Genomic DNA, 57,671 nt, shown 5'->3' on the forward strand with positions numbered 1-57,671 from the left:
TGGTGGGCCCACCAATTTACAATTGTATTTTTTTGACAAGAATACTTCTAACATCCCCTCTTTTGGTCGCTACTAACTCCTTCATTAGTCGGATTTTTTTACAAAAAAAACCTCCTTTTCGCATTGATATTACGTACAATGACGTGAGATTAAGACCACCCGGAGCCAGAGTTTTTAAGTTATGGATAAACGTGTTGTTATCATAGGCACTTCCTTTCGTTTTCCAGGTACTACGCCGCAGTCATTTTGGCATGATTTACTGGCTAATAAAGATTTGGTAAGCCACGTCGAAGAAGGCCGCTGGTCATTTGACGCTTATACGCACCCCGACAAAAAACACCCCGGTACTAGCTATACATTTTCAGCGGGATCAGTGGGTGATGTATCTGGCTTTGACGCGAGTTTTTTTGGTATTTCTCCTCGCGAAGCCTCCCTGATGGATCCACAACAGCGCATGCTGTTAGAGATGACGTGGGAATCTGTCGAACATGCAGGTAAAGCCCCTTCTTCACTAAAGGGAAGCCAATGTGGTGTTTACATTGGTATCGCCAGTGCCGATTACGCCTATCGTTTTACCGAAGATATTTCTATCGTTGACTCTTCGGTAGCCACAGGCAACACAGCCAGTATTGCAGCTAACCGTATTTCCTACTTATTCGACCTGCACGGGCCTAGCATCGCTATGGACACGGCCTGCTCTTCTTCTATGGTCGCATTTCACCAAGCATGCCAAGCTATACGCTCCGGTGAAATCGAAGAAGCCTTGGCAGGCGGCGTCAGCTTACACCTACACCCTTACGGTTTTATTGCGTTTTCTAAAGCCACTATGCTGTCTCGAAAAGGCCGCTGCCAAGTTTTTGATGCCGCCGGTGATGGTTACGTCCGCTCAGAAGGCGGTGGTATTTTTTATCTTAAAGACTACGACGCCGCTATACGTGATGGTGATCGTATTCTTGCGGTTGTCGCTGGCTCAGGTGTCAATACCGACGGCTATAAATCAGGCCTAACCGTACCAAATCCTGCCGCTCAAATTGAGTTAATGGAAAGCACATACAAAAAAGCCGGCCTTACAGCTGATGACCTAGACTACCTAGAAGCTCACGGTACAGGCACCGCTGTTGGCGATCCAATAGAAACACGAGCGATCGGCCTTGCACTCGGCCAACAACGCTCCAAACCACTTCCAATTGGCTCCGTAAAAAGCAATATGGGCCACTTAGAGGCGGCTTCGGGTGTTGCCGGTTTAGCAAAAGCTTTGTACTCGGTTTACTATCGAGAAGTGCCTGCAACGATCAGCATGAAAAACCCGAACCCCAATATCCATTTTAACGAATGGAACATTGAGGTTGTCAGCAAAAATCTCACGCTGGATGCGAATAAACCACTGACTATTGGGATTAACTCATTCGGTTTCGGCGGTGCTAATGCACACGTTATTCTGCAATCCCCGCCAGACAATAACGCATCAAAAGCAACAGCCTGCACACCAGCCGCTAATAAACCCTTACCCTTAGTAATTAGCGCTCGTGATGCTCAAGCATTACAGACTTGTCTAGAAGACGCCGCAGAATTATTGCGTGAAGAGTCTGCATCATTTTATGATGTTGCTTACAATTATCTATACCGCCGAGAGCTCCACGGATTGGCACATGTTATTTGGAGCCAGGACTCAGCAGACGCCATTGAACAAATCAACGCCCTGTTAGCGGATGAATCGACACCTATTTACCTAGACAAACCTCAGTCGCCTATTGCCTTTGTTTACTCGGGCAATGGATGCCAATGGGAAACCATGGGTAAAGCCCTGCTACAAAACTCCCGTATTTTTAGAGAGGCCGTGGGTCAGGTCGACACGCTATTTGAACCCCTAGCAGGCTTTTCTCTGGTCGCTGAACTGTCGGGAGACAATGGTACAGACCGTTTTGACCAAACGGAGATTGCTCAGCCTGCCTTGTTTGCCTTGCAAATAGGTATTACAGAACTGTTACGCGCACATCATATCGAGCCATCCGCTGTCACAGGTCACAGTGTGGGCGAGGTAGCAGCAGCGTACTATAGCGGTGCGTTGTCTCTGGAAGACGCCGTTCATGTCATTTATTACCGCAGCCGCTATCAAGGCCAAACCGCAGGTTTTGGCGAGATGAGCGCCGTAGGCATGAACGAACAAGATATTCGTGCATTGCTAGAGCAAGAGAAATGTTCCGACGTTGAAGTCGCCGGCATTAACAGCGCCAAAGGCATCACTTTAGCCGGCAACCCAGAACAACTTTCTCAACTTGAGGCTATTTTCGCTGAAAACGGCACCTTCTATCGTCGCCTAAACCTAAACTATGCGTTCCATAGCTCAGCAATGGACTCAGTTGAAGCGCCAGTTAAAGAAAGTCTTTCTCATTTAACGCCGCACGAAACCCGCTTACCGTTCTACTCAACGGTAACAGGCAAAGCAAGTAACGGCCTAAGCCTTGGCGCCGCCTACTGGTGGGATAACATCCGCAAGCCGGTGCAATTCAAGAACGCAATTGATCAAATTATCGCCGATGGCATTACCCAATTTATAGAAATTGGTGCGCACCCCGTTCTCAAAAGCTACCTCAATGACGAGCTTAAAGAAGCGGATCAAGCAGGCACTGTACTGAGCACGCTCACACGCCGAAATGCCACACAAGATGCTATTACTAAGACCGCATCTCAAGCACTGCTCACTTTACCAGCGTTACCAGCTGACATCTTTCCAGTCACTGGCAACTTTATTGAGTTAGATGCCTATCCATGGCAACGCGAGTCACTGTGGCACCCCGAAACGCATGAGTCATTAGGCCTGCTTAACCGCCAAAAAGCTCATGACCTTTTAGGGTATCCAGTTAAGCAACTCGATAACATGTGGGAAAACACCCTCGATACACAGGCCTATCCTTGGCTTGGAGATCATAAAGTCGGGGAAAATGTTGTCTTCCCAGGTACGGCCTATGTTGAGCTACTATTAGCAGCCGTCCAAACAAAAACAGACCATGACCTGCTCGAAATTGAAGAGCTAGAAATTAAGCAGCCTTTATTACTCGACGACAGCGTCAGCAAAAAAACGCGCTTAAGCTATGCTATCGAATCAGGCCAACTCAGCATTGCCAGCCGAGAATTAGTAACCGGTGATAAGTGGACACAGCATGCCAGCGCTCGATCGCTCAAGATTGCAACTGACCTGCACTTATCAGCCACATCTCCGTCGCTACCCGAACGCGAACCCGACTTCACACAAGACGATCATCTTGCGTTAACTGAAATAGCAGGGCTAGATTATGACACGGCTTTCCAAGCGCTGAGTCATGGTTGGGTAGAAAAACGCTCTACCAGCACACCCAGCGTAACAGCGACCTTTAAGCCTGACGGGAACTCGCAAGGGTTTACATTGCATCCGGCACAGCTGGATTGTACTTTCCAGCTCATCATTCACTTCATGAAGGATCAGCTCGCCGAAAACGAAGGGATAGCTTATGTACCTGTTCGCGTGGGTCGGATATTTACACGCTCTGGCGCGCATCAAATTGCTATAGCCCAAGCACGCCTACTCAAGCGTTCGCCACACTCTATTACAGCTGAGTTTGATCTATTTGATGAAAATGGCTTACACGTGGCGGCTATTAAAGAGGCTCGTTTTAAAGCGGTACGAGTGCGTAAGGCGAACAACTCGCACATTAATTATCTAGACTATTATCTGACTGCCATTCCAGCATCCTCTTCTGCTTTAGATCACACGGAGTGGCTCAGCGTACTCAATAGCGAGTTACCGCCAGCGGTTTATCAGCGCTCCAACACTCTGGTTCAAGAAGTAGAGCCTTTATTTGATGCGTTAATGACAGCATACGTTAGAGAAGCACTTGCCACCCTAGAAACTCAAGGCGAGCTCAACGCCGCTTTTGTAGATACGCTCACTAAAGACTCGCCGTGCGCGGCGCGCTTACTCAACAGCATTATACGTTTTGCCACAGAGCGTGGAACCATCGTAGCTGCAGCCGACCATTGGGTACTTGCCGAAGCTGACGAGGACAGCATCCCTGCTAATTTAATCTGGCAGATGATGGCGCGTGACTATCCCGATTACTTTGCAATCACTCATTTAATTGGGCGGTTTGGGTTACATTTACATGAACTAATAAAAGGGGCGCTTGTTGCCAGTGACCTCGGCCTAGAAGCCAACGAACTGTACGCCACCATTATTAGTTTACGTAATAACAGTACTCTCTTGGGTAGCTTAGCCCAGTCGATCAAACCTGTACTCAATAAAACACCAGCCACTGGCCAACGCCGACGCGTTCTGGAAGTAGGTATCTATGAACCCACACTAATCACCAGCCTATGTAATGATTTTAATTACACTCAAGGTGATCTGGCGTTTACCAGCCTACAGTCAGAGGCGCTAGACAAGGTTCAACTACTACAAGAAAGCCACCCAATGGTGAGTGCTTTCTCATTAACCGACGCAACACCACAAGAACACGGCATATTTGATACTGTCATCATTAACATTAATGGTGTCAGCGTATCAGAGCTTGGGATTTTGTTCCGCCATCTGGCTCCACTCCAAGCACCCAATGCCAACGTGCTCTTTATAGCGCCATCCCAAGCTGATTGGATTGATCTATTATTCGCCTGCGACACAAATTGGTGGAATGATAATAACCAAGAAACAGGCCAACAGCTTAACGCATCGCAATGGACTAGTGCCCTAACAGAGTCTGGCTTTACTTCAGTAACAGCCGTACAAACGCAAGAAGAGCACTCCTCGTACTTGTTAAGCGCCATTGCCCCTGCAACCAACAAAGCAGCCTCAAACACAGTAGGTAATAGTGATTCTGCTACTGAGAAGCTGCTAGTTATACACGATACACAACCTGTATCCACGCGCCTTGCCGATGCTGTAATTAAACACTGCCACGAACAAGCATGTGAAGCACACACACTTGTTCTTTCCACGCAGGATATTATCAATAGCACCGCGGATGATCTGCACACGCTATTGACAGCACAAAGCTCTCGTATCGTTTTTATTGCCGGAATTGATGATCAAGCCGACTTTACTGAAGAGCGGTTTACGGACCTTAGCAATCGTTGTAAGGCACTCAATCATCTCTACAAAACCATAGAGCTACACAACGATCCGCTTCAATTAACCCTTGTTACGCAAGGTGTTGGCCAAACGTACCTTTGTGACGACGGCCTTGCTAATTTTGGCCAAGCTCACGTAGCAGACGATTCCGCGGTATGGGGATTCGCTCGCACCTTAATGAACGAGTCTGCTAAGATTGAGCTACGCTTAGTTGATGTTCCTTATGCAACCTTTACAACAGACGTAACTCGGGCGTTGGTATCTCAACTTCTCAATAGCGACAACCTAGCCCACGAGGCAGAGATCATTCTTGATCAAGCTGGCCATTCTTATGCGCCGCGTCTACGTGAGAACGAACAGCTTTCGAACCCTGCTGACGCTCAGTTAGAAAACACATCTCACAACGATGCGTTTTACCTTGGCTTTGACATGCCAGGCCAGCTCAAAAACCTTACGTGGCTAAGCAAGTCAGATGCACCTATAAGCCAGGATGAAATCCGGGTAGCCGTCAAAGCCACAGGGCTTAACTTCCGCGATGTCATGTACACATTAGGACTGCTCTCCGATGAAGCGATAGAAAACGGCTTTGCTGGACCAACGTTAGGGCTTGAATTTGCTGGTGTTGTGACCGAAGTAGGCCAGGACATTGAAGGCTATACCATTGGTGATAGCGTTGTGGGCTTTGGCCCTGCCAGCTTCAGCAATAGCGTAATCACTAAACCGAATGCTATATCGCACATACCAGAAGGGATCAGCTTTGAAGCGGCGTCTACGATCCCAAGCACCTTCTTCACGGTATATTACGCGCTTAACCATTTAGCGCGCCTTGAAGAAGGTGAAAAAATACTAATACACGGCGCAGCCGGTGGTGTTGGCATTGCGGCAATTCAAGTTGCTCAATGGCTTGGTGCAGAAATCTACGCCACAGCCGGGTCTGAAAGTAAGCGCGACTTTTTACGCATGATGGGTGTAGAACATATTTATGACTCGCGCTCACTGACCTATGCGGAAGAAATCCTGTTTGAAACAAACGGCCGCGGCGTGGACATTGTGCTCAACTCCCTAGCAGGAGAAGCCATCAACCAAAACTTCCGTGTATTAAAGCCTTTTGGACGTTTCTTAGAGCTAGGCAAGCGCGACTTTTATGAAAACACAAAAGTAGGCCTTCGTCCGTTCCGCAACAATATTAGCTATTTTGGTATTGATGCTGACCAGCTGATGCAAGAAAAGCCGGCTCTCACGCATCGTCTCTTTACCGAAATGATGCAATTATTTGCAGACGGCACTTTATATCCGCTACCTTACACACGCTTTGATGCCACGCACATTGTGGATGCGTTCCGTTACATGCAACAAGCAAAACAGATCGGTAAAATCGTTGTTGCTTATGACCAACCCATCAAAGCAAGCCACATCAAGGCGACTAGCACTGAGCAATCGCTTGAGTTATCTCACGAGGCTACCTACTTAGTAACAGGTGGTCTAGGTGGATTTGGCCTCAAAACAGCGCAATGGCTTGTATCAAAAGGTGCCAAACATCTGGCACTTCTCAGCCGCAGCGGCCCTGTTTCGGAAGAGGCTCAAGCGGCCTTGGCTATTTTTAAAGCACAAGGTGTCACTGTTTTGCCTGCCGCCTGCGATGTCAGTGACCGCAAGGCACTTGCACAAGTATTGCAGCAAATTGATAGTGAGCTACCGCCACTCAAAGGTGTTGTTCATGCAGCCGCTGTCATAGAAGACAGCCTCGCTCTCAATTTAAGCGACGAGCAACTAGAACGTGTACTGCGCCCCAAAATTACAGGCGCACGCTGGTTAGATGAATTAACGGACCATTTAGACCTAGACCTATTCGTCCTCTATTCATCCGCTACCACACTCCTTGGAAACCCAGGGCAGGCTTGCTATGTAGCAGCCAACCACTGGTTAGAAGCATTAGCGGCAAACAGACGTGCACGCGGCAAAGTGGCTAGCTGCCCTCGCTGGGGTGCCATAGACGATGTAGGCTTCCTTGCACGTAACGAAAAAATCAAAGACGCACTACAGAGCCGAATTGGCGGACAAGCATTAGCGTCCGACGCAGCTTTAGATGCGCTTGAGCAAATGATATTGAACAAGATCACTAACCAAGGGGTCTTAGAGTTCGACTGGGGGCCACTCAGCCGTTTCTTGCCAAGTGCAGATCAAGCCAAGTTCAGAGAAGTAGCGTTAACCGCTCAGGAAAGTGACCAAGGTGATGACAATAGACTCGATATGGACGCTCTCATGGCCATGTCAGATGAAGAGCTCACCCAAACCGTACTAGCGTTACTTAAGTCGGAACTGGCCAGCATACTCATGACGTCAGAAGAGAAACTGGATATTAACCGCTCTATGTATGATATGGGCTTGGACTCCTTGATGGGTGTCGAATTAATGTCAGCAATTGAATCACGCCTTGGCGTTACAGTTTCTGTTATGGCCCTCAGTGAAACACCGACCTTAGCTAAACTAAGCGAACGCTTAGCAACGCAAATAAAAGGTGAGGACCAAAGTTCTGAAGACGATATGGCAGCCCAAGTGGCGCGCCAGCATGCCGGAAAAGGAGAATCGGCTTAATGAGCTCACAAAAGCTTTCGCAAAATATTAAAGATAAGCTGATTCAGAAAACGTTACAGCACAAACTTAAAAAGGCCGAAAACTCCGGTAACGGAATTGCTTCTTTGTTGAAGTCCACAACAAGCAAGCAAGCCAAAGCAAACCGATTTGATCAGCATCCGGGTTATCAACAGATGCAAATCATCAAAAACGGTGCTGCAAGCCTCGGCATCGAAAGCCCTTTTTTTCGTACGCACGAAGGAGTGGCTGGCGCAACATCAGTGATTAATGGCAAAGAAGTCATTAATTACGCCAGCTACAATTACCTTGGACTGTCGGGCCACCCAAAGGTGAACCAAGCGGCCGTTGATGCTATTGAACAATATGGCACTTCGGTCTCAGCTAGTCGTATTGTGTCTGGTGAGCGCCCTATTCACCAAGCATTAGAAGCGAAGCTTGCTCACATGTACGAGGTGGATGATGCTCTCGCCTTTGTGAGCGGCCATGCAACTAACGTCACAACTATCGGCTACTTGTTCGGCGCTAAGGACCTCATCATTCATGATGAATACATCCATAACAGCTCTATCGTAGGTGCTCAATTATCTGGCGCGAAACGCTTATCGTTCCCCCATAATGATTTAGATGCACTAGAAGCCCTTTTAGCCGAAAAGCGCCACCAATTTGAACGCGTGTTAATCGTCGTCGAAGGCCTTTACAGTATGGACGGAGACCACCCTGATCTGGCGCGCCTCGTAGAGATCAAACAGCAGCACTATGCATTTTTGATGGTTGACGAAGCACATTCATTTGGCATTTTGGGCGATAGTGGTAAAGGCCTAAGAGAGCTTTACCAAGTGGCCGGCAAAGATGTCGATATCTGGATGGGCACACTGAGCAAAACAATGTCCGGTTGTGGAGGCTATATCGCCGGCGAATCAGCCTTAATTGAACACCTACGTTATATGGCCCCCGGCTTTTTATACAGCGTAGGGATGCCTGCACCCATTGCCGCAGCCGCTTTGGCTTCGCTAGAAGTTATGGAGCAAGAGCCGGAAAGAATCCACCAGCTCATGCATATTTCCAAGTACTTTCTCGACACAGCCAAATCACTTGGTTTTAATACCGGTGAAAGCACAGGCATCGCCGTAATACCTATTATTTTAGGTAGTTCAGTAACCGCTGCTAAGGCCTCTGCTGCTTTATTCGAGAAAGGCATTAACGTACAACCCATTCTGTATCCCGCTGTTCCAGAACAGAGCGCACGTTTGCGCTTCTTCCTCTCCTGCGAGCATACCGAAGCCCAGGTTCGTGAAACACTGGTCCTTTTGAAAACGCTGATCTAACTGGCTGCCCTGAGAATACTGTGCAAAAACGGAACTTTCTTTTTCTTCAGGGCCCAACAAGCCCTTTTTTTTCCAAGCTTGGCGACCGACTTTTAGCTGCAGGCGCGGGTGTTTTTCGCATTAACTTTTGTGTAGGCGATGCCGTTTATTGGCGCAATAAGCAGGCATGGAAATATCGCGCTAGCGCAGATAACCTGCCCGAGTTCATTGAACAAAAGGTAATCAACTATGGGATTACCGATATAATAATGCTGGGTGACACCCGACCAGTCAATGCGCCTGCGATTAACATTGGAGAACGCCACAATGTTCGAGTGCATGTTTTTGAAGAAGGCTATTTTCGGCCTCGCTGGTTAACACTAGAGGAAGGAGGAATAAACGGCCACTCACGGCTACCTAAATGTCCTCAGTGGTATCGACGCATAGCACCTGAACTCAACCCAATAGATACTGGCGAGACCATCAGCAACCCTGTGTTGTTACTGGGCATGCACGAGATAGGCTATCACGCACCTAATCTGCTTAATCCTCTACTCTATCCGGGCTACAAAACACATCGCCCTTATATTTCCGGAGTTGAGCTAGCGGGCTGGGGAGCGCGTTTTGCTAAAATGCCATTACTTGAGCGCTTTGATGCAAAAACGATTGAACAACTATTATCCAACCAAACGCCCTATTTTATTCTGCCTCTTCAGTTGGATAGCGATAGTCAGATACAAACACATTCACCCTTCGATTCTATGGCCGATGTGATTCGCACAACCCTCACCTCTTTTGCCAAGCACGCACCAGTGGACAGCCTACTCGTGATAAAGAATCATCCGCTAGACACCGGCTTTGTTAATTTTAAAAAGCTTATTCTGCAGCTTGAGGACTCATTAGGTATTAAAGGCCGAACGCTGTATTTAGAAAGCGGACACTTACCAACGCTGCTCGATCATTGCCAAGGCGTCATTACCATCAACAGCACGGTGGGCACCTCCGCTTTATTCCACAAATGCCGGACTCTCGCCCTTGCCGACCCTATCTACAACATTCCGGGATTAACCGCGCAATGCAGCTTAGATGAGTTTTGGACTGACAAAGAATACCCTGACCAAAAGCTATTTCAGTACTTTCAGCGTGCAGTTATCCAGTTAACTCAAATAAATGGTGGCTTATACAGCCAAAAAGGCATTAGTACCGGTGTAGAATCTGCCTACCAGCGGCTACTACTAAGCGAGTCGCCTTTGCAAGCAATGCTCAGACGCTTTCCTGTTCAGCCGCCAAGCGAGTCTTGTAGCGCGCACTAAGCGCCTGAAATAATAACGTTGGCAGCTCTGAAATATCTTTGGAGCTCGCTGACGTGCTGGACGCCTCTTTTAGCCCATCCGTGGGGTGGTCATTCCATATAAAATAGCGAGTCTCGCCCTTTGGCGCACCTAACGTCTGATATACCTTTGCCATGATAGGCACATGATCGCCGTACCACCCCAACACACCACCATTAGGTTGGTCATTTAAGCATTCAGTTAACATCGCAGCCATTGTATCGGCATTGCGTAAGTGGCGGGCATAAACAGTTAAATCATCACAGCCAAAAGGCTGTTCACCCTCATAGAATGCAACCTGATCAGCCTGGCTGGCCTTCTCCAAGTGCAGAGGACCATGATTTTCCATCGTAATTACAAACACAAATACAGGCGTCGACGTGCCAGAGTCGTGTGATCGTTTAGACAACATCGACTTAACCTTATTGGCCAAGGCAACATCTCCGACATACTGGCCGACCTTATCTGCTTCGGTAAATGATTGAATATCGATAAACTCATCAAACCCCATTCTGGGATACAATTTATCACGCAAATAAAAAGATGCAGGATAAGGATGAATGCACACCGTTCGGTACCCTAACGCCTTTAAAGCGTGCGCTACCGTATACTGCGGCTGCTTCATAAAGTGCCGATAGGGACTGAACTGATGAACCCCCAAAACATGAGCAGGCTTACCTGTTAAGAACGCACTTTCTGTACGGATAGTATTTGCGCCCCAAGCCGGCACGGTGAGAGCCCCCCAGCTAAAAGAGTGCGCACATATCTGATCAAACTCTGCCAGAATAGAAGGCTTCAATACTGGATACTCTGCACGAGCATCAAAGAAGGACTCGCTTTGAACAACAACAACGTCAGGCAACTTCTCAGCCGCGGCATCTTGTGGCAATAACTCACGCCATTGATTCTCTTCCACAGGATTAGGCTGCGTATAATGAAGGATGCCGTAATGCCATAAAAAACCAATTTGCCCTAGTGCACAATAATCATGCTCAGGCTGCAACAATACACGGCGCACTCGTACCTTATAACCCCATACCGTTACAGCAACTCCCACCGCTAACAAAATCCCCCACGACACGATATAGGAGCCAACTGAAGCCTGTGCGGAAGAAAAAACCGATGGTTCCAACATTACACCAGCCACGAGCACACCAATAAACGCACACAGGGCTAGCAAAGCATTAGCAATACCAAAAAACGGTAAATACAAACGAGGGTGGCGTATAGCATCAGTAAAGTATTCAAAATCGTGCACTAAAAAGGGCTCACGCATCGCGTGATACTTTGCGTTATTAACAAGCACAATGAGCAATTGAATAGCCAGAACATTGCCCATAGCAAACCAAGGCCGCCTAAACAAAACTAGCTCAGCTGCAAATACTATGAGCCAAGTCCCTAAATGCAGCAAATTAGACGCCAAGGGGCGTTGCCAAATCATTCGGCTTTTAGGGGTTAGCAGCAACTCCATCGCAGCAGACAGCAACAAGCCGACACACAATGGCATAGATAAAGTAAGCAAAGAATGCCCTAACGAAAAGCCGATCTCAGTCACCCATTACCCTCCGTAATCAAGCCACTTAATCAGCTTCTGAGATACACCCGGCGGTAAGGCTGCCAAGCCCCAACAACCTATATTGAGAGGAAACGGAAAACTAATCCGCGGATGATTTTTAGCAACTCGGCGCTTAATGACACGGGCCGCTCGCTGCGGTGTCCATAAAAATGGTTTGGGCCCTGGCATAGCGTGGCACATTGCAGACGCTACATACCCAGGCATAACAACGGTAACCCCTACATTCGATGGCGCTAGCCAACCGCGAATACCTTCAGCATATGCTTTAACGGCCGCTTTACTAGCGCTGTAGCTAGGCGTAACAGGCAAACCAAAAAAGGCCGCAAGGGAGCTAATTAAAACGAGCTGCCCCTCACCCTTATCACGCATCGCCAAAGCAAAACTATGCGTCAGAGCCAGCGTAGATTTCACATTTAAATCCAATAGCAGCGACATTTCATCCCACGTTTCTCCCGATTGGTCTGGGCCGGTATTAATGTTCATCCCTGCATTGGCATACACGATCTCCGGAACCCCCTGAGAGAGAATCTCTTCACACCAGGTTCGAGTGCGTTCAACGTCCGACAAATCCAGAGCGTGCGCTTCTGCGCTGCCTCCCGCGGCGTTACACTCCTCTACCAGAGCATCTAGTTCGGCTAATTGACGACCCTGTAAGATCAAGTGATAGCCATCTTGCGCATAAGCTCTAGCTAGCGCACCACCGATAGCACCCGTTGCACCTGTAATGAGAATCCGTGCCATATTAATCCTTACTGTAAAACGAAACCGCCCGTGCAGCAGGCGGCACAACTAACCAATCCACTAAAGACCTAACTGAGTGCCTAACCAAGAAACAGCGGTTAACACACGTGTTTTCACAGCGACCCGTATTGATTTTTTTTGCTGTGCCAAATAATCAATCAGCGCTTCCGGTGTGCATACCTGCTGCGTATGAGGATGGTAGTAGTGGCTATATTCCACTAATGCCAAGTACACCAGCTCAGCTAAAGAGCGCTCACGCCCGCGTCTAGGCAGATCAGCATGATCCTGCGTCAGCCCCCAACCTGCGTAAAAAGGGGAACCATAGGTAGTCACCTGCTTACCACGCAACAGGGCTTCAAAACCACTTAGTGATGAGACCGTCTCCAAGCGATCGCACCAATCGATCGCCGCCATAATATCCACTTGAGGCAAACAAGCATCGGCATAGTTCAACACTTCGGATTCCGACAACATGCCAGCACGCAGCCCACTCACCACATCCGGGTGAGGTTTATAAACAATGCAAGCATCAGGATAAACAGAACGAGTATGAGCTAGCAGGTCCTTGTTAATATTCTCACTGCTTTCACAGTCTAAGACCTGAGATAAACTGGAGCGTACCGAGGCATCATCAGCCACTTGCCCCACTACTAAAATAGCCTCTTTACCCGTACTATTGGGCAAACCTTTATCAGAACCTTTTAGGTTATATTTGCTTATATTTTGGCTAACTAGTGCTGTGATTAATTGCTCACCCCGGGCTACTTCCATTGGAGTAAGATTCTGCTCTTGAAGCAAAACCTCCAAATCCGATGGCTGACTGGCATCGTAATAAATACCTGTTCCGTCTACCACAAAAGAGGCTCCGCCATTTAAGCCTGCGCCCAAACCCACTGAACGCACAAAACCATCTTCGATCCGGTAAAACTCAACATGCGACTGTATACGCTTCGCCTGCTCAGCGGTTACCCGAGAAGACCAGCCTATTAACGGAGCATGGTTTAACTGCGCCAGTGATAATGCTCGTGAAAAATCGTTTACAAATAAAGGAGGATAACCATAAGCGGCGGTAATAATAGCCCCCACAGCCTTACGATTCCAAAAACGAACACTGTAAACAATCGGTGGTGAGGAAAGTGACGCAAAGCGTGCTGTCATGATGGCCCGATAAAAGCAAAAAGGCGAACATAACATTCGCCTTTGTAATCAACAAGGTAAACCACTAGATTACTATAGCTAACGTAATCTAGTCATTCGATAACTTCTAGATTAGCCCTTTTTAGCCCAAAAATCACTCGGCTCTTTACAGACGATGAAATAAGGGTTCAATAACGTATCAGGACGCTGGTTATAGGTTAAAGGTTTGAGCGTTTCAACCTCTAACACCTGACCACCCGCCGCCAAAACCACCGCATGCGCCGCCGCTGTATCCCATTCGCTTGTTGGCCCTAAACGTGGGTACAAATCAGCCGCACCTTCAGCTACCAGACATAACTTAAGAGAACTTCCCATCGCCACAATATCGGCTTCAGGTAACATCTCCATAAAGGCCTTAAAATCATCTGATTGATGTGAGCGACTACCAACGACTTTCCAGCCTGTTGCAACTGTTGGGTTATCACCCACTTTAATTTCAACCGCATCTTCGCCGTCGTTTTGCTTAAAGGCTCCTTTACCCTGCTCACCCCAATACAAGGTATTAAGTGCAGGTGCATACACCACACCAAAAACCGGCACACCGTCTTTGATCAACGCCACATTGATTGTGAACTCGCCGTTCTTTTTGATGAACTCTTTTGTGCCATCTAGCGGATCAATTAACCAATACTCACTCCACTTCAAGCGTTCGGTTTTAACCTCTTCACCTGACTCTTCCGACAGAACAGGAATAGAAGGCGCAATAGCTTTCAAGCCATCAACTAACAAATGATGCGCAGCCATATCCGCTTCCGTTAGCGGACTGTTATCTGACTTATCGTATACAGCAAAATCTTTTTTGTAGATTTCCATAACGGCATAGCCAGCCTGTTTTGATAACTCCAGTACTTTTTCGATATCAAACTGCATCATTAATCCCTTGTCGTTGTTTCAAATAAGCTATGTGTAAAAATATAAAAGAGCAGAGGCTAATCTGCATTAAAACGCCCAAATAAACGGTATCAATACGATAGAAGCCACCGATACGATAATACTCATCGGAATCCCTATCTTTAAAAAGTCAGAGGTTTGATACCCTCCTGGCCCCATGACCATCAAGTTAGTCTGGTAACCCAATGGCATGATAAAACTAGCAGACGCTGCAAACATCACAGCAATCACAAACGGCATATGATCCACACCTAATTGCTGCGCAATAGACACCGCAATAGGGAACATTAAAATCGCCGCCGCATTGTTAGTAATCACCTCGGTAAACAAGGTGGTTAATACATAAACAATGGCTAACATTACCCAAGGCGACATCCCGCCAAACATGAGCCACTGAGCTATTTGCTCTGCCATCCCTGTTTTAGTCATGGCTTCGCCAAGTGAAAAAGACGCCGCTATAACAGTAATCACCGTGAGGTCGATATTTCGACGGGCTTTAGTCACGCTAATGCACCGCGTGACTAACATAGCACCCGCTGCCAGAAAGGCCGCTTCTAAAATACTCAACAAGCCAGAAGCACTCAGCAGCACCATGCCTAATAAGACGTACAAAGCAAACGGCGCCTTACTGAACGCAGGTGGCGTAGAGTCGTTCATGGCACTCACTAACAAAAAGTCACGCCGCGAGCGGTATTGACCTACAAAGTCTTGTCCCGTTTCCAATAACAAGGTGTCGCCGACCTGTAAGCGTATATCACCAATTTTACCGGTAATACGTTGACCGTTTCGGGATACCGACAAAATAGCCGCCTGAAATCGTGTTCTAAAACGCGAGTCTTTAATCGATTGCTCTAGACCGACAAACTCTGGCCCGATCACCGCTTCAACAAGGCAACGCTCATGGCTAGCGATTTTCAACTTATCCACATCACCATTAGCCGGGTTAAGGCCGTGAATTTGACGAAGTTCCCGTGCACATTCGGGCGCACCAATAAAGACTAACTCATCACCCGCCTGTAATTGAGTATCAGGCGCAACCGCCGATAAAATCCGCGAGCCGCGGTGGATTTCTACCAAATAGCCAAAACTTAAATTACGTAAGCCTGCTTCTTCTATCGTTTTTCCCACTAATGGACCATTTTCGTCAACAATCACATCAACGCTGTATTCGCGCGCATTACCTAATTGCTCAATAGTACCTTGGCGGTCTGGCAGCAAACGATCAGCAAAAAAGTAAAGAAACGTTCCCCCTATCAGCAGCAAAGGCAACCCTAACCAAGTCAGTGAAAACATGCCCATTTTATAATCGAAGGTGGATTGCATTAATCCGTCTACTACCAAGTTAGTGCTCGTACCGATAAGGGTGCAAGTGCCACCAAGAATCGCCGCATAGCTCAAAGGAATCAGCAATTTAGACGCCGGGATGTTGACGCGTTTTGACCACTCCTGAATAGAAGGAATAAACATGGCAACCACAGCCGTGTTATTCATAAAAGCACTCATGACCGATGTAGGCATAATCACTTTGGCCAGCCCTTGGCGAACACCATTTGGCTGGCCTAGCAAACGGCCTGCAATCCATTGAATGGCACCCGTTTCTTTCAGACCGGCTGCAACGATATACAAGGTAGCAATCGTCATAACGCCAGGGTTAGAAAAACCGGCCAAACCTTCCAAAGGGGTTAACACGCCTGTAATGACTAACGCTGCCAACGCTGACATCAAAATAACATCAGTCGCAATATTACTCACGATCAACGCAATCAATACTGCCATCACAATTGCTAGCGTGAGGTAAGCCTCATATCCCATGGTCAAAATCCAATAAAAGCATTCCGTTGTAACGGGCTAAACAAACAAAACTAATCGCCCTAAAACATCGAGACAAAAAATGTTTAATAAAGTGTATTGAGATACTAACCACAATTCCGTAATATCACAACTAGTCGACTTAGACCGAAACAGAACAACGCGCGCACTTATTTTTATAACGCATGCTCATTGAGCCGTAATATGTGGATACTTCATGGATGGCCAGCACTTAAGCCCGGCACAACTTGATAAGCTCCGTAAAACAGCCGTCACCTTGCGGTTGCAAAAAAAGAGCTTAAACGAGATTCAACTCCAAACGGGGTTGAGCCATCCTACTATTATTTCGGCCTACAAAAAGTTTCTCAAAGGCGGCTGGCAAGCGCTGCAATCCCAACCGCGCGGGCGACCAAGCGGCAGCCAGCACATCAAGCAGCCCGCTTTGGCACCGCTTATATCCGAACTACTTACACAGACATATGCCACACAAAACGGTTCGGATAAAAAACTATGGGATATTGGCTCAATACACCAATGGATTGCAGATCGCAGCGCTCATAGCACGTCAGAAAAAACAACATCACGCTACCTCAAGAGCATAGGGTTGCTGCCTGCGCCAGAGTCATTAAACACGACCCGACAAGCTGTATTGCGCGCCGCAAATCACCTGCAAGCCAATAGTCCTAATCTAGACGCCTCCTGCCCTCCCAATAAGCAGGATAAGCGCCGCATTTTTGTCATTGGGTTACGTAGTTTCGTCCTAGACCACGAGGCCGGACACAACGGCTATCAGCTGTATGCGCGCGACACTAAAAATCGCATCCAGTGGGCTCATAGCCACCGCTCGTTAACAAGTACAGATCTCGTCGAATTCTTGAGCCACTTAAATGCTCAAGAAGCTGAAGGGATGATCTTAGTGATCAAGGTGCCGTTTTATCATCGTCACACTGAGTTACTTCAGTGGCAGAGCGATCACCCAGAGTCACTCATCATTCCCTCTCAACACCTGGCCAACATAACGGCCAACGATTTAAAAAAAGAGCCAGAGGATCCCTCTGCTCGACCACATCACACAGTAAACCAATCTCAACATTCAACCCCGGGGAAGGATATGCCATTAACACACTTACAACGCCTGGAAGCGGAGAGCATCCAGATCATGCGGGAAGTTGTCGCTGAGACAGAAAACCCTGTCATGCTTTACTCGATCGGTAAAGACAGCGCCGTCATGCTACACATTGCCATGAAAGCGTTTTACCCATCGCTGCCGCCATTTCCACTTTTGCATGTTGATACGCGCTGGAAATTCCAAGAGATGTATCGCTTCCGTGACAAAATGGTAGAAGACCTCGGCCTCAAGTTGATTACCCACATCAACCCAGAAGCTATCGAAAAAGACATCAACCCATTTACCCACGGCTCAGCAATTCATACCGACATCACTAAGACCGAAGGTCTAAAACAAGCCCTAAACGAATACGGCTTTGATGCGGCATTCGGTGGTGCACGCCGTGATGAAGAAAAATCACGTGCTAAAGAACGTATCTTCTCTTTCCGTACAGCCGATCACCGCTGGGACCCTAAAAACCAACGGCCCGAGCTGTGGAAACAATACAACGCGCGTAAGCACAAAGGCGAATCGATTCGTGTATTCCCGATCTCTAACTGGACTGAGTTAGACATCTGGCAATACATTCATTTAGAGAACATTCCGATTGTGCCTTTGTACTACTCAGCCGAGCGTCCGGTAGTTGAGCGCGATGGCACATTAATCATGGTCGACGATGAGCGCATGCCTCTTCGCGATGGCGAAGTCCCTATGATGAAGAAAGTGCGCTTCCGCACCTTAGGCTGCTACCCACTAACCGGTGCTGTTGAATCCGAAGCAGACACCCTACCTGCGATCATCCAAGAAATGCTGCTCACCAATACCTCTGAGCGCCAAGGCCGAATGATCGATCACGACTCCGCCGCATCCATGGAGAAGAAAAAGCAGGAGGGCTACTTCTAATGGCACACGTATCCGATTTAATCTCAACTGATATCGATCAGTACCTAAAAAATCACGAAAACAAGAGCCTACTGCGCTTTATCACCTGCGGTAGCGTTGATGATGGCAAAAGCACCCTAATTGGTCGCTTGCTATACGAATCAAAAATGTTGTTTGAAGATCAGCTTGCCGCTGTCGAATCAGACTCTAAAAAGTTTGGTACTCAAGGCGACGACATCGACTTCGCACTGCTTGTTGACGGCCTAGCAGCAGAACGCGAGCAAGGGATCACAATCGATGTTGCATACCGCTTCTTCTCGACTGATCGCCGCAAATTTATCGTAGCCGATACCCCAGGGCACGAGCAGTACACGCGCAACATGGTCACTGGTGCGTCTACGGCTGATGTCGCCATCTTGATGGTTGATGCTCGCAAAGGCATCCTTACACAAACCAAGCGCCACAGCTATTTAGCGTCATTGATCGGCATTCGCCACGTGATTGTTGCCATCAACAAAATGGACTTGGTGGATTATTCTGAAAAGACCTATAACCAGATCGTAGAAGATTACACCACTTTCTCCAAGCAGCTAGGAATTGAGAACATCACCTTTATTCCTATGTCTGCGTTTAAAGGCGATAACATCACTGACCCAAGCCCTAAAATGCCGTGGTATCGCGGTACAACGCTGATGGGTTACCTAGAAACGGTCGAGATTGATGACGAGCGAATGAAAAGCACGCCATTCCGTCTGCCGGTACAGTGGGTTAACCGCCCTAACCTCGACTTCCGAGGCTTCTCCGGCCAAATCTCAGGTGGCGCCGTGAAACCGGGCGATCGCATTCGTGTATTACCTTCGGGTAAAGAGAGCACCGTAGCACGCATAGTTACACTAGATGGCGACCTAGAAGAAGGCGTGGCAGGCCAGTCCGTAACCATCACACTTGAAGACGAGATTGATATCTCCCGTGGTGACCTGCTCGTAGAAGCGTCAGAACCGGCTGAAGTTGCCAAACAATTTGAAACTACCATCATCTGGATGCACGAAGAGCCGTTATTGCCCGGCCGAACTTACCTCATGAAGGTCGGCACTAAAACGGTTTCTGCAACGCTAACGGATATTAAGTATCAAGTTAACGTCAACACGATGGAACACATTGCGGCTAAAAAGCTCGAACTCAACGGCATTGGTGTGTGCACCATTAGCTTAGACCAAGCAATCGCGTTCGACGCTTACAGCAACAACCAAGATACGGGCGGTTATATCCTCATCGACCGCCTAAGCAACAACACCGTTGGTGCTGGCTTGCTCAACTTCGCCTTACGTCGTAGCCAAAACATCGTTATGCAACACGTGGATGTGGATAAAGAAGCACGCTCAACCATTAAGCAGCAAAAGCCCTGTATCCTTTGGCTAACAGGCTTATCCGGTGCGGGCAAATCAACCATTGCCAACTTAGTTGAGAAAAAGCTCTACAGCATGGGTCACCACACCTATTTGTTAGATGGCGATAACATCCGCCACGGCCTCAATAAAGATCTTGGCTTTACCGATGGCGACCGCGTCGAAAACATCCGTCGCATCTCCGAAATCGCACGCCTTATGGTTGATGCAGGCTTGATCGTAATCAGCGCCTTTATCTCGCCTTTCCGTTCAGAGCGCGACATGGCTCGCAGTATGGTTGAAGACGGTGAGTTCATCGAAGTGCATGTAAATACACCACTAAACGTAGCAGAAGACCGCGACGTAAAAGGCTTGTATAAAAAAGCACGCAAAGGTGAGCTGAAAAACTTTACCGGTATCGATTCACCGTATGAAGCACCAGAGAACCCTGAATGCCGCTTGGACACCACCAACGTCACGCCGGAAGAATGTGCCGATAAGGTGATTGAGTACATGCAAGAACGTGGATATATTTAATCAAGTAAAATTGATTAATACATACAAAAAAGCCGCTCAATGAGCGGCTTTTTTAGTGCACATAATTACCTAGCAGCCTTCTTCTAATAGTTTTAGATCCGATGGTGCATCTAGCGTAGTAGGTTTAAACGAAGAAAAATCAGCATAATAATCGCGATGGTTACATTCAATTACGGTCATGAACTTAGCAATCTCGAACCTACCCTCTTTTGTATAGGTTCCTACTTTTTGACTAATAACTTCATACTCGTCTTCACCAAATATTTCTCTTATCGCATCTAATCGACCATCAGAAAAATCTAAATAGTTTAGATTGATAACGATCGCATCTTGAACATTTTCACCATCAAGCAGCTGATTCAACTCAGTTGCAAAAGGATCCGTTTCTACAATCAGATACAATTGTAAAGCATAGGTAATATCATCATCTAATGCGGTTCGCTTCCAATGAGCCACTGCAGTGCCATCAAGAATAACAGGCTGCTCAGCCGTTACTTGGTAGTTTTCTTCATTTTTTACAAAGTTAACTTCAGCAAAAGCAGATAACGAACAGCTTACGAGTAAAGCAGCAATTAATTTATTCAACATTTTAAGAGAACTCTTCCGTGATAATGACTTGAGAGCTATTTATATCACAAGCCTGTAGGTGCTTGATCAACTCTTGAACTTTCACTCCACTTTTATTCACATGATTAGGCCCTTTTGACGCTCCTGGCAATAAACAGCCTTCCGTATCGGATGCGCTATTGCCTCTATGAATTAGAATTTGTCGGGAAGCAGGGACTTCGTCGTTAAACAGCTTAGGTAGAATTTTTTTAAACCTAGCACTTGAGTGCCACATAAGACTATAACTGCCAGCAGGTATACGACGATCTAGGTTTGGAAGGGTTGTTGAAGGACCTTTTTCTTCAAGCATATAGCCTGAGATATCCGCGTCATCAACTGTATACTCAGAAATAGTAGATGAAGGCGTTTGCCACTTGCGGACAACTCGAATAGTACAACCGTTTTGATCAGCCATTATTCACTCCTTGAATAGACTGTTAATAGAATTGAAAAGCGAGCCTAACAAATCATTAAGCCCACCTCAACAACGCGCTTATGTTAAAACTTAAATCCTAAAAATTTTAAAAAGTTACGCTTAGTTCTTAATAACTTTGTAGAAAAGCTCACTTGATGATCCTCCTTAGATATAAGATGAATAATCTCTTCTACTTCACAAGGCTGCCCGTCATTACCTGCATAAACAGGGTATTTTACGAGTGCACAAAAAAGTAAAGTCTCCAGGTCTATCCGCCTTTCACGCCTAGAGCAAGTGTAGTGATCATGTGTCAGCCCCCATCCAGCATAAAAGGGCATACCATAAGTAAACACAGGAATATTACGAAGCAATGCCTCAAAGCCCGCCAATGACGTTATCGTATGAACCTCATCCACTTGCCCAAAAATATCCAAAATAGAACCTTTTTCGACAAGCTGATCATAAAAGCAGCCTTCTTTAACCGCCCCAGGTCGCGCACTGACTAACGTATCAGGATGGGGTTTATAAATGATAAAACTTTGTGGATTATTTTCTCTGACTAGTGCTAATAGCTTTTCATTTGTCTGGATTACCGAGGCACCACGTAATATGGAGTGATCAGACTCAACCTGCCCCACCACTAATATGGTTTTCTGACCATTGGACTCAATGGTCGGCTTAATCGATAAGTCTATGTTGTACTTGTTAACACGATGCTCAATCAATAACGTTTTTAATGCTCGAGCTCTCTCATACTCATCACGCGTTAGCTCATAATGACTAATAATAGACTCAAGGTCACTAGCACAGGATGAGTCGTAATATATACCTTGGCTATCAAATACTAAGGAAAGGGGTCTGATATGATCAGCCCCAAGCCCAGATGACCTAATAAAACCATCTTCAAAAAAGAAAAAATTACTTTCATGGCGGTATTTAGCCACGAAGTCGTTATGAATATCATTAGCCCAAAAAAAATAATCTACCGACTTATGGTAGCGGATGTTCTTTTCAGACTTATAAATGACGACTGAGTCATAATCCTTTAGATACTCCCTAACATACGGGTTTTTCCAAGACTTTCTGAGGACTACTATTGCTTTTTTCACGTAGAAAAAACCTGCTGATAAAGGCTCAGGAAAGCAGCCTTTAGATAAAAACGACTCAATAAATTAGGGTGTTAGCACCTTAACACCCTTCAGCGCCTTAACCACGATAGCCTCAGCGACTGCCTGATCACCTGACTCGGCATAACAACGCAGTTCAGGTGCATTACCTGACGGGCGAAGGTGCACAATATCACCTGAAGCTAACGTCAACCGCAAGCCATCCGTTGTATCAACAGCATCGATTGTTTCAGTAAAGCCTATCTTACTCAGCAACACTTCGGGCTGCTCGGCACCAGCGGTTAATAGCTCACGGCTCCACTGTGTAGGCACATCTTTTATACGATCACTCGCGGTATAGCGAGCAGGTAAGCTGGCCACTAACTCGGACAATAATTTGCCAGCAGAAGCTGCACCGGCAATTAAGACGATACCAGGCAACAACGCATCTCGTGTGGGTAACGCCTTGAGTACTTGGCCGTTTAGCTCAACATCCGAGCCTAGAATAAAACCGCCGTTGGCCTCGAAACCCGCTAGCCGCTTGAACTCGGCCGCAAGGGCTTCAAACGCAGCGATAACATAAGGCGAACCTATGCGCGTACGTACCACTTTTTCGAAACTATTAGACTTTTCAATCGCCGTATTACAACTAACCGGCACCGCCAATGCTTGAATGTTAAGTAATTGCGCACAGAGTAACCCCACAATATCACCGCGTAGCCACTCTCCTGTTTCATCCGCAATCAGAGGACGATCACCATCGCCATCGGTAGAGAAAATCGCATCTAATTGATGCTCAGCAGACCATTGACGTGCCTTAACACGATCCTCTTCGGCAACGGCTTCGGTATCGATAGGTACAAAGGTATCGGTGCGCTCAAGAGAGATAACTTCAGCACCCAATGATGCAAAAATGGCGGCGTAAAGATCGCGTCCGGCACTGGAATGTTCATAAATCCCAATGCGTTTACCTGCAAGAACATGATCAGCATATAGCCCAGCATTACGCTGTGTATATCGTTCCGCGGCCAATGTAGATATCGCCGGTAACGCATGCTCAACAGCGCCAATGTAACTGACATTAAACCCTAAAATAGCCGCCTCATCTGCTTTAGTGATTTCACCATCAGGGCGGTAAAATTTAAGGCCATTTCTATCAAAAGGAATATGACTGCCAGTCACCATAATGGCCGGCATTTTGTCTTGCATGGCTTGGTATGCCAATGCAGGCGTAGGCACTACACCGTAGTAATAGACAGCTAAACCTAGCTGTTTAATTACCCCTGCACATGCCTCAGCGATGGCTGGGCTACTGGGGCGGTTATCAATAGCTAAAACAACCCCCGAAAACTCATACTCCGATTGCATTTGTTCAACAAACGCTTGAGTAAACGCACCGCACACCTCGGGCGTAAAATCATCCACTAAGCCACGCGCACCGCTCGTACCAAATTGAATATTTGAGTTAGCAATAATGTCCGAACACTGAGTCATCATATCGTCACAGATCCATGTTGAAGTTGGCGTTTAGGCTTATAGAAACATCATACCTAAGTGAATATTAAAATAGCAGGTCGCGTTGCTGTGTTAACAATGCAATTGTGTCTTCTATTTCGCAACGCTGGCCCGATTGTGGGTTTATAAAGCGACAATAGCGGATATACGCCGCATCAAAAACAGCCTCTAACGACCGCTCAACACTGCGCCGCGCACACGACTGGGAATCTTCTGTTAGCCCCCACCCGGCATAAAACGGCATTCCAAAACAATGCACACGCTTGCCAGCTAACAAAGCCTCAAAGCCTAGCTGACTCGTTACTACATACACATCACTCACCACATCAAGAACCGACCAAGGGTTACAAGCATCAGATAACAATGTGCAGCCTAAATGTTGAGCCAACTCCACCAAATGGCCTTGTTTTTTACCCGCAAGCACATCCGGGTGGATTTTAACCCAAATTTCGGCATCAGGATGGTTTGCCTTCGCCTGCTCTAGCATTAGCTTAAAACTATGCTCGCTCGCCAACCCATAACGAATGGAGGCATCACCCGCCGTTTGATCGACCACCAAAATACGCTGTTTATCCGAAGGCGCAAACACGACTTCTGGCGCTTGATTATATTTGGACAGACGATGTTCACGAATTAGCGCCATACAACGACGGGCACGAATGACCTGCTCATCAGATAAGGCTGACTCGAAGATGAAGCGCTCAAGATCACTAGGCCGGGTAGCGTCATAGTAGATACCGCTATAATCCACTACCAAGCTGTGAGGCACATCTCCATCGACACCCAATCCAACCGATCGCAAAAAGCCATCTTCTAAAGCGATATAAGGTAAGCTTTTTTTTGCAGCAAAACGACGGGCTTCATCACTAGTGGGTCTAAGCCCCCAACCAACAACCCCCGTGTAACTGAATAAAAAAGGAATATATAATTTATAGATAATTCGCTCAGCTAAGAAAAGCCGCAAAGCTCTTTGTCGATTAATACCGGGCGAAAACGTCAAAAGCATAAATTACCCCTGAGCTAAGCTATTAACGCTTAACCTAGCGTTTTCCAGCATCTGATCACGCTTAGCGGTATTACCGGCCAACTCTAAAATAGCATTGACCCATGATAGTTTCTCCATATTCAACAAATAGCCATTCCTTCCATGAGTAACCACTTCGGAATATTGAGAAGCTTCAGCGTATATACCGACGGCACCTGCTTGAGTAATGTCAAAGAATTTTGTGTATGAGCGCGCATGATTAAAAGGCTCATCTAGCAGTGGAGCTAATCCAATAGCGCGACCTGGTTGAGCAATCCAACGAGTATAGGTCTCCCAAGACATAGGATGAGAAACGACTGTTCTGGGTAGAGATTTATATTGTTTATTAACTTCTTTCCCACCAATGATTTCGAAGCTGATTCGCTCATCCTGCTCTAGCACTGATTTCATAACATCATAAAGCCAATGAATCTCACGTTTATGACTAGACGAACCATGATAAAACACAGTAATCACTTCCGTCGGCTGAGCCATAGGCCGGGGTAAGACTTGAACAGGCTGCCAACTTTGGTACTTTTCCATCAAATGGGGTGTCGATAGCCATAAGCTAGCATCCATTGATCTAAGCCAAGCCTGATGCTTAAAAGCCAATTTATATAGCTTATGACGATAACGAAACGGGGTGCCTTTTGTCGCGGAAAGATCAAACAAGTCATCATCCATAAAGAAGACTAAATCAACCAATTGAGCGCGATGCTGATTTAAAAAGCGCTTCCAACTTGCAGAAAGATACCTAACAAATACCACTGAGAATGTACTGTTTGCCTTTAACTTCGGTAACTCATGCAGCGACAACTTAATCACATCTCTTCCCTGCCCTAAAAAGGCAGGCAAGATATATAAATCCGTAGTGGGGTTGGGTCTTTCTTCAACAATGTAAATTTTATCGCAAGGGTTAATCATTTAGCGCGCAACCAGGGTTTATTTACCCTCGGGGCATTGCTCAAAGTGAAGTCAGGCCGAGAATAGTTAAGGTTAGGGTTATAAAATGGGTCGTGATTCATTATTGGTTTCCAACGACTACGCATATAATCTGCTTCGCGTTTAGCTCTTGCCGCCTTTTCGGGGCTGTCGTCTTTCCCACGAGAGACAGACTCATGATGATAAAGCTTGGCGTAAGGCGTAAACACTACACGCAAGCCTGCTTCTCGCACACGCAAACAAAAATCAACATCGTTAAAAGCGACCGCTAGATTTTCTTCGTCCAGACCACCTAGCTGCTCCCAAACTTGCCGTGAAACCATAAGACAAGCCGCCGTCACAGCTGATAAATCCTGAGCAATAATAGCTCTACCAAAATAACCTGGGTCATCCTCATCAAGCCGTGAGTGAAAGTGATCTGCACAGCCACCTGGCCCAACGGCATCACCTGCATGTTGCACACGTCTATCACCAAATAATAATTTAACACCTACTGCGCCAACGTTTGGCTGTTGCAGCTGCCCTAGCATGACCTCTAACCACTGATCCGAAATAACTTCCGTATCATTATTTAGAAGCACAATCACGTCGCCTTTAGAGTGCTTAACCGCAAAATTATTAATAGCCGAATAATTAAAAGGGAAGTTATACGGCACCACCGAAACATTCTCATAGCGAGATACTTTTTCAAAAAAAGCATGCGTTTCTGGTTCCACGCTTTCGTTATCAGCAATCACAATTTCAAAGTTTTTATAGGTCGACTGCGTTAAGACACTCATCACACTTCGCTCAAGATGGTGTAATGTATCTCGCGTGGGGATAATAATAGATATCAAGGGTTCCTTGATCGGTGTATAAACCACCTTATGGTATTTATGATTCAGTAAGTCTAATTTGGCTTCAATTCCCGACTCATCAAGATAGTTCGAAACCATGTCTAATTGTCGGCTGCTATTTTGTAAAAACTTAATGTATTCACTTTTAGACCAGTGATATAACACCGCCGGAATATGAATTATTGGGCTGGCTTCATTCCCCGAATTCACTAACGAAAGACAACCCAAGGCCAACTGATAACAGGTTACTCCATTACCATCTTTCTTAGAAAGCAAACCTTCCAACAATGCTCTCTTGACTAGTAAAAGAGGCCCCATGTAGGGTGTAGCTAGCAATAACTCGGGCGACCAATCAGGTTTAAAACACGGTTCTACACGAGCTTCATTGTCTAGTATTAAGTCGTGGTCACTATAAAACGCCAACGCATTTGGATTTTCATTGATGGCTGTTGCGAACCAATAAAGCGCATGAGGCCTCAACACGACTCCGGGATCAATACATAAAACCCAATCAGATTTTAGTTGTCCAAAAGAAGTGACCCCAGCATGCGGGTACAACTGAGTATTAAAATGGTCCGTTTCAACCTGACTCTGTTCACCCAGCAATACTAAATCGATAAAGGGCGGATGCTTTATACGTTTAACAGCATTTGAAATTTTTTTAACATCACGGTTATCTAGCTCATCGAAACGAGCGATCCAGTTATCGTAAGAAATTTGAGGGCTGTACGCTCTAAAGCCGCCCGACAAAGCGTATGCACCTTTCAAGCTAACAAAGGGCGTATACCAACGCATTCCAGACTTATACAAAACATCATATGGCTGCTTTTCAACAACAGAGATAACTCGCTTCCACATCAAATAGAGCCGTTCATGCAACTTAACTTTACGGAGTGTTAATTGATTAACACTAAAAGCCCCCGACGCTCCCGACGGCTCAAAACTAAGCGATACGACATCATCGGGAAAATGAAGTAATTCAAACAAAGTGCCTTTTAGACTTACTGGTAGCTCATAGCTATACTCTTGCTGGCTCTTAGTGATTGCCACCAAACGGCCACTAAAACCAAAACCTTGATGATTTAACGAAGCTTTGATCAACACCCAACCAGCTGGAAGACCCTCTGCTGAGGACGGATTAAGCTCAATGCGTGTCGATGGAGAAGTGACCTGCCACTCATCTACTTCAGCCTGATAACTTACACCAGGTCCTTCTATTAAATTAAGGTACACTTTTATTTTACTTCCTTGGCAGTTTTAAATATAAATGCCTACTACAGCGCAGCGGTCGGCAAATATTCATGCAAATCTTTTATATAAGCTAATTGGCTAGCATTTGAAGTACTTTTACTGGCTTTATAAATAGCCTGCCTTTTATCAACAGGCATCTGAGAAAGCTTCTCTTGCAAGGTATTGCGCAGCTGATAGCCTGTTTCCGGCGCTTTCACTATAAATCGGGCATTAGTTTGCGCTATGAGGTAGTCCGGTTTTATTAATTCGATAACCGACTCATCAATACTTCCAGCCGTATGTATAAATATTACCTCGCTAAAAATTCGCGAGAGGTAATCAAACATCGAATAAGAAGATGAAGAGCCAAACACCAAGCAAACCTTTTGCACAATAGCCCCAGGATGATGCAGCACTAAAATTCGACCGAAATTTTCAAAGCCATTGTCGTAACATAAAAACTTACGATACGAAAAGCCAACTAACATCGCTTCTTCTGCCGCTTGCCTAGGAAATAGTTTATTGCCCAAGTCCCCGCCTGATTTACGTAAACGATAAGCATCGTTTGCAAACATCTGCGTTAATTTTTTTGTCCCAACGCCAAGCGCTTCAGCCACTGCGCATGAAGCAACACACGCACCATAAGGAGACCAATGAGTATCCGTGATACGAAAACTACGTATTGCAGCACGGCGTAATAATTCGACAGGATATACCAAAGGGTAATTAGGCGGTAACAAGCCCAACACCTCATCGATTGCGGTTATATCAGCTTTCACAAAGGGGTACTTTTCAGAATAAACCGACTCTTTTGCAGGAGCAATCAACAAAGCAAAAGGACACTTTCTTTGCTCCGCGATTAGCGCAGTGTTATTAAAATAATGTTTCCATCCAGACTTAACGTCTTCAGTCAGTAAAATCTTACCCGTAAACTGATCTACACTGCGGTTGGTATCGTTATCTAAAAACAGCCAACCATCTTTCCCGTGTAACACATTAAAGACACCCACCACCTGTGCAGCCATCAAATCAATAGGCAGTCCATCGACTTCTGCACCAAAATACCATTCGCCTTGCTCAATAAGAACCTGCTCACGAAAACCGCACTGCCGCTGAGGATGCTGGCTTGAAGAATCCCCTAAGACAGCCTTGATAACATCATCACGGTTTACAGCCCTTTCAAAAAAGTGATAACTGTCGCCCTGCCTAATAAAAGGTCGGACACTCGCCCCCTCTGCTGGCAGCATCCAGCCTTGAAACCAAACACCATGCTCTGTTAAATCAGCAATAGTAACGTCGACTTCATCATTCGGTAAATCCAGACACCAGCGCAGCAATTTAGAACATTGATATTGTAAAGCTTGCAACTTAAACCGATACGTACTCAAACCGCTTTTCCTTATTTAACCGAATCACAACTAACCAAAACAGGCCACTACTTTTCCAGTAGCATAGAGAAAGGTGACTCCTTAGCTAACAGCTGCTCTGCAAATTGTTGCTGCTCATAATTCTCACGTACCATATTCACAGCATTTTCAGCCGTGTTACACAACTCACTACGGTTATCGCACAGATAAAGTATTTGTTTCGCAACAGACTCAATATCTTGAAACGGCACTAAATATCCGCACTGGGGCTTAACAAGCTCTGTCAGCGCACCCCATTGATATGCTACCACACACCTTTTAGCCGCCATCGCTTCTAAAATACTGCGCCCAAATGATTCTTGTACGTGAGATAAATTCACAATAATATCCAGCACTTTTAGGGCATCAATGGCTTTATCAACATACCCGCAATAAGTTAAGTTACTAGGCAGCTCCCCATCCATGCGTAACTTTTGAACATGCGCATTGTCAGGGCCAAAAAGCTTAAAATCAGCAGGTACATTATGAGCTTGGCACCAGCGAGCTAACTCAACAAAATCATACAAGCCTTTCTTCGGTAGATTACTGCTCAGCATTCCTACAGCTAAGCGTGCCCCTAATGGCATATTACCAATACTGAACTCATCAACTCTAATCATATTAGGTACGATATAACATCGCTCATCATTGATGTATTGGGCAACGGCCAAGGAGTTGGCAATAACATGATCAGCATGTTCCAAAACAAATGAACGTACATCAGCAGCAGACGCGCCTAAAGTAGAACAAAGCGCCTCATCTTCGGGAGCTAACTCACGCGCGTGAACAACACTTGTCACATCCATTTCTTTAGCAGCGACTAAAGGCTCATAAAGCACTAAAGTATTTGTGTATAACAGAGATGCATCAAAACGGCGGATTATAGCGTTAAAAAGGCCAACGGTATCTGAGTCAGGCGCCCTCCCTTTTCGCCACCAATGATACGGCACGATGACCACTTGCTGAGCTAGCTCACGCACTCTGTCAACATAATCACTGCACATAGCGGAAGGCAAAACAGCAATTACATTCACTGTCTGAGTACTTAAAACGGATAAAACATCTAAAAAACTGCGCTCAGCACCAAACCATTGTTCAGTTACCAAATGGCCACACATGATAAGGCTAGGTGCATCGGCATAACTATGCTTACCACCCAGTATTGGAGTAAATACTAATTCTATTTTAAAATCTGTGTTTTGGTTTGATTGCCAAGCGACCAAAGGATTGCAATCAATCTCCTGATCAGGATTAGAATATCGATAACCAGAAGTGCTGAATAGAGGTCCTGGGTCTCTATTTTCACGAGCACCATGCAAACAGTAATGCTGCAAAGGCTCTAAACCCGAATCTTTCACGTCGGGATAATGTTCTAAATACCAATCCGCATCAAATAGCGGGTTAGATTGTAGTAACAACTGATCATTATGCGCTTTTTGTGCAGGCGTACCTCTACAAATCAAGTTTGGAACAGGAAACGGCCGCCTAGATGGTGAAGCTGATAAATAAAGCTGCTCTTTAGGCGTTACTTCATGCCATTTTAATGCGGCATCATGATAGTCCTTTCTGACCCCAGAGAATAACGTTCTAAGGTTCGTAGCCGACTGTTGAGTCAATGAAGCGGAATCAACCCGCCCAAAAGAAAGGGGGATACCCGATAAAACCTCTTTAATTGAAAGCCCCCCAAAAATACGCAAGATACGATAATAATATTCAGTATCTGCACTTACAGATACGCAATCCCAGTATCCAATTTTCTTAACAAGACTAGAACGAAACATTAAGGAAGATGTGTTCCGAAAAATCCAGCCATCTTCCATGCGCCATCGTTGAAAATTAAATTGATTATCACATCGTACCCAATGCGAGATACTGCCTTGCAGTGAAGGGTCATTTTGTAACGCTTGGGCCTGTACTCTCAACTTGTCAGGGTGAGACCAATCATCACTGTCATGTACCGTAATAAAATGACCTTTAGCTTGCTGTAACGCCGTATTTCTGGCGGCATATGCTCCCTGATTAACACTATGCGATATCAGACGAATACGCTTATCCTTTCTAGCCCATTCTCCAACCACCTTAACAGACTGGTCCGTTGAACAATCATCGACGACAAGAATCTCAATGTTTCTCCAACTTTGCTGGAGCAGGCTAGACAAAGCAGTACCAATAGTCGATTCAGCATTAAAACAGGGGATAATCACCGTCACTTTTTTGCGCTGTAGTAGCCAGTTAGCGAAATTATCTTTTTTTGAGTAACTAGAAAAAGGCAAGCTATCTAATGAAACTTGCTTACTGGCTGGCGTGTCGGCTGGTAACAAAAGAAGAGAAGCATCACTCCATACCTTATTTAAGGCCTGCAACTTTTCAGCCCCCTGAACAAGCATGGAATATGCAAGCTTCTTATTAGGGCTATCAACCCACCCCGAGTTTGCAAGCAATGCTTTAGCCTGCTGAATTTTATTCAACTTCACATAAGCAGTGAAAAGTAGCAACCAAGGGCTAGCCTCAGGTAAAACCGCCACACCAAGAGGCTCAGAGAAAAACAAAGGTAAGTACTGCTCCACCCTCTTCCAATCGTCAACACTGGCGTACCACCGAGCAAGCACCCAATAAGCAAGAACAGCCTCTAACTTGTTTTGACCACTACCCGCTATACAAATAACTTCGTCTAATTTTTTATCAGGTGTATCACTACTCCAAAGTACGTTATCCAAATCCAGTACATTTAAGTAACAAGGAAAACGACCTTCAAAGCGGCCATGTGATTGATAATGCTCCCAAGCATCAACTTTAGCAGACGCGACATCTGGGTATGCACTTAAATACCAAGCCTCATCAAAGTAAGCTTTAACTGTTTGATTATGCATAATTCTATTGTCCCAGATAGCTCACGTAGAGAGGCCTTTAAATTCATCAATTAACGCATTACATACTCTGGCGCGCTCACCATCTAAATGCTCAGTATTACAGAAAATATCTTTAAGCTGTTCTTGCGCGTGCATGTATTGATCGAGGAACTCTCGATTTAGATTAAATCTTTTTATTCCCATTACCGCACTATCTAACTCTTGATCATAAAGATTAAAAAAAGCAGATTTGGGTACTAATTCATGTATACGGTGTAAATCACTAGCAAAGTAGATGGGGACAGACAACAGTGCAAAAGCATCGAATATTTTCTCTGATATATAATTAACCTGATGTGTATTCTCAAGCGCAGAAATAAACCTACTTTTCTTATCTAAACAACTTAACTTATCTAAATGCCAGTCAACTAAGCTTTGGCGAACCTGAGATTGAGGCCACCCCTTCCCCATAACGAAGCTACTATCTGAAGCCAGAGCTTCTGTTAATCGTGTTCTAATATCCGACAACCCATAAACATCTAAACTTTCCCTAACAGAATCAAATTCATTCCCTCTCCTGTATTGAGCCATAGCCGCATAGTGATATTCGTATTGTCGCCAACGTGATTCTATTTCACTACGGTTTAATTTTGAGTTTCGAGAAAACAACATGGCATATCGTGAAAAAAAATTATTATCCGTAGTAATAAAATATGGGATTTTCAGAAACGAGAAAATATTAGATGTAGAATGATTAAGGTAAGTATACTTTATTTCTTCACCTTCAATTAATATACTTTGCGAACGCACACTAAAGTCCCCTCCCCAAAGCATATCCCAATAAGGTTCTTCACTAACAACCGTTATTTTTATATTCGGATTTGTAGCCATACATTCTAGAATCATACCCGAGCAGTCTAGAAAATCAGCCGAGGTCCCGAAAACCAATATATCCGCATGCTCAGGTTTAGAACAGTATGTAAATGAATTCTCTAAGATTCTTTTATATACTGGATAATAAAAAGGTGTTTTATTGGAGCGGCGGCCCATTAAGAAAACATTCAACGCAAGAACCACCCTTTGGGTTCTACTACATTAAATATGTCTTGTGAAATCTCGCTAAATTCTCTTTTTTTTAGCATAGATATTATGGATTCTCTAAGATAACCATCATGTTGTGTTTCATTATATGTAGTATCATAATCGATTAGCAACCGACTAAGGAAACCTATTAATACAAGTTTATCAGGTAACCCTCTATCTACTAAACTTCTTAGACTGTTGGTTAAAATCTGTTGCCTTTGGCGCAAGTCGTCAGGAGAAACAAAGAACGTTAATAAATCGGTAACAAGCAGTTCTTTTCCATATGCGAAGTTCAACTGCTGTATAGCTTGTATCTTTGCATCTAGTTTTTTCTTGTCTTTTACTATGTCAAACAAGCTGTAATATAAAATCTCTGACTTAAACTGTTGGCTATCCACTAAGTACAGCGCTGCATGCCAAAGCTTTGGGTTTCCCGGCAAAAAAAACTGCCCCGTTGGAAGAACAGGTATAAAGCCTTTAGCAATAATGGACCAAATGGCAGACAAGGGCATATCAACGGTCCAGCCACAAGGTACAAATATATCCACCCCAAAATCGGAATGAATACGATCTACCACATCTATAACACATTTAGCTTGATCAAAAATAGAAAGTTCATTTTTTCTATTTTCATTTAGCGCTGCATAAAAAGAGTCGTGATGAGGGAAAGGGTGCACTTCTATGCGACATTTCTGATTTATCACTCTTGGATTTACATCCGTAATAAAAAGATGAGTAACACCAACACTTTCGAATAAACGGGAATATTTAAAAGCACCAAGATGCTGACATACGGTTGCTATATTTTTATATTCTTTAGTTTTCTGTTTTAATTGATTTAAAGACTCTGCCAATTCAAGTTCTATAGAGCTATTAGACTCCATAGCTTTAAATAAAGTAGTCCAGGGAAAAGCTAAGTAAGCTCTACTTTCAGAAACAGCTAAATTGATAGTATCCAGTCTTTCAAAAGCCAGCCTTTCAACTTCTGCATCTCCCCAGACTTTTAAGTCACTTAAAATCATAGATAAGCGTTAACTATTGAAGTATTTTCAACTAAAAGTAACATTCTAATTTCTGAAACTTTTCTGATTTTCTAAAAACCATTGGTACGCAGTCTCAAGGCCTGACTCTAAATTAATTTTAGCCTCCCAACCTAGACCTTTCAGCCTTCCAACATTCATTAGCTTTCTAGGTGCGCCATCTGGCTTACTGGTGTCCCAAATAATATCGCCAACATAACCTACCACTTTGGCAACCGTCTCTGTCAGCTCTTTAATAGTACAATCAACACCAGTACCCACGTTTATATGGCTCAACATGGGTTCTGTGTTTTCATCATAAGTAGTTTTATCAAGGTTCATTACATAAATAGAAGCAGCCGCCATGTCGTCTACATGCAAGAATTCACGCATTGGCTTACCACTTCCCCAAGCAACCACCTCCTTTGCACCACTCAACTTAGCTTCATGAAAACGCCTTAATAGTGCAGGTATAACATGCGAGTTTTCAGGATGAAAGTTATCATTTGGACCGTACAAATTGGTTGGCATTACACTGCGATAATCGCGATTATGCTGGCGATTATAAGATTCACAAAGCTTAATGCCCGCTATTTTAGCAATTGCATAAGGCTCGTTAGTTGGTTCAAGTTGACCGGTTAGCAGCGCTGTTTCTTGCATCGGTTGTTCTGCTAACTTGGGGTAAATACAAGACGACCCCAAGAACAAAAGTTCTTGAATCCCAGACAAATGTGCTGAATGTATAATATTGCATTCAATCATCAGGTTTTCATAAATAAAATCAGCTGGGTATGTATTATTCGCAATAATGCCTCCAACCTTAGCCGCTGCAAGGTAAACCTGGTCTATTTTTTCATCAGAGAAAAAATCTTGAACAGCACGCTGATTAGTCAAATCTAGTTGGGATCTAGTACGAACAACAACTTCGATTCCATTATGTTGCTCAAGCTGTCGAACAATCGCCGAACCAACCATTCCGCGATGACCCGCTACAAATACTCTTTTCATGTTAGACCCTGATAACTCTTACCGTTGTAGTTTTCTACTGTCTAAAAAATAATTAAACATATTAAAGTGCTAATTAGAAAGCTTTGTCAAAAAGAGGCAGTTTGCATTTTAAAAATGCAAACTGCCAATATAAATATTTCTACTCTTTAGCAACTGAAACAGCAAATCCATTATCTCTTAATAATGCGTGCTGCTTCGCTTTACCTAAATCATGCTGAACCATTTCGGCGCACATTTCCTCAACTGTTATTTCTGGCATCCACCCTAACTTCTCTTTAGCTTTAGTCGGATCCCCAAGTAACGTTTCAACCTCAGCAGGGCGGAAGTAACGTGGGTCAACTCTAACAATTACATCACCCACTTTAACAGCATTTGCGTTATCACCTTCAACAGCCGTTACAGTAGCAATTTCATCCACTCCTTCACCACTGAACTCAAGTGTTATACCAACTTCGGCAGCAGACATCCTAACAAACTCTCTTACGGAAATTTGCTTACCGGTTGCTATAACAAAATCATCTGCTGTTTCTTGTTGCAACATCATCCATTGCATACGTACATAATCTTTTGCATGGCCCCAGTCACGCAACGCATCCATATTGCCTAAATACAAACATGGTTCCAATCCTTGGGAAATATTAGCAATTGCACGAGTTATTTTACGAGTGACAAAAGTCTCGCCGCGTCGTGGGGATTCATGGTTAAAAAGAATGCCATTACATGCATACATACCATAGGATTCACGGTAGTTAACAACAATCCAAAAAGCATACATCTTAGCTACAGCGTAGGGTGACCGCGGGTGAAAAGGAGTAGTCTCTTTTTGAGGAATTTCTTGCACTTCACCATAAAGCTCAGAAGTTGAAGCTTGATAAAATTTTGTTTTTTTCTCTAACCCTAAAAATCGAATAGCCTCCAGCAGACGCAAAGTTCCCATCGCATCTACGTCAGCAGTATATTCAGGGCACTCAAACGAAACCGCAACATGCGATTGTGCACCTAAGTTGTAAACCTCATCTGGTTCAACGTCTTTCAATATACGAGTTAGGTTTGATGAATCCGTTAAATCACCGTAATGCAAAAAGAACCGTGGATTGCTTTCATGCGGATCTTGGTAGATGTGATCAACACGCTCGGTATTAAGCGATGAAGCACGGCGTTTTATACCATGTACTTCATAACCCTTTTCTAATAGAAATTCGGCCAGATACGAACCATCTTGTCCTGTAACACCCGTTATTAATGCTTTTTTCATAATTTTAACTCTTGTATTAACCACACTAAATTAATAAAAACTAAAGAAGAAATGTAAGAAAGAGACAATAATCTCTACAATAGAAGATCAACAGCCTTCCTAAAGCTACTCACGTACTTTTCCTTTTCAAGAGAATAAGAAAAACTTAAATCGCCAATAAAATCTGAACTTTTACTAAATAGACCATCAAAACTGGCACTTGAATAAAATCTTTTAATACCTGGGAAATGAAAGGCTGTTTTATCGTCAGAAAACTTTTCGGGCATATATTGATAAACCGAAAATCCAGAATTATACATTTCATAACCAAGAGTTGAAGATATAAAAAAAACTTTTTCATAAACAAATTTTATATCTTCAACAAAATTCCTACCGGCAACTTTCATAAAACAATCAATATCAGTCTTATTATAGTAAGGGTGCGCCTTAATATCATAGCTTTTTAAGTAGCTTCTCTCAACCAAACTATCACACAACACTAAAAGCTCTTTATTGTAAAGACCATGATTAGGGCCATCCAATATAACCAAAAGAGGTCGTCTTTGTGATTTAACGTCAATATTTTTCAAAAGACGACATGGTACAGGGTGTATAACTTGGACTACCTTACTTGGATTATATTTTTTTATTAATCCTGATACATTTTCATCCCAAAAAAAGCCAAAGCGGCTCGGGCTAACACGGGTATTTACTAAATTTACATCATATTTATCTTTTGTATCATAAAAAATAGCGTGCTGTAAGGAAATAGTTTTTACCTCTTTATTTCTAGAATGCAAAAATGAGCTAATCAAAGCCTCAGTAGATTGCATATCAGCATGAAAAAAAACATTTTTCAATTGATACTTTTCAACAATAAAATCAACTACTTTATAAAGTCTATAGGACAACAAAAGCTTATCAAAAAGTAAAGATCGCGCATTATCATTAAAATCAACAAACTTATCCCTAAAAATTTTAAGAAGCATTAGAATCTCATGTGCACCTACCAAACTATTAAAAGATTCATTGAAAATCTTTACTTCCTCATATCTTTTTAGGTATTTAAATCCGGTATCTTGTATTTCTTCAGAGCCATTAGCTAATGCCGATACAGCACAATCAACCTGCCAATTATAGTCGTATCTATCTATGGTTTGGATAAATAAAGATGTGCCCACATGTACAAACCGATACTTGATTCTTTGGATAGGCGGTCTATCAGCGGCATTATCAGAAGCATTTGTGAGTGATATAAAGTCTGCCATCATACAATGTTCAAGGGGTATTTCTGCAGTATTCGAAGTTATATTTTTATAATTTATATTTTCTAATAATTTTATGAAGTTACCAGTGACTTGCATAACATCAAAATTATTAAAAGCAAAGTTTGATGCTTTACGGCCGACCAGATTATCTTCACGATCTTTATAAGATGCAATTAAAGTATCCAACCAATCTTTTTTTGTGTTGTTTGCACACACGAATGCATTTTTATTATTTTCGAGTGCAGTTCCAAAACCTACGCTGGGGAGTAAGATTGTCTTACCAAGAAACATTGACTTTACTAATCTTGATGGCAGCCTTCTTTCATCAAACTTACCTCCCCCTATTGACAAGACATACTGCGAGTTAGAAAGTACATTCAAATACTCAACATCAGTGGGTAAGTCTATAACGGAAACCCCATTTTTTCCGTTATAATTTTTCAACAAATACTCAATCAAGTTTTTAGATGTTCTTGAAAAGGAAATAGTCAATCTACAGTCATCTGATATGTTCTTAAACTCTTTCCACGCAGACAGAAAAATATCAGCATCTTCTTTAGAATAAATACTGCCACCAATAAAATAATTCAAGAAGCAATTATTATTTTTACTTTCGTTTACACTCTTTAATAAACGATCTATTTCAGGTTTCGAACATATAGGGGGTAAAGAAATAAAGTTCAATTTAGTTAAATAATTTTCCTCTATATAACTCAACCCTCCCCAAATTTTTGTGTAGCCATTTAACAAAGAAAGGGTCACCCCTTTAATATATGGATCGACAACCTTATATTTAGTATTATGTAGCTCATTTATATCCAAATTGTGAAAATCTACATTTACACCAGCCTCCAGTAAAGATGTATATTCTTCAGAATGAGCCCCTTTGTTACAGTTTAAAAAAATTGTCTCTTCATCATCTTCAAACTGTTTAATATAACCAACACCACTTCTTTTCAGGTGTAAAGAAATCAAGTCGATTTTTATTCTCGAACCAACAGAGAATACGAAATCAATATTTCTTTGTTTTACATCATGCAAATAAGAATGAAACCCATCTAAATCATTTAGAGAAGGCATTTTTAAGTTGAAAACACTTTCCCCAAACTCTCTGTTAACATACCCTTCATCATCCTCAGAAGAAACAATTGAATCAACTCCAACATTATTTAGAGAGTCTATCAAATCCAATATATATCTGGCAGAGGGACCATCTAACTTAGACGGTATCAAAAACATGATATTCATTAATTACCCTTCTAATACTTACTGCATTTTCAATATACCGATAACTTTTTCTTCATCTACAACAATCAATGAAGTTATTCTATTTTTATTCATCAAATCATATGCGACTTGTATATTGGTGTCAGGCGTAATAGTTATCGGATCTTTTACCAACAAATCTTTTGCTGTTAGATCAAAAATTTTTCTTCCATATTTTTCTGTAGCCCTACGTAAATCACCGTCAGTTATAATTGAATATCCGTCGTTGGTTGAAAATGTCAAAGCCAAGCCTAATTTACCACTTGTAATTTGATGTATAACATCAATAAGTGAATCATCTTTGCTAACGATTGGAAGATCATAAGCAATCATTTCATCTCTTACAGTGTTCAATAACCGACGCCCTAAACTACCACCTGGATGAAAACGAGCAAAATGCTCCGGACGGAAGTCCCTCTCTTCCATCAAAGCAACCGTTAGTGCATCACCCATAACAAGGGTAGCAGTTGTAGAGCTTGTAGGCGCTAGTTCCAAATGACAGGCTTCACGTGGAACTGCTACATTTAAATTACATTGCGCTCTTCTAGATAAAGTAGATTCACTATTTCCCGTGATGGCTATAATATAGTTTTTATTAGCCTCTAAAAACGGTAACAATCTTAAAAGCTCTTCTGTTTCACCAGAATATGATATAGCCAAAAAAACATCTTCAGGTTTAACCATACCTAAGTCTCCATGAAAAGCCTCCCCTGGATGCATAAAAAAACTAGGCGTTCCAGTACTAGCAAAAGATGCTGATATTTTTTTGGCTATAATTCCAGATTTACCCATACCGCATATAATAACTCTTCCACAACTACCTAATATCTCCTTCACAGCCACATTAAAGTTATTATCAAGGTTGTCCAGCATATGTTCCAAGCCTTCAATTTCTGTTTTGACTACCTTCTTAGCAACCTCAGTACTTTGCATTATATGCCCCACAGTAATGATATAGTATGAAAATTTATCAGAATTATTTATTATATAAATTACTTAAAGTATAAATCATCGAAGCTAAGCTCGCATCTTTTATAACCATAGCTGCTCAGTAATTCGTAGATATCTTCGCGCTTATTTGTATAGTTGTGCTCTACAGATATCAATCGAACATTCCATTCACCAAATGAGAAGTTAGATAATATTTCATATTCACTTCCTTCTGTATCAATACTCAAATAATCAATATTTTTAGGCGCTTCATTCTTTAATAAAAAGTCATTTAGAGAAATTGTTTCTAATAAAACTTTTCCTTCTATGCATTCATAAGAAAGTCTCTTATCAGAATGGTTGTCTTCAAATGCATATTTAACCATCCCTCCAAACTCATCTGCAAAAACAAACTCAACTATCTCACCACTTTCACCCGATATACATGAATTAACAACTTTACAATTTCTATTTTCCTTTAACTTATCAAAAAATTTGGGATTAGGTTCAGCACAAATGCCTTTCCAACCAAACTCCTTTTCAAGCAAATATGTATTGCTTAATAATATTCCATCTGTAGCACCAAACTCGACAAAATAACCATTTCTTTTATAGTCACTTTTCGATAAAACCCATAAGTCTTGACCTAACTGAGATACTGATCTTTTTTTAAGGTTTTCAATAAAGCTATCAGACTCGCCCCACTCTTCATCTAACTCTTTTTTTCGATCAACAGGCCCGTAAAGCTGCATCCGTTGCTGTGCTAAGCTTAATTCATGTGATAACAATTCCAACTCTGTACTAAGTATTGATATTGTAGAGTTAATATCCTTTACCTTATTATTGTTATCATTTAACTCATTCAGTTTATTACTAACCATTTTTTTTGCTTGTGGGATTAACCCTAAACTCGCCATTTCACGCACAGCTCTTGAATGCGCTATCAATTCAGCGTCGTTAAGAAAACCTATATCAACCGATTTATGGAAATAAAATTCTGCTTTTTTGTCGTCAGTTTGTAACGCAGAAATCCTAGCTATAGCGTTGTAGGCATCGGCCATACATACTTTTGCAACATCTTGATTATTACAACCCCATCTCATCGCTAAGCGTATAAATTTTTTTGAATTAACATAATCATTTTTATGCTGATATGCACTGGAGACTAGCAAGATTAGCTTTGCTCTTTCTGGATCATTTTCTACATCTTCAAATGACACACTTGTTATTTTATCCCACTCACCAAATGCCCATAATTTTTTTATTCTTGGCAGAATAGTATTACAATCATCAGAATAAAAATCAGTATCTTTTATCTCATACTCAGTATCTAGACTACTCCCATTATCGTCTTTCATAGCTAAAACACCTTTTCCCGTAGTATTACATCTTTAATAAGATCCAACTGGGCCTCTAACTTTGTAATCTCCAGCTCTAGCATTCTATTTCTATAATTTTGTTCTTCTATTGTTCCGTCCTTTTTAGATAATTCAGCTAATTGCTTTTCATTTTTCTTTGAAAGCTCAAGTACTTTCCCGCCTACCACTTCTAGTTCTTTCAAATAGTTTTTATTTTTGTTCTCCAATCCTGAAACTTCAGCTTCTTTATCAGCTACTTTTCTTCCAAGAAATTCAGACTCAAGTCTTAAAGCCTCCAATACCTTTTTTTTCTCCTGCACTTCACATTTCAAAGAATTACATTCTTCTTTTAGATCTAAAATTTCTAAACTTTTTTTCTTCAAATCAACTATTTGTTCTGATATTACTCTTTCTTTTTCCTCTTTTTGATGAACAAGCTCTTCGTTGACCTTCAATATATTCTGATTTTCTTTTTCTACTAAAATATACTTTTCTGAAAAGTAGTTTTTCTTACAACTAATTATAGGTATATCAGGATCTTCTGAATTTATTTCAAAAACATCATATCCAATTTTAAAAAGATATTGATTTAACACCGTACTCTTAGCACTATTTTCATACAAAGTAACTTTTGGATTTAATATATGTATATCAGAAAAATATTTAGTTTTTTCACTCTCATACAAACAACATAAGAACGGATAGCATAGCCCAGGCAAATCAATGTAAATTTGATTATTACTTTCTAACTCTAAATTCAAACTATCAATATAAACACAAAGGTCAGAAGTTTTAATTTCAACCACTTTTTCTATTATAATCCCAGGAAATAATAGCGCCAAATCTTTGGGCCTTTCGAAACCGCTAAACTCAGGAACATTAAAAAAATAAAACTTCTTATTTAAAGACTTAACATCAAGCGCATTATGTGTGATTACAAATTGATTATTATCAAACTTTTTTTTCAGCTTTTTATATGATGAGTATCTAGCTTCGACTAACACAACCCTGCCATTAGGGTGTTGATCCAAAAACTGATCTAACAAAGTAGTATCTTTAGCTTCTCCAGCCCCTATCCATATAAAACAAGGTTCGTTGCTCATAAAACACCTATTTAGTATTTTTTATTTCTTTGGTATGCTGCGGCCTTCATTCTCACCAAACTTTATATAATGTAATAACGGGTTCATCCCGGAGCCTGCTACATCAGGGTATTTTTCAATGTAGCGGTCGCCATCAAATAATTGACTAGGTAATCTATGTTCAACAGCACCAAATCTCAGGTAATGTTCAGCAGGATTAATTTTTGAATCAGCAACGTCTGGATATTGAGCCAAATACCATTCACTATCAAACAAATCAGATAACAAAATAGCTTCTACACTTTCACTATCCCGAAATTTTGTTTTCTTACTAAATATAATTTTTCTCAATAATCGCAGAGGTTTAGTCACTTTCCAAATGTAAGATTTTTTAAGAGCTTGTACTTCTTCCTCCAATAATGATAATTTATATTCCTTTATTAAAAAACTTTTCTTAAAGTCTATCTTACTGTATTCATTACCCACCTTTTGGTGTACTGAGTTATTATTATCTTTATTAAAAAAGATAGCCTCTATTTCATTCTGAACATTTTGCAACTGCTTTATTAACAAAGAATTCTCTGACTCAACAGTTTTTAGTTTACTTAAAAGATCTATCCTTTCTCTCACCATCCCTTCTGATTTTTCTTTAAGACTATCATATAAATCTTTCAGCTTATCATTGTCTAGTAGCAGTTTTTTATACTTCCTATTTTCATCCCTAAGCATAAATATTCTTTCTTCTATACACTTATGTGACCGTACTATTTGTTTGGATATTAGACGATTTTCTTGTTCCATCCCTCTAATCAACCCTTTATTTTTTTCTAAAAAACGGATCAACTTTTCCACGTCTATTTTAATTCTACTTGATGCTTTAAACGGATAACTAACTGCTTGCATAAATCTATTAAAATTCTTAAATTCATCTGTTTGAAGCACAAACTGACAAGCGCATAAAAAATAGATATCGCGCTCCGAAACTTCTGATTCATGCTCATTTAAAACACTTATTCCAAAAGAATTTAATGAGTTTTTTAAGACTGGAATTTCACCCAAAGCCTGTTCTATATTATAAAGTTTAATTCGAGTACGATTCTTTTTTTGCAACAAGGTTAACTGGCATAAACTCCCCATCCATTCTTCAGAAGCATAAATTAGTTCTACACCATTTCTTATTTTCTCTGCGAGATAATATTCAGCCTGTTGATAGAACACAATTACCGTTTCTATATTTTCACTAGACAGAATTTCTTCAATAAATGACACTTGGCACACATCATTAAGCACATATGTCCCATTACCTTTCTCGCTTTCTATCTCTTCTGCAAGGCAAAATTCACCTTCGATACACTGTGTTAATACGGACCACCTTTCCGTCTCTGTTACATTTAACACAATATTCATTATAACGTTTCCTCATCAAAAGCTTTTTCTAAGCAAGCACGCCACCACGCATCACTCTTTAAATACCAATCTATAGTTTTAGCAATTCCAGATTCAAATGACTCTGCTGGGCGGTAATTAAGCTCTTGCGTTGTTTTTGAAGCATCAATTGCATAACGACGATCATGGCCTAGACGATCTTCTACATAAGTAATAAGCAGCTCAGCTTGCCCTTTTGCCGCATGCTTAGCCAGAGGGAACTTAGCTTGAACGTCTGGGTACTTAAGTGCCTCGTTCATTAGGTTACATACTAGTCGCACTATATCTATGTTATGCCATTCGTTATGCCCACCAATGTTATAACTTTCTCCTACTTTACCTTTGGCAAGAACTAGATCGATACCTCTGGCATGATCTTCGACATATAACCAGTCGCGCACTTGTTTACCGTCGCCATACACTGGTAAAGGTTTATCAAGTAAAATATTAGTTATGATTAATGGGATTAACTTTTCAGGGAAGTGATAGGGGCCATAGTTGTTCGAACAGTTAGACGTCGTTACTTGCAGCCCATAGGTATGGTGATAAGAGCGCACTAAATGGTCAGAGGCTGCTTTACTAGCTGCATAAGGGGAATTAGGTGCATAAGCTGTTTGTTCTGTAAATGCGGGATCGTTTGGTTCTAAGGTTCCATATACCTCATCGGTGGAAACATGGTGAAAACGATGCAACAACGGAGGCAGACCTTTACTGGATGGCTCATCTAACCATATCGCTTTGGCTGCTTTTAAAAGTGAATAGGTACCTAAAATATTTGTTTCAATAAACGCATCAGGGCCTGTTATAGAACGGTCCACATGTGATTCAGCAGCAAAATGTACAATGGTATTTATTTGGTGTTCTATTAACAGCGATCTAACTAACTCCTCATCGCAGATATTACCGTGAACAAAAGTAAAGCGCCCTGTGTCTTCTAGCCCCAGTAAGTTTTGCCTGTTACCCGCGTAAGTCAGTGCATCTAATACTACCACTTTATCGTTGGGGTGGTTATGCAACCAATAATGTACAAAATTAGCCCCAATGAAGCCTGCGCCTCCGGTCACTAGTAAACTTTTGTTCATTAGCATTCCTTTTTTTCTAATAAGAACGCTTGATGTTCAAGCATTTGAGTAAGTGCATCTCGCCAATGCAGCACATCAGGTTTAAATGTTTCGATTGCTCTACATTTGTTGAGTACTGAATAAGCAGGCCGCTTAGCGATCACAGGAAAATTGATAGCTTGCGTTGGCATAACTCGACAAGGCGATTGAATTAATTTTAAGCGACGGCCTTCATCATATATGGCTTTTGCAAAATCGTACCAAGATGCTACGCCTGCGTTACTCCAGTGAAACACTTGCCCTTTATTGAGATCACTCATAACAGCGGCTTTAAGCGATATATCAGCCAATGTTTTAGCCCATGTTGGTGTGCCAATTTGATCCTCTACTACAGAAAGTTCATCCTTCTCATTCATTAAACGGAGCATCGTTTTTACAAAATTATTCCCATAGACAGAATACACCCAGCCCGTTCTTATGACGATGTTGTTTGCACTTGCGGCTAACACAGAGTCCTCGCCTTCTGACTTTGACTGGCCGTAAACATTAATGGGGTTTTTATTATCATTAGCGCAGTACGGCACCGAAGCTTTTCCATCAAAAACATAATCGGTGCTGATATGAATTAGGCGAGCGCCAATACCTTGCGCTTGCTCTGCTAACACTAATGGGCCTTTAGCGTTCACTGCAAACGCTTTGCTTTTTTCATTCTCTGCAGTATCAACGGCCGTATAAGCGGCTGCGTTGATTATGCAATCAGGTTGGAGTGCTTCGAAGACTTGCTTAACTAATTGCGGATTCGATATGTCTAGTTCGCTTTTATTACATGTGTGCAAATCAACGAGTAGTGAATAAAGTTCAGATTGACACAGGCTCTGTATTTCTTGGCCTAATTGACCATTAGCTCCAGTTAGCAACACCCTAACGCGCTTATTATTTTTAATCATAATAAGGGGCCTGTGAAAAGCTGCATGCGTTGCTGTCTTTAGCCGATAAAATTGGAGCCGCTTTATCAACTATAGGCCAATTAATGTTTAGGGTTGGATCATTCCACTGCAATGAAACTTCGTACTCGGGAGAATAATAGTCTGTACATTTATAAACAAACTCTGCATGTTCTGACAAAACATAGAAACCATGAGCAAAGCCAGGTGGGACCCAAAGCATATTTTTATTTGAAGCTGATAATATGACGCCTATCCACTTTCCAAAGCTTGGCGATGATTTACGCAGGTCTACTGCAACATCAAACACTTCTCCAGAGATAACGCGTACTAACTTACCTTGCGGTTGGTGGGTCTGATAGTGTAACCCCCGCAGAATACCACGCGTTGAAGAAGAGTGATTGTCCTGTACAAAACTGTAGCCACCACATTTCTCCTTAAATAGCTCATCACGGAAAGTTTCCATAAAAAAGCCACGTTCATCACCAAACACTGTTGGTTTGATTAAAACAACATCAGGGATTGCTTGTGGTATAAAATCCATTAAAAAACCCGTTTTTTATCATCTAATAATTTGTTCAAGTATTGCCCATAACCACTTTTTTGTAGCGGCTTAGCTATTGCTAATAATTGCTCCGCATTGATGTAGCCTTTTCGATAGGCTATCTCTTCTGGACAGCATACTTTTAAACCTTGGCGTTTTTCTAATGTTTGTACAAATTGAGACGCGGCAAGTAAGTTATCGTGAGTTCCGGTATCAAGCCATGCAAAACCACGCCCCATCAACGCCATATTCAGCTGATTTTGTTCTAAGTAAAGGCTATTTAAATCCGTGATTTCTAGCTCTCCACGGTGAGAGGGTTTAATAGTAGCTGCCATGTCACATGCGTTTTCATCGTAAAAATACAGCCCTGTAACAGCGTAATTTGATTTAGGGTGCTCGGGCTTTTCTTCTAAGCTTATTACTTCGCCTTTATCGTTAAATTCGGCAACGCCATATGCAGTCGGGTTATCCACGTGGTAGCCAAAAATCGTGGCTCCGCTTTGCCTTTCATTTGCATCAATCAGTAAATGATTAAAATCATGGCCATAAAATATGTTATCGCCAAGAACCAAAGCCGATGGGGAATTATCTACAAATGACTTACCAATAATGAACGCTTGCGCCAACCCATCTGGCGACGGTTGTACCTCGTAGCTCAGATTAATGCCCCATTGCGAGCCATCGCCTAGTAATCGGTAAAAAGCTTGCTGATCTTCAGGCGTGGTAATAATTAGAATATCCCGAATCCCCGTTAGCATAAGCGTAGATAAGGGATAATAAATCATGGGCTTATCATAGATAGGCATTAACTGCTTACTAACGCCAAGGGTTAGTGGGTGCAAACGAGTTCCTGAACCACCCGCTAAAATTATGCCTTTACGTGATTTAGTCATTTTCCACCCACTATTAGTCTTTGTGTTCTCTTATCACGGTATCTAACAATTGAATGATCATCGTGATTAAAGCCGCCATCAATATAAAAGACAAAATATTATGAAAGCGGCGCGGTTCAACTGAAAATTCAGGCATAGTCGGCGCTTGGAGAACCGACACTTGTTTGAGCTTGCGCACCGCTTCTACACGAGTATTTTCTAAAGCAGCGAGTGCATTCGAATATAAATCCAAAGCAAATTTAGCCTGCAACTCTAGTGTTTCGTACTCCGCTGATATTTTATTAAGCTTATTCCCCTTGTTCGCAGCCATGCGGCCTCGCTCTTGGGTAATTTGTGCCTCTAACGCTTTAATCTCATTAGAGAGTTTCAAAACGTCGGGCGATCTTGCACTTTGAAAGTTAAGCAAGACACTTTTCTCAATTTGCTTACCTGAAAGCTGCGCTTCTAATTCGGCCACTACCGCTGATATGCTCTCAACGGTAGACGTTGGCGAAATCAACCCTTGTTCATTTTGGTAGGCTAAAAGTGCATCTCTTGCCGTGGCTAAGCGCCCCGCTAAGCTGTCAACTTGTGTTTCAATAAATTTCACCTGCTCTTCAGCTAACCGTTGCCCCATCCGGTTCATGTGCGCTTCACCTTCACGCAATAAGGCCTTTGCTATTTTTTGCGCCATATCCGGGGTAAAAGCGTGAACTTTTATACGAAGGATTTGCGCATAATCATCCATAATGACTTCAATTCTTGATTGATAATATTCATGAAAGTCTTCTAGCAAAGCATCGTTAGGCAGGCGAGATATCAGATCTATGTTGCTACTGCTGTAATGCCCTCTTAGATCTAACTGGCTATCTAACAGCTGCATCATGTCTACTGACAGTAGATAATCTTTAAGTAGTAACAAGTCCTTAGAGCTGTTCCCACCCGTTAACAAACTACTAAAGTTAAGCGCCACCGGCGTAATTTCAGGGCTTTCTAATACAACGTTAGTTTCTGAAATATAACGATCTGTAGCAAAAAACGCCCAATAACACGATACAACAACGACTATTACCGTATAAACAAACCAGTACGGGTAGCGTTTAAACCACACTTTCATTACGCAATATCCTTTCGATAAGCCAATAACGCTTCATTAATATCATCAAACCAAATTGCCTGCCCATCACGTAGCCAAATACCCGCTTGGCAGAGATCTTTTAATATTCCCTCAGAGTGAGAAACCATGATCAGGCTGGCTTTACCTACTTTATCTTTAAATGCTTTCTTAGCCTTTTCTTTAAACACAGCATCACCGACTGCGGTTGCCTCATCAGACAAATACACATCAAAATCAAAGGCGAGGGATAACCCAAATGCCAATCTTGATCGCATACCGCTTGAGTATGTTTTAACTGGCTGGTCAAAAGCTTTGCCTATTTGAGCAAACTCTTGAACAAAGTCTAAAATAGCTGCTGTTTTTGAATCGTCTCCATGAATTCTCGCTACAAACGTGCAGTTTTGCCGTCCGGTCATTGTGCCCTGAAAGCCACCAGCCAAACCAATTGGCCAAGAAACACGACAATTTCGCGTAAGCTCCCCTTTATCTGGTGTATCCATTCCACCAATCAACCGTAAAAGGGTCGATTTTCCAGCGCCGTTTGAGCCTACTAACCCAACACTAACGCCAGTCGGAATTTTAAAATTTAAGTCTTTAAGCACCCAATCTTTAGAGGTGTGATGGCGGTACCTTTTATAAAGGCCTTTAGCTTCAATCATGCCGCTTTAATCCTGAATTCAAATCGCAGATGCATGGCCAAACCTAATGCTATTTGTATTAGCGCCCACCACATCACATATTGCACCGAGATACCATTAACAGGACGATAGCCTTCAAAGAAGCTTGATCTCATCAGTTCAACTAGATGCAATACTGGATTAAACAAGAGCAGTTCTTGCATATAATGCGGTAAAAAGTTTAGAGGAAACATCACACCGGAAAGGATATAAAGCGGGAAGCTAATGATGCGGACTATGATGCCTGTTTCTAGCACTAGCGCATTAGCAGCAGAGAAGAATAAGCCAGCCCCCAGCCCTAATGACCAAGCCAGCAGCCAAAACAGAATCACAAAAAAAGGGTCAGCAGGTAAACAACTTATACCGACTAGCTCTAAGCCCATAATCAGCAAGATGAATACAAAGGTTTTCAGTATACCTTCAACCACACTTCTCATGAGAACAGTATCAACAGGCTTTACTTGTCGATACGAAAATAGCCCCTTATTAGCTTCTACCGCGCCGATGGACCTCATCATCCCTTCTCTGAATACAAAGAAAGTCATCATTCCTACGACAAGCCAAGGTACATAATCTGCACCAGCAACTAAATTAAGTTTACCAATGACTTCACGAATACCTACAAACATGATCACTTGAGCGATTGGCTCAGCGATCATCCAAAACCATGAAAAACGCTCGGCCATTGTTCGCTGGAGCGCTTCACGTATGAACAAGGCCTTCCAAACGCTAAACGTCACTTGGAGTGACGTTCTCGGCGTATGCTCAAAAACACTCATCTTACAAATCCAGCGCTACTTTTGTGGCTATGGCTAATTGATAAACAATTTGTGTGAGGCTGGTTGCTAGCTGTAGGTTTTTAGTAGGTACATGCGGCAATACTAATATCTCATCACCCGGCTGTAGGCGCGCATCGCTTGCTTTTAATACTTCTCCATTGAGGCGCACTACTAGGATATTCTCATCATCCGCGTGTTGCGTAAAACCACCCGAGCGCTCTACGTAATCGTTTACGTTGTCGCCTGGTGTATAGACAACCGCTTGTGGTATGAGTACTTCACCACTCACTAACAAGGAATCTGTGGCTTCGGGGATAGTGATGATGTCTCCGTCTTGCAGGCGAATGTCAGCTATCTTGCCGTTGTTGGCAACCACCATGCGGCCAGTAGGCTCAGCTTTTGAGGCTTTCTCGATAAACTGGCTGATAAGTTCGGCTTCTTTTACACGAATTTCGGCTTCTTCAGGAGTAGAAGACGAAGCACCTAGGTAGGTGGTTTCTAAGCGGCGCAAGCTTTCCATCAATGATTGGCGCTGACGCTCAGCTACACTTTCGCGGCGTATTGAGATGCTGCGCGTTTCTGTGAGGTGTTGCGGCACACTAATGTTATCCAGCAGGCTGGTGAGTGTGGCATCGTTAGGAATCGCATAACGTGAAGGGCCATAGTAGCTACCTTCAACTTGTACCACGATGGTGTCTTCACGGCGGTCCGCGCTAAATAAGACTTCGTCACCGTCATTTAACTGGGCTGTTTTAAATTCATTTAGCGTGTAGTACTTAGAAAATAAGCCTTCACCACGGATACCACGTACTAGGACATGCGTAATACCCGGTTTGGTGGGTGCATAACGCAATAGGTGGCCGCCATCAGTTTCCGAAAGGTTTAGCTCGTATAAATAGTCACGCTCTACCTCACCGCTGACTAATACAGCGGATTGGCGCTGATCAACAACAACGGTGTCGCCATCACGAAATTGTACACGCGGCATAACACCATTTTTTAAGAAGCTATAGAGATCAACCGTTGCGATAGTTTTACCGTTTCGCAATACACGCACTTGTCTAAAGCTACCTAATTGATCATCAATACCGCCTGCTTGATCTAAAAAGTAGAGCACCGAATCATTTGGCGTACCAGCGTAACGGCCTGGGTTTTCGACTTGGCCTGTCACGAATACGGCAACCGGTTGAGTGCCTTGCAAGTTGGTGTACACATTCACGTTTTCAGGGTACACGGTTAATACCGCTGCTTTTACACGGCTGTTGAGAGCTTGCAACGATGTGCCTTGTACAGAAACAGGGCCAACGGTAGGGATAAAAATATAACCCTTAGCATCTACAGGTAATGCTCGTTCAATTTCTACGGCGCCCCATAAACGAAGCGTGATTAAATCACCCGGGGCTACTTTATAATCCGGATTAAAGCCATCCGAACGGGTGCCTCTAAAGCCCCCAGTAAAGAGCTGAGTACCATAAGGCAGTACCGTTGTATCAAAGCCTTGTGGCATTGTATTGTGTTGTGGCCCGTAAGTGCCTGTACGCCAATTGGTATTTGGCACGTCATTTACGGGTTCATCAATAGACTGTGCTTGCTGGGAAGCATCCAATCCGCCAGTGCCTGTATTAATCGTTAAAGCGTTTGCCGATGCCGAGATGAGAGATAAAAAACCAGCTAAAACGAGTGTTGTTCTGTTTAACATCTAGATAACCTGTACAGCCTAACCCGCGTGTGTTGATTAGGCTTATCGATTTAAAGTGTTGAACCCGCCACTAGCGAGCGAGCCGAATACCATTGAGTTCCATTATGCGTGCAGGCCAACTTAACGCTGCTTGCTTGATTGCTCACAACTAACTGGCGACACGTAGCGCCGCTAGCGGCAAAATAAGGTGATTGAAACTCGATAGTGACCTGATCCCCGTATGGGCTGGCCGCAAAGAACTGGCTAGAACCGCTAAGTGCAGTCGAAAGCGTTTGGGAGAATTCTGCCGGTAGATACTGTATCGGCTGAGAGAGAGATGCAGCTGTGTAGCCACTGTTAGCTTGCTGCGACGCGCAGCCAACTGTTAATAAACCTGTCATTGCAATGCCAACGAACTGTGCACTGCGCTTAACTATTAATCGCACAACGCGACTCCCTTTAATATCCTAATTAGCGCCTGTATCTTATTACATTGGGTATAATAGCGACAGACCCTATCTTGCTTTACTTTCAATGTATTATTGAATCGTAGAGTAAGTCATCATTTTACCTAAGTTTCGGAACCGACCACCCATGCAACCGCGTAACGCCCAGTTAATTTGGCCCAATGGTAAGCCCCGCTCAGAAACCTTTGATGACATCTATTTTAACGAGCATGATAACACGGCAGAAACCGAACACGTGTTTATCAAAGGCAACAACCTGCCAGTACGGCTTGATACAGGTCTATTCAAGCACCACTTTTTATCGGTTGGCGAAACAGGCTTTGGCACGGGTACTAATCTATTTTGCTTATTGGCATTGATTGATCGCTGCCACAAGCAAGCCACGCAGCGGCTTTACTTTTTGTCTACCGAGCTGTTTCCTCTAACGCATGCTGATCTAGAGCACGCATTAACGAGTTTTCCGGCGTTTGCCGCCTACACACAGCAATTACTTGACCAATACCCACCAGCGATTAAAGGCATGCACCGTTTTATTTTAAATAACGGCCGCTGCTACCTGACTCTGTGTTTAGGTGATGCCACCCAAAGCTTTGAGCAGCTCAGCCCACAGCACAACCGAGTAGATGCGTGGTTCTTAGATGGGTTTGCCCCCGCTAAAAATCCAGCGATGTGGAGCCCTGATTTGTTCGCGGCTATCAGCCGATTGAGCCACACTAACGAAGAGCTAGCACTAGCCACTCATTTCTCGACGTTTACCATCGCCGGTACGGTTAGGCGAGGCCTCCAACAAGAAGGCTTTTTAGTAGAACGGGCCACAGGGCATGGCACCAAACGTGATATGCAAAAAGGCTACTTTGTAGGGCATTCAACGCTGCCTTTTAATACCGAACACCCGTGGGTTAACGATGTTCCGCAACCCACACCAAAACCGCCACGTTTGCCAACCCCTTGGTTTACATTACCCAGCCCTGCTAAAGCCCCCGAGCACGTCGTGATTATTGGCGCTGGGTTAGCAGGCTGCACAACAGCCGAAGCCCTCGCCCGCCGCGGGGTACGTGTCACCTTATTAGAACAAGGTGATGAGATTTGCCAACAAGCGTCCGGAAACCGACAAGGAGCCTTGTACGCCAAGCTGCCTGTTGACCCTACACTCAGCGGCGAACTGCACCTAACGGGCTTAGAGTACACACTAAGGCTGCTAAAGATTCATCGTTTACTGGATGGTAAGCGAGCAGACCAGTGCGGGTTACTGCAATTAGCAACCTCAGAAAAAGAAGCCCAACGTCAACAACAGCTGTTAGCTAACAATGCGTTGAGCCAAGCGGTTGTAAAGGCGGTGACAGCCGAAGAAGCATCGCGCATCGCCAACACAGCTATCCCACATTCAGGGCTGTTTTTTCCTCGCGCTGGCTGGGTTTACCCCAAAGCCTTGTGTGAAGCGCTCATTGATCACCCATTAATTACCTTAACCACCCATGCTAAGGTGACAGAGCTCAATTTACGGCCTTGCCCAACAGGTGCAACAACAGACGCTCATCGCTGGCAAATCATCAGCCATCAGGGTGAGTTAACAGCAGATGCCGTTGTGGTTGCCAATGCGCATGATGCCAAAACCTTAACGCTGCTAAGCCAATTGCCCCTCAAACCTATTCGCGGTCAGGTCTCTTCTGCACCCGTCGCTCCGCAGGCCTCAGACAATGATCATGAGACAACGAATGATACTAAACACTCGCTAAACACAATTATATGTGGCGACGGGTACTGCTGCCCTGCTGTCGAAAATAATCTTTATTTTGGTGCAACCTTTGACCTACACAAGGTTACCGATGAAGTGCGCCCAGAAGATCACGATTACAACCTCAATACACTGGGCAAAATGGCACCTAAGCTAGCCGACAGCTTACCGCCGACAAATCAGTGGCACGCTAAAGTCGGGTTTCGTTGTGCAACACCGGACTATATGCCTATTGCAGGGCCTGCACCTGATTTTGATGCCTATGTAAGACGTTACAACAAGTTACGCAATGATCGGAAATGGCCCTTTGAGGAATCACCCGCCCCCTTACAACCTAATCTTTACCTTTCTATGGGGCATGGATCAAAAGGATTAATTACCGCACCCTTGTGTGCCGAATACCTGGCTTGTTTGATAACAGGCGAACCATTACCCATACACAAACCCATGTCTGATGCGCTGCATCCAGCTCGATTCATTATTAAAGACTTGATACGGAACAAGATTGGCCGATAACGACTCTATATAGGTAGATTGAATAAAGCACTCCCCGTAAAACAGAACAGGAGTCACCATGTCGTTAATTATTATTGATGCTGGCTACCGGATACAAACGCCGGTGGAGTCTCAATTCCCGGCGCAAGGTATTGATGGGTTAACCCAAGCGAAAGCAGCACACGATGCTGCTGGCCGAGAACGCCGAGTTGATGCTGACGGCGAAAACTTCACTCACCTTTTAGAAGCCGAAAATCATGCACGCTCTCGCCCACCACCAAAGGATATCGTGTATGAAAAACCCGCCGGTATTCAAGAACGGCCACGCGGCATTACTGCCGAGCAAATAATGTCTCAACCCGTCCACACCATCCCAAGAGAAACCACCTTCCAAGCAACCTGGGACAGAATGGAGGTTTTGGGAGTGGGCCATTTAATCACAGTCGATGCCGATGATAAGCCCGTTGGCATTATCTCACGTAGCGATGTACGTGAGCACGGGAAAAACTCACCCGTTAGTATTGCAAATTTTTACAGCCAGCAAATGATCGCCGCTTCACCCGATACAGAAGCCAGCTTAATTGCCCATGCATTGGTTGAGCACCACATCAATGCGGTGCCTATTTTTAATAACGATGAGCAATTAGTAGGGATAGTGACACGCAGTGACTTACTCCGGCTGATTATTACCGGAGCACACTTAGAACGCTGGGCTTAAAGCTGGTTAATTTGATCTTTATGAACAATACCCGCTTGCTCAGTCGCTTCGTTAAAAATAATCACAACCTCTTTACGCGCCAGCAAGGCCTTAACTTGCGACACTTTGGTGGCCAAGTCAGTTTCATGATCACCATAGTCGGTGCCATCGCGCGTGACAAACTCTTCGATTAACGCATTCAGCGTATCAGGTGATAGCGCTTCTGCCGGAATAATCACAAGGTTACCCCATGCTCGGCTAGTAAATCGACTAAGCCTTGCTCATCTAAGACAGGAATCGATAGCGATTCTGCTTTGGCTAATTTACTGCCAGCACCTGGGCCTGCTACTACGCAATCCGTCTTTTTAGAGACAGAGCCCGACACTTTAGCGCCTAGTGCTTGAAGCGCCTCTTTGGCTTGGTCACGCGTTAGTTGCTCTAATGTTCCGGTTAGCACGTAGGTTTTACCATTCAGCGGTAGTGACTCCTCACTTACGGGCGCCTCTTCGGGCCAGTGAACACCAGCATCACGCAGTGCTTGAATAACTTCGCGGTTATGAGGCTGCTGGAAAAACGTTTCAATGTGATGCGCAACGATTTCCCCTACATCCGGGACAGCAATAAGCTGCTCTTGGCTGGCGTTCATGACCTCATCAAGCAAACCGAATGCTTTTGCCAGATTACGCGCGGTAGCTTCACCCACTTCCCGAATACCTAATGCGTAAATAAAGCGTGCTAATGTGGTGGCTTTACTTTGCTCGATGGCGGCTAACACATTAGTAGCCGACTTATCGCCCATGCGGTCTTGCGTGGCTATTTCGTTATGGGTAAGGCGATAAATATCCGCAATCGAGTTCAGCAGCTTTTTATCAACCAGAACATCAATCAACTTTTCACCAAAGCCTTCGATATCTAATGCTTTACGCGAGGCATAATGGCGTAATGCTTCTTTGCGCTGTGCCGAACAACTAACTCCGCCACTGCACCGTGATACGGCTTCGCCTTCAACACGCTCAACATCCGCGCCACACACTGGGCAATGCGCAGGAATCACAATAGGCTGCGCATCCGCTGGGCGCTTTTCGGTCACTACACTGACGATCTGTGGAATCACATCTCCGGCGCGACGAATAATAACCCAATCTTTAACTTGCACACCCAAGCGTTCAATTTCATCCATGTTATGCAGAGTCGCGTTACTCACCGTAACCCCACCAACAAACACAGGCGTTAAACGCGCCACGGGAGTAACGGCCCCCGTGCGACCCACTTGGAACTCTATATTTTCTATTTGGGTTATTTCTTCTTGCGCTGGGAATTTATGGGCAATCGCCCAACGCGGGAAGCGCGAAACAAACCCGAGCTTTTGCTGCAGCCCATAGTTATTCACTTTAAAAACCAAGCCATCAATTTCGTAAGGCAGCGAGTTGCGCAACTCAGCCATACGTTGGTAGTAATCATGGCAACCAACGGCCCCTTCCGCTTTCTCCAAGTGCTTGTTGATTTTAAACCCCCACGCTTGTAACTGATGCATCACGTCATAGTGATTATCTGGCATAAGCACAGCGTGGTTGTCCTCATCATCTGGCGTGTTTTCAACAACACCAATGCCATAACAACACATTTCTAGTGGTCGGGTTGCTGTGATACGCGCATCCAATTGGCGCAAACTGCCTGCTGCCGCATTACGCGGGTTAACAAATAGCTTTTCACCTTTGGCTTTTGCTCGTTCATTAATGGTCGCAAAGCCGGCTTTGGGTAAGTAGATTTCGCCACGCACTTCTAACCGATCGGGAACCTTCCCCATCAGTTTAAGAGGTATAGATTGTACGGTGCGAACATTGTGGGTGATATCTTCTCCGGTTGCGCCATCGCCCCGCGTCAAACCGCGAACTAACACGCCTTTTTCGTACATCAAACTGATAGCAATACCATCTAACTTTGGCTCACAGGCATAGGTGACTAAAGCGGTATCACCCAGGCGATCACGCACACGACGGTCAAATTCACTTAAGTCTTCTTCAGAAAACGCATTATCCAGCGAGAGCATAGGGATTTCATGCCGCACTGATTCAAAACCAGCAACGGGAGCACTCCCCACACGCTGTGTAGGAGAATCACTAGTGATCAACTCGGGATGATCAGCCTCGATTGCTTTCAAACGATTAAACAGGCGGTCATATTCCGCATCAGGAATACTTGGCTCATCCAACACATAATATTTATAGCTGTGCTGTTCAAGCGTTTCGCGTAATTGGTGAAGCTCGTTAAGTAAAGCGGTATCGACTGGTGTTTCGGTAGGCATGGGCTTAGGCATTTCAGTTATTCAAAGACAGCATAAACTATCGTAAAACGGACAAATAAGGCAGAGAAAGACGCAATAAAAAAGGGCTTACGCCCTTATTTATCGACCGCGACGGATGCGCTTATGCATTTCATGCTCGCGTATACGTTCTCGGTAATGCATTTTGGTTTGAGAACCCATCACTGAGTGGTTCTCATCCAACAGGTCGCCATCTAAGTGGGCGGCCACCGTTTCGGCTGTC

The 57,671-nt window shown here is 43.7% G+C and carries 42 protein-coding genes and 1 tRNA gene (2 of these 43 cut by a window edge); 8 read left to right on the plus strand and 35 right to left on the minus strand.

The window, feature by feature from the left end; genetic code table 11:
- The 4 genes from OW491_RS15580 to OW491_RS15595 all read left to right on the plus strand — a co-directional run.
- A tRNA-Ile gene (locus OW491_RS15580) sits at positions 1-14 on the plus strand; it begins 63 nt to the left of the window's first position.
- Between the two features lie 167 nt (positions 15-181).
- Complete coding sequence (locus OW491_RS15585; RefSeq protein ID WP_290036810.1) at positions 182-7,696, plus strand: type I polyketide synthase; 7,515 nt, start codon at positions 182-184, stop codon at positions 7,694-7,696.
- Entirely contained in the window at positions 7,696-9,021 is a 1,326-nt protein-coding gene (locus tag OW491_RS15590; protein ID WP_075171332.1) for an aminotransferase class I/II-fold pyridoxal phosphate-dependent enzyme, read from the plus strand. The genes OW491_RS15585 and OW491_RS15590 overlap by 1 nt, the downstream gene beginning before the upstream one ends.
- Before the next feature lie 20 nt (positions 9,022-9,041).
- Positions 9,042-10,313, plus strand: coding sequence for a capsular biosynthesis protein (locus tag OW491_RS15595; RefSeq protein WP_290036811.1), 1,272 nt, complete (start codon positions 9,042-9,044; stop codon positions 10,311-10,313).
- Here OW491_RS15595 and OW491_RS15600 read toward each other — a convergent pair.
- From OW491_RS15600 to OW491_RS15620, 5 genes are all read right to left on the minus strand, one after another.
- Positions 10,264-11,886 (minus strand): LTA synthase family protein, encoded by a 1,623-nt coding sequence (locus OW491_RS15600; RefSeq protein ID WP_290036813.1) that lies wholly within the window; start codon positions 11,884-11,886, stop codon positions 10,264-10,266. The genes OW491_RS15595 and OW491_RS15600 overlap by 50 nt on opposite strands.
- A 3-nt stretch (positions 11,887-11,889) precedes the next feature.
- Entirely contained in the window at positions 11,890-12,648 is a 759-nt protein-coding gene (locus OW491_RS15605) for an SDR family NAD(P)-dependent oxidoreductase (protein WP_290036814.1), read from the minus strand.
- Positions 12,649-12,708: 60 nt separating this feature from the next.
- Positions 12,709-13,806 carry a hypothetical protein gene (locus OW491_RS15610; protein WP_290036816.1) on the minus strand — a complete coding sequence of 366 codons (1,098 nt, stop codon included), beginning with the start codon at positions 13,804-13,806 and terminating at the stop codon, positions 12,709-12,711.
- A 111-nt stretch (positions 13,807-13,917) separates the two neighbouring features.
- On the minus strand, positions 13,918-14,718 hold the full coding sequence (gene cysQ, locus OW491_RS15615) for a 3'(2'),5'-bisphosphate nucleotidase CysQ (RefSeq protein ID WP_277253786.1): 801 nt from the start codon (positions 14,716-14,718) through the stop codon (positions 13,918-13,920).
- A gap of 66 nt (positions 14,719-14,784) precedes the next feature.
- Complete coding sequence (locus tag OW491_RS15620) at positions 14,785-16,548, minus strand: SLC13 family permease (protein ID WP_290036818.1); 1,764 nt, start codon at positions 16,546-16,548, stop codon at positions 14,785-14,787.
- Positions 16,549-17,452: 904 nt separating this feature from the next.
- On the opposite strand from OW491_RS15620, the gene cysD reads away from it, so the two are divergent.
- Both cysD and cysN read left to right on the plus strand, forming a co-directional pair.
- On the plus strand, positions 17,453-18,556 hold the full coding sequence (gene cysD / locus OW491_RS15625; protein WP_290036883.1) for a sulfate adenylyltransferase subunit CysD: 1,104 nt from the start codon (positions 17,453-17,455) through the stop codon (positions 18,554-18,556).
- Positions 18,556-20,457: a sulfate adenylyltransferase subunit CysN gene (gene cysN, locus OW491_RS15630; protein WP_290036820.1), complete on the plus strand. Its 1,902-nt coding sequence runs from the start codon at positions 18,556-18,558 to the stop codon at positions 20,455-20,457. Before cysD ends, cysN begins: the two co-directional genes overlap by 1 nt.
- Before the next feature lie 69 nt (positions 20,458-20,526).
- Here cysN and OW491_RS15635 read toward each other — a convergent pair whose 3' ends face one another.
- The 27 genes from OW491_RS15635 to OW491_RS15765 all read right to left on the minus strand — a co-directional run bounded on the left by OW491_RS15635 (position 20,527) and on the right by OW491_RS15765 (position 52,177).
- The gene (locus OW491_RS15635) at positions 20,527-21,045 is read right to left on the minus strand and encodes a hypothetical protein (protein ID WP_290036822.1); all 519 of its coding nucleotides are present in this window, start codon (positions 21,043-21,045) and stop codon (positions 20,527-20,529) included.
- A 1-nt stretch (position 21,046) separates the two neighbouring features.
- On the minus strand, positions 21,047-21,478 hold the full coding sequence (locus OW491_RS15640) for a DUF5675 family protein (RefSeq protein ID WP_178968088.1): 432 nt from the start codon (positions 21,476-21,478) through the stop codon (positions 21,047-21,049).
- 83 nt (positions 21,479-21,561) lie between these two features.
- Complete coding sequence (locus OW491_RS15645) at positions 21,562-22,587, minus strand: hypothetical protein (RefSeq protein ID WP_290036824.1); 1,026 nt, start codon at positions 22,585-22,587, stop codon at positions 21,562-21,564.
- A 63-nt stretch (positions 22,588-22,650) separates the two neighbouring features.
- Entirely contained in the window at positions 22,651-24,081 is a 1,431-nt protein-coding gene (locus OW491_RS15650) for a phosphomannomutase (protein ID WP_290036825.1), read from the minus strand.
- A gap of 64 nt (positions 24,082-24,145) precedes the next feature.
- On the minus strand, positions 24,146-25,105 hold the full coding sequence (locus tag OW491_RS15655; protein ID WP_290036826.1) for a hypothetical protein: 960 nt from the start codon (positions 25,103-25,105) through the stop codon (positions 24,146-24,148).
- A 3-nt stretch (positions 25,106-25,108) separates the two neighbouring features.
- Positions 25,109-26,047 (minus strand): glycosyltransferase family 1 protein, encoded by a 939-nt coding sequence (locus tag OW491_RS15660; RefSeq protein ID WP_290036827.1) that lies wholly within the window; start codon positions 26,045-26,047, stop codon positions 25,109-25,111.
- Complete coding sequence (locus OW491_RS15665) at positions 26,044-28,134, minus strand: glycosyltransferase family 2 protein (protein ID WP_290036828.1); 2,091 nt, start codon at positions 28,132-28,134, stop codon at positions 26,044-26,046. The genes OW491_RS15660 and OW491_RS15665 overlap by 4 nt, the downstream gene beginning before the upstream one ends.
- A gap of 41 nt (positions 28,135-28,175) precedes the next feature.
- Complete coding sequence (locus OW491_RS15670; RefSeq protein WP_290036829.1) at positions 28,176-29,519, minus strand: hypothetical protein; 1,344 nt, start codon at positions 29,517-29,519, stop codon at positions 28,176-28,178.
- Positions 29,520-29,566: 47 nt separating this feature from the next.
- Positions 29,567-32,407 carry a glycosyltransferase gene (locus OW491_RS15675; RefSeq protein WP_290036831.1) on the minus strand — a complete coding sequence of 947 codons (2,841 nt, stop codon included), beginning with the start codon at positions 32,405-32,407 and terminating at the stop codon, positions 29,567-29,569.
- A 21-nt stretch (positions 32,408-32,428) separates the two neighbouring features.
- Positions 32,429-33,277 (minus strand): glycosyltransferase family 10, encoded by an 849-nt coding sequence (locus tag OW491_RS15680; RefSeq protein WP_290036832.1) that lies wholly within the window; start codon positions 33,275-33,277, stop codon positions 32,429-32,431.
- A 170-nt stretch (positions 33,278-33,447) separates the two neighbouring features.
- Positions 33,448-34,491, minus strand: coding sequence for a hypothetical protein (locus OW491_RS15685; protein WP_290036834.1), 1,044 nt, complete (start codon positions 34,489-34,491; stop codon positions 33,448-33,450).
- Between the two features lie 45 nt (positions 34,492-34,536).
- Complete coding sequence (locus OW491_RS15690; RefSeq protein WP_290036835.1) at positions 34,537-35,496, minus strand: GDP-L-fucose synthase; 960 nt, start codon at positions 35,494-35,496, stop codon at positions 34,537-34,539.
- A gap of 139 nt (positions 35,497-35,635) precedes the next feature.
- Entirely contained in the window at positions 35,636-36,751 is a 1,116-nt protein-coding gene (gmd, locus tag OW491_RS15695; protein WP_178968068.1) for a GDP-mannose 4,6-dehydratase, read from the minus strand.
- A gap of 74 nt (positions 36,752-36,825) precedes the next feature.
- Positions 36,826-39,246 (minus strand): hypothetical protein, encoded by a 2,421-nt coding sequence (locus OW491_RS15700; RefSeq protein WP_290036836.1) that lies wholly within the window; start codon positions 39,244-39,246, stop codon positions 36,826-36,828.
- A gap of 18 nt (positions 39,247-39,264) precedes the next feature.
- The gene (locus OW491_RS15705) at positions 39,265-40,197 is read right to left on the minus strand and encodes a KpsF/GutQ family sugar-phosphate isomerase (RefSeq protein WP_290036837.1); all 933 of its coding nucleotides are present in this window, start codon (positions 40,195-40,197) and stop codon (positions 39,265-39,267) included.
- Positions 40,198-40,256: 59 nt separating this feature from the next.
- Positions 40,257-41,552: an FkbM family methyltransferase gene (locus OW491_RS15710; protein ID WP_290036838.1), complete on the minus strand. Its 1,296-nt coding sequence runs from the start codon at positions 41,550-41,552 to the stop codon at positions 40,257-40,259.
- A 2-nt stretch (positions 41,553-41,554) separates the two neighbouring features.
- Positions 41,555-42,655 carry a hypothetical protein gene (locus tag OW491_RS15715; protein WP_290036839.1) on the minus strand — a complete coding sequence of 367 codons (1,101 nt, stop codon included), beginning with the start codon at positions 42,653-42,655 and terminating at the stop codon, positions 41,555-41,557.
- 21 nt (positions 42,656-42,676) lie between these two features.
- Complete coding sequence (locus OW491_RS15720) at positions 42,677-44,041, minus strand: hypothetical protein (protein ID WP_290036840.1); 1,365 nt, start codon at positions 44,039-44,041, stop codon at positions 42,677-42,679.
- Positions 44,041-45,141, minus strand: coding sequence for a dTDP-glucose 4,6-dehydratase (gene rfbB, locus OW491_RS15725; RefSeq protein WP_290036843.1), 1,101 nt, complete (start codon positions 45,139-45,141; stop codon positions 44,041-44,043). The genes OW491_RS15720 and rfbB overlap by 1 nt, the downstream gene beginning before the upstream one ends.
- Positions 45,141-46,067 (minus strand): dTDP-4-dehydrorhamnose reductase, encoded by a 927-nt coding sequence (gene rfbD, locus OW491_RS15730; protein WP_290036844.1) that lies wholly within the window; start codon positions 46,065-46,067, stop codon positions 45,141-45,143. Before rfbD ends, rfbB begins: the two co-directional genes overlap by 1 nt.
- Positions 46,060-46,608 carry a dTDP-4-dehydrorhamnose 3,5-epimerase gene (gene rfbC, locus OW491_RS15735; RefSeq protein ID WP_290036845.1) on the minus strand — a complete coding sequence of 183 codons (549 nt, stop codon included), beginning with the start codon at positions 46,606-46,608 and terminating at the stop codon, positions 46,060-46,062. Before rfbC ends, rfbD begins: the two co-directional genes overlap by 8 nt.
- A complete protein-coding gene (gene rfbA / locus OW491_RS15740; protein ID WP_178968018.1) occupies positions 46,608-47,501 on the minus strand; it encodes a glucose-1-phosphate thymidylyltransferase RfbA in 894 nt (297 codons plus the stop codon). Before rfbA ends, rfbC begins: the two co-directional genes overlap by 1 nt.
- A gap of 13 nt (positions 47,502-47,514) precedes the next feature.
- The gene (locus tag OW491_RS15745) at positions 47,515-48,597 is read right to left on the minus strand and encodes a chain-length determining protein (protein ID WP_290036847.1); all 1,083 of its coding nucleotides are present in this window, start codon (positions 48,595-48,597) and stop codon (positions 47,515-47,517) included.
- On the minus strand, positions 48,597-49,256 hold the full coding sequence (locus tag OW491_RS15750) for an ABC transporter ATP-binding protein (protein WP_290036849.1): 660 nt from the start codon (positions 49,254-49,256) through the stop codon (positions 48,597-48,599). Before OW491_RS15750 ends, OW491_RS15745 begins: the two co-directional genes overlap by 1 nt.
- Positions 49,253-50,053: an ABC transporter permease gene (locus OW491_RS15755; RefSeq protein ID WP_178968014.1), complete on the minus strand. Its 801-nt coding sequence runs from the start codon at positions 50,051-50,053 to the stop codon at positions 49,253-49,255. The genes OW491_RS15750 and OW491_RS15755 overlap by 4 nt, the downstream gene beginning before the upstream one ends.
- A 1-nt stretch (position 50,054) precedes the next feature.
- On the minus strand, positions 50,055-51,752 hold the full coding sequence (locus tag OW491_RS15760; RefSeq protein ID WP_290036852.1) for a polysaccharide biosynthesis/export family protein: 1,698 nt from the start codon (positions 51,750-51,752) through the stop codon (positions 50,055-50,057).
- A 50-nt stretch (positions 51,753-51,802) separates the two neighbouring features.
- On the minus strand, positions 51,803-52,177 hold the full coding sequence (locus tag OW491_RS15765) for a DVU3141 family protein (protein ID WP_290036854.1): 375 nt from the start codon (positions 52,175-52,177) through the stop codon (positions 51,803-51,805).
- 148 nt (positions 52,178-52,325) lie between these two features.
- Between OW491_RS15765 and mnmC the strand changes: the two genes are divergently transcribed.
- Positions 52,326-54,449 carry a bifunctional tRNA (5-methylaminomethyl-2-thiouridine)(34)-methyltransferase MnmD/FAD-dependent 5-carboxymethylaminomethyl-2-thiouridine(34) oxidoreductase MnmC gene (mnmC, locus tag OW491_RS15770; protein ID WP_290036855.1) on the plus strand — a complete coding sequence of 708 codons (2,124 nt, stop codon included), beginning with the start codon at positions 52,326-52,328 and terminating at the stop codon, positions 54,447-54,449.
- Between the two features lie 58 nt (positions 54,450-54,507).
- The gene (locus tag OW491_RS15775) at positions 54,508-55,146 is read left to right on the plus strand and encodes a CBS domain-containing protein (protein ID WP_215150403.1); all 639 of its coding nucleotides are present in this window, start codon (positions 54,508-54,510) and stop codon (positions 55,144-55,146) included.
- Here the strand turns inward: OW491_RS15775 and OW491_RS15780 are convergent.
- The 3 genes from OW491_RS15780 to zipA form a co-directional block, all read right to left on the minus strand.
- Positions 55,143-55,364, minus strand: a complete 222-nt coding sequence (locus tag OW491_RS15780) for a YheU family protein (RefSeq protein WP_075171303.1) — start codon at positions 55,362-55,364, stop codon at positions 55,143-55,145. The genes OW491_RS15775 and OW491_RS15780 overlap by 4 nt on opposite strands.
- On the minus strand, positions 55,361-57,430 hold the full coding sequence (gene ligA, locus OW491_RS15785; RefSeq protein WP_290036857.1) for an NAD-dependent DNA ligase LigA: 2,070 nt from the start codon (positions 57,428-57,430) through the stop codon (positions 55,361-55,363). Before ligA ends, OW491_RS15780 begins: the two co-directional genes overlap by 4 nt.
- A gap of 99 nt (positions 57,431-57,529) precedes the next feature.
- On the minus strand, positions 57,530-57,671 hold the 3' portion of the coding sequence (gene zipA, locus OW491_RS15790; protein ID WP_290036858.1) for a cell division protein ZipA. The gene runs 1,781 nt beyond the window's last position; only the last 142 of its 1,923 coding nucleotides appear in the window; its start codon lies beyond the right edge, outside the window; it ends in the stop codon at positions 57,530-57,532.

Source organism: Neptunomonas sp. CHC150 (genome assembly GCF_030397555.1).
GTDB classification, from domain to species: domain Bacteria; phylum Pseudomonadota; class Gammaproteobacteria; order Pseudomonadales; family Balneatricaceae; genus Neptunomonas; species Neptunomonas phycophila.

Bases quoted from the DNA above. Each gene is read 5' to 3' on its own strand.
- OW491_RS15690 (WP_290036835.1), bottom strand. From the start codon at position 35,496: ATGAAAAGAGTATTTGTAGCGGGTCATCGCGGAATGGTTGGTTCGGCG.
- OW491_RS15755 (WP_178968014.1), bottom strand. From the start codon at position 50,053: ATGAGTGTTTTTGAGCATACGCCGAGAACGTCACTCCAAGTGACGTTT.
- OW491_RS15620 (WP_290036818.1), bottom strand. From the start codon at position 16,548: ATGGGATATGAGGCTTACCTCACGCTAGCAATTGTGATGGCAGTATTG.
- rfbA (WP_178968018.1), bottom strand. From the start codon at position 47,501: ATGACTAAATCACGTAAAGGCATAATTTTAGCGGGTGGTTCAGGAACT.
- OW491_RS15700 (WP_290036836.1), bottom strand. From the start codon at position 39,246: ATGAATATCATGTTTTTGATACCGTCTAAGTTAGATGGTCCCTCTGCC.
- OW491_RS15680 (WP_290036832.1), bottom strand. From the start codon at position 33,277: ATGGCTACAAATCCGAATATAAAAATAACGGTTGTTAGTGAAGAACCT.
- OW491_RS15590 (WP_075171332.1), top strand. From the start codon at position 7,696: ATGAGCTCACAAAAGCTTTCGCAAAATATTAAAGATAAGCTGATTCAG.
- OW491_RS15685 (WP_290036834.1), bottom strand. From the start codon at position 34,491: ATGATTTTAAGTGACTTAAAAGTCTGGGGAGATGCAGAAGTTGAAAGG.
- rfbC (WP_290036845.1), bottom strand. From the start codon at position 46,608: ATGGATTTTATACCACAAGCAATCCCTGATGTTGTTTTAATCAAACCA.
- OW491_RS15760 (WP_290036852.1), bottom strand. From the start codon at position 51,752: ATGTTAAACAGAACAACACTCGTTTTAGCTGGTTTTTTATCTCTCATC.
- OW491_RS15585 (WP_290036810.1), top strand. From the start codon at position 182: ATGGATAAACGTGTTGTTATCATAGGCACTTCCTTTCGTTTTCCAGGT.
- OW491_RS15640 (WP_178968088.1), bottom strand. From the start codon at position 21,478: ATGGCTGATCAAAACGGTTGTACTATTCGAGTTGTCCGCAAGTGGCAA.
- OW491_RS15705 (WP_290036837.1), bottom strand. From the start codon at position 40,197: ATGCAAAGTACTGAGGTTGCTAAGAAGGTAGTCAAAACAGAAATTGAA.
- OW491_RS15655 (WP_290036826.1), bottom strand. From the start codon at position 25,105: ATGCTTTTGACGTTTTCGCCCGGTATTAATCGACAAAGAGCTTTGCGG.
- gmd (WP_178968068.1), bottom strand. From the start codon at position 36,751: ATGAAAAAAGCATTAATAACGGGTGTTACAGGACAAGATGGTTCGTAT.
- OW491_RS15635 (WP_290036822.1), bottom strand. From the start codon at position 21,045: ATGTTGAATAAATTAATTGCTGCTTTACTCGTAAGCTGTTCGTTATCT.
- OW491_RS15675 (WP_290036831.1), bottom strand. From the start codon at position 32,407: ATGCATAATCAAACAGTTAAAGCTTACTTTGATGAGGCTTGGTATTTA.
- OW491_RS15775 (WP_215150403.1), top strand. From the start codon at position 54,508: ATGTCGTTAATTATTATTGATGCTGGCTACCGGATACAAACGCCGGTG.
- OW491_RS15610 (WP_290036816.1), bottom strand. From the start codon at position 13,806: ATGACAGCACGCTTTGCGTCACTTTCCTCACCACCGATTGTTTACAGT.
- OW491_RS15710 (WP_290036838.1), bottom strand. From the start codon at position 41,552: ATGAAAGACGATAATGGGAGTAGTCTAGATACTGAGTATGAGATAAAA.
- OW491_RS15650 (WP_290036825.1), bottom strand. From the start codon at position 24,081: ATGATGACTCAGTGTTCGGACATTATTGCTAACTCAAATATTCAATTT.
- OW491_RS15660 (WP_290036827.1), bottom strand. From the start codon at position 26,047: ATGATTAACCCTTGCGATAAAATTTACATTGTTGAAGAAAGACCCAAC.
- ligA (WP_290036857.1), bottom strand. From the start codon at position 57,430: ATGCCTACCGAAACACCAGTCGATACCGCTTTACTTAACGAGCTTCAC.
- OW491_RS15715 (WP_290036839.1), bottom strand. From the start codon at position 42,655: ATGAGCAACGAACCTTGTTTTATATGGATAGGGGCTGGAGAAGCTAAA.
- cysQ (WP_277253786.1), bottom strand. From the start codon at position 14,718: ATGATGCAGTTTGATATCGAAAAAGTACTGGAGTTATCAAAACAGGCT.
- mnmC (WP_290036855.1), top strand. From the start codon at position 52,326: ATGCAACCGCGTAACGCCCAGTTAATTTGGCCCAATGGTAAGCCCCGC.
- rfbD (WP_290036844.1), bottom strand. From the start codon at position 46,067: ATGATTAAAAATAATAAGCGCGTTAGGGTGTTGCTAACTGGAGCTAAT.
- OW491_RS15745 (WP_290036847.1), bottom strand. From the start codon at position 48,597: ATGAAAGTGTGGTTTAAACGCTACCCGTACTGGTTTGTTTATACGGTA.
- cysN (WP_290036820.1), top strand. From the start codon at position 18,556: ATGGCACACGTATCCGATTTAATCTCAACTGATATCGATCAGTACCTA.
- rfbB (WP_290036843.1), bottom strand. From the start codon at position 45,141: ATGAACAAAAGTTTACTAGTGACCGGAGGCGCAGGCTTCATTGGGGCT.
- OW491_RS15605 (WP_290036814.1), bottom strand. From the start codon at position 12,648: ATGGCACGGATTCTCATTACAGGTGCAACGGGTGCTATCGGTGGTGCG.
- cysD (WP_290036883.1), top strand. From the start codon at position 17,453: ATGATCTTAGTGATCAAGGTGCCGTTTTATCATCGTCACACTGAGTTA.
- OW491_RS15720 (WP_290036840.1), bottom strand. From the start codon at position 44,041: ATGAATATTGTGTTAAATGTAACAGAGACGGAAAGGTGGTCCGTATTA.
- OW491_RS15750 (WP_290036849.1), bottom strand. From the start codon at position 49,256: ATGATTGAAGCTAAAGGCCTTTATAAAAGGTACCGCCATCACACCTCT.